This is a genomic window from Streptomyces sp. NPDC022910 (assembly GCF_055561075.1).
In genome coordinates this window covers 1-48271 of sequence record NZ_JBVHHL010000060.1, presented here as the reverse complement: position 1 = coordinate 48271, position 48271 = coordinate 1, and the positions used below count along the sequence as shown (strand labels likewise).

The 48271-nt window shown below is 68.7% G+C and carries 29 protein-coding genes and 5 pseudogenes; 19 read left to right on the top strand and 15 right to left on the bottom strand.

What is annotated here, in order from left to right; translation table 11 throughout:
* Together ACZ3TS_RS35350 and ACZ3TS_RS35345 are read right to left on the bottom strand one after the other, a co-directional pair.
* Window positions 1-830, bottom strand: an 830-nt coding sequence (locus ACZ3TS_RS35350) for a thiamine pyrophosphate-binding protein (RefSeq protein ID WP_467625933.1), incomplete at its 3' end; no start/stop codon positions are given.
* Between the two features lie 112 nt (window positions 831-942).
* Complete coding sequence (locus tag ACZ3TS_RS35345; RefSeq protein WP_467625932.1) at window positions 943-2028, bottom strand: LysR family transcriptional regulator; 1086 nt, start codon at window positions 2026-2028, stop codon at window positions 943-945.
* 172 nt (window positions 2029-2200) lie between these two features.
* Between ACZ3TS_RS35345 and ACZ3TS_RS35340 the strand changes: the two genes are divergently transcribed.
* From ACZ3TS_RS35340 to ACZ3TS_RS35305, 8 genes and pseudogenes are all read left to right on the top strand, one after another.
* Complete coding sequence (locus ACZ3TS_RS35340; RefSeq protein ID WP_467625930.1) at window positions 2201-2359, top strand: hypothetical protein; 159 nt, start codon at window positions 2201-2203, stop codon at window positions 2357-2359.
* A 52-nt stretch (window positions 2360-2411) separates the two neighbouring features.
* Window positions 2412-3320: pseudogene (locus tag ACZ3TS_RS35335) on the top strand (integrase core domain-containing protein); the annotation flags it as partial.
* A gap of 24 nt (window positions 3321-3344) precedes the next feature.
* A pseudogene (locus ACZ3TS_RS35330) lies at window positions 3345-3863 on the top strand (ISAzo13 family transposase); the annotation flags it as partial.
* Window positions 3864-3938: 75 nt separating this feature from the next.
* A pseudogene (locus ACZ3TS_RS35325) lies at window positions 3939-4249 on the top strand (transposase family protein); the annotation flags it as partial.
* A gap of 461 nt (window positions 4250-4710) precedes the next feature.
* Window positions 4711-10257, top strand: coding sequence for a GH92 family glycosyl hydrolase (locus ACZ3TS_RS35320; RefSeq protein WP_467625928.1), 5547 nt, complete (start codon window positions 4711-4713; stop codon window positions 10255-10257).
* A 265-nt stretch (window positions 10258-10522) separates the two neighbouring features.
* Window positions 10523-11422 (top strand): annotated as a pseudogene (locus tag ACZ3TS_RS35315) (integrase core domain-containing protein).
* A gap of 217 nt (window positions 11423-11639) precedes the next feature.
* On the top strand, window positions 11640-12074 hold the full coding sequence (locus ACZ3TS_RS35310; protein ID WP_467625927.1) for a VOC family protein: 435 nt from the start codon (window positions 11640-11642) through the stop codon (window positions 12072-12074).
* A 356-nt stretch (window positions 12075-12430) separates the two neighbouring features.
* On the top strand, window positions 12431-14818 hold the full coding sequence (locus tag ACZ3TS_RS35305; protein ID WP_467625925.1) for an ATP-binding cassette domain-containing protein: 2388 nt from the start codon (window positions 12431-12433) through the stop codon (window positions 14816-14818).
* A gap of 575 nt (window positions 14819-15393) precedes the next feature.
* Here ACZ3TS_RS35305 and ACZ3TS_RS35300 read toward each other — a convergent pair.
* Both ACZ3TS_RS35300 and ACZ3TS_RS35295 read right to left on the bottom strand, forming a co-directional pair.
* Window positions 15394-17553: an OmpL47-type beta-barrel domain-containing protein gene (locus ACZ3TS_RS35300; RefSeq protein ID WP_467625937.1), complete on the bottom strand. Its 2160-nt coding sequence runs from the start codon at window positions 17551-17553 to the stop codon at window positions 15394-15396.
* A 44-nt stretch (window positions 17554-17597) separates the two neighbouring features.
* A complete protein-coding gene (locus ACZ3TS_RS35295) occupies window positions 17598-20120 on the bottom strand; it encodes a ThuA domain-containing protein (protein ID WP_467625924.1) in 2523 nt (840 codons plus the stop codon).
* Between the two features lie 224 nt (window positions 20121-20344).
* On the opposite strand from ACZ3TS_RS35295, the gene ACZ3TS_RS35290 reads away from it, so the two are divergent.
* Both ACZ3TS_RS35290 and ACZ3TS_RS35285 read left to right on the top strand, forming a co-directional pair.
* Window positions 20345-21295: a multicopper oxidase domain-containing protein gene (locus tag ACZ3TS_RS35290; RefSeq protein ID WP_467625922.1), complete on the top strand. Its 951-nt coding sequence runs from the start codon at window positions 20345-20347 to the stop codon at window positions 21293-21295.
* A 195-nt stretch (window positions 21296-21490) separates the two neighbouring features.
* Window positions 21491-22459, top strand: coding sequence for a LysR family transcriptional regulator (locus ACZ3TS_RS35285; protein ID WP_467625921.1), 969 nt, complete (start codon window positions 21491-21493; stop codon window positions 22457-22459).
* 368 nt (window positions 22460-22827) lie between these two features.
* Here ACZ3TS_RS35285 and ACZ3TS_RS35280 read toward each other — a convergent pair whose 3' ends face one another.
* Window positions 22828-25161 (bottom strand): FdhF/YdeP family oxidoreductase, encoded by a 2334-nt coding sequence (locus ACZ3TS_RS35280; RefSeq protein WP_467625920.1) that lies wholly within the window; start codon window positions 25159-25161, stop codon window positions 22828-22830.
* Between the two features lie 318 nt (window positions 25162-25479).
* The gene (locus ACZ3TS_RS35275) at window positions 25480-25701 is read right to left on the bottom strand and encodes a hypothetical protein (RefSeq protein ID WP_467625918.1); all 222 of its coding nucleotides are present in this window, start codon (window positions 25699-25701) and stop codon (window positions 25480-25482) included.
* 121 nt (window positions 25702-25822) lie between these two features.
* Between ACZ3TS_RS35275 and ACZ3TS_RS35270 the strand changes: the two genes are divergently transcribed.
* The gene (locus ACZ3TS_RS35270) at window positions 25823-26179 is read left to right on the top strand and encodes an amidohydrolase family protein (protein WP_467625917.1); all 357 of its coding nucleotides are present in this window, start codon (window positions 25823-25825) and stop codon (window positions 26177-26179) included.
* A 335-nt stretch (window positions 26180-26514) separates the two neighbouring features.
* Window positions 26515-30159, top strand: a complete 3645-nt coding sequence (locus tag ACZ3TS_RS35265) for a S8 family serine peptidase (RefSeq protein WP_467625915.1) — start codon at window positions 26515-26517, stop codon at window positions 30157-30159.
* Here ACZ3TS_RS35265 and ACZ3TS_RS35260 read toward each other — a convergent pair.
* The 3 genes from ACZ3TS_RS35260 to ACZ3TS_RS35250 all read right to left on the bottom strand — a co-directional run bounded on the left by ACZ3TS_RS35260 (window position 30134) and on the right by ACZ3TS_RS35250 (window position 34012).
* Window positions 30134-31096 carry an AfsR/SARP family transcriptional regulator gene (locus ACZ3TS_RS35260; RefSeq protein WP_467625914.1) on the bottom strand — a complete coding sequence of 321 codons (963 nt, stop codon included), beginning with the start codon at window positions 31094-31096 and terminating at the stop codon, window positions 30134-30136. The genes ACZ3TS_RS35265 and ACZ3TS_RS35260 overlap by 26 nt on opposite strands.
* A gap of 428 nt (window positions 31097-31524) precedes the next feature.
* Window positions 31525-31956: a nitroreductase/quinone reductase family protein gene (locus ACZ3TS_RS35255; RefSeq protein WP_467625912.1), complete on the bottom strand. Its 432-nt coding sequence runs from the start codon at window positions 31954-31956 to the stop codon at window positions 31525-31527.
* A 649-nt stretch (window positions 31957-32605) separates the two neighbouring features.
* Complete coding sequence (locus ACZ3TS_RS35250) at window positions 32606-34012, bottom strand: DHA2 family efflux MFS transporter permease subunit (protein ID WP_467625936.1); 1407 nt, start codon at window positions 34010-34012, stop codon at window positions 32606-32608.
* A gap of 141 nt (window positions 34013-34153) precedes the next feature.
* Here ACZ3TS_RS35250 and ACZ3TS_RS35245 point away from each other — a divergent pair, with 141 nt between their 5' ends.
* A complete protein-coding gene (locus ACZ3TS_RS35245) occupies window positions 34154-34585 on the top strand; it encodes a MarR family winged helix-turn-helix transcriptional regulator (protein ID WP_467625935.1) in 432 nt (143 codons plus the stop codon).
* Window positions 34586-34752: 167 nt separating this feature from the next.
* Here the strand turns inward: ACZ3TS_RS35245 and ACZ3TS_RS35240 are convergent.
* A pseudogene (locus tag ACZ3TS_RS35240) lies at window positions 34753-34938 on the bottom strand (DUF1330 domain-containing protein); the annotation flags it as partial.
* A gap of 28 nt (window positions 34939-34966) precedes the next feature.
* On the opposite strand from ACZ3TS_RS35240, the gene ACZ3TS_RS35235 reads away from it, so the two are divergent.
* The 5 genes from ACZ3TS_RS35235 to ACZ3TS_RS35215 all read left to right on the top strand — a co-directional run bounded on the left by ACZ3TS_RS35235 (window position 34967) and on the right by ACZ3TS_RS35215 (window position 40461).
* Complete coding sequence (locus ACZ3TS_RS35235; protein WP_467625911.1) at window positions 34967-35170, top strand: hypothetical protein; 204 nt, start codon at window positions 34967-34969, stop codon at window positions 35168-35170.
* A gap of 151 nt (window positions 35171-35321) precedes the next feature.
* On the top strand, window positions 35322-36065 hold the full coding sequence (locus tag ACZ3TS_RS35230) for an HAD family hydrolase (protein WP_467625910.1): 744 nt from the start codon (window positions 35322-35324) through the stop codon (window positions 36063-36065).
* Window positions 36062-38407 (top strand): glycoside hydrolase family 65 protein, encoded by a 2346-nt coding sequence (locus ACZ3TS_RS35225; protein WP_467625908.1) that lies wholly within the window; start codon window positions 36062-36064, stop codon window positions 38405-38407. The genes ACZ3TS_RS35230 and ACZ3TS_RS35225 overlap by 4 nt, the downstream gene beginning before the upstream one ends.
* A gap of 577 nt (window positions 38408-38984) precedes the next feature.
* Window positions 38985-39413 carry a universal stress protein gene (locus tag ACZ3TS_RS35220; protein ID WP_467625907.1) on the top strand — a complete coding sequence of 143 codons (429 nt, stop codon included), beginning with the start codon at window positions 38985-38987 and terminating at the stop codon, window positions 39411-39413.
* 196 nt (window positions 39414-39609) lie between these two features.
* On the top strand, window positions 39610-40461 hold the full coding sequence (locus ACZ3TS_RS35215; RefSeq protein ID WP_467625906.1) for an NmrA/HSCARG family protein: 852 nt from the start codon (window positions 39610-39612) through the stop codon (window positions 40459-40461).
* A 243-nt stretch (window positions 40462-40704) separates the two neighbouring features.
* Here the strand turns inward: ACZ3TS_RS35215 and ACZ3TS_RS35210 are convergent, their stop codons facing one another.
* From ACZ3TS_RS35210 to ACZ3TS_RS35200, 3 genes are all read right to left on the bottom strand, one after another.
* Window positions 40705-42087, bottom strand: coding sequence for a glycoside hydrolase family 47 protein (locus ACZ3TS_RS35210; RefSeq protein WP_467625905.1), 1383 nt, complete (start codon window positions 42085-42087; stop codon window positions 40705-40707).
* Between the two features lie 179 nt (window positions 42088-42266).
* Window positions 42267-42686 (bottom strand): large conductance mechanosensitive channel protein MscL, encoded by a 420-nt coding sequence (locus tag ACZ3TS_RS35205; protein WP_467625904.1) that lies wholly within the window; start codon window positions 42684-42686, stop codon window positions 42267-42269.
* A 297-nt stretch (window positions 42687-42983) separates the two neighbouring features.
* Window positions 42984-44102: a PP2C family protein-serine/threonine phosphatase gene (locus tag ACZ3TS_RS35200; RefSeq protein WP_467625902.1), complete on the bottom strand. Its 1119-nt coding sequence runs from the start codon at window positions 44100-44102 to the stop codon at window positions 42984-42986.
* 309 nt (window positions 44103-44411) lie between these two features.
* Here ACZ3TS_RS35200 and ACZ3TS_RS35195 point away from each other — a divergent pair, with 309 nt between their 5' ends.
* The gene (locus ACZ3TS_RS35195) at window positions 44412-45284 is read left to right on the top strand and encodes an amidohydrolase family protein (RefSeq protein ID WP_467625900.1); all 873 of its coding nucleotides are present in this window, start codon (window positions 44412-44414) and stop codon (window positions 45282-45284) included.
* A 56-nt stretch (window positions 45285-45340) separates the two neighbouring features.
* Here the strand turns inward: ACZ3TS_RS35195 and ACZ3TS_RS35190 are convergent, their stop codons facing one another.
* Entirely contained in the window at window positions 45341-45817 is a 477-nt protein-coding gene (locus tag ACZ3TS_RS35190) for a (2Fe-2S)-binding protein (protein WP_467625899.1), read from the bottom strand.
* 8 nt (window positions 45818-45825) lie between these two features.
* Window positions 45826-48156 carry a molybdopterin cofactor-binding domain-containing protein gene (locus tag ACZ3TS_RS35185; protein WP_467625897.1) on the bottom strand — a complete coding sequence of 777 codons (2331 nt, stop codon included), beginning with the start codon at window positions 48154-48156 and terminating at the stop codon, window positions 45826-45828.
* Window positions 48157-48271 lie beyond the last annotated feature (115 nt).

The following is a 48271-nucleotide window of genomic DNA, read 5'->3' as shown; positions in this document are numbered from 1 at the left end:
CGCGCGGTGGCCGCCGACTGCGGGTGGTCGTCGGGCAGCAGGCCCTTCGCCATCGACATCGGCAGATAGGGGATGCCGGTGCTCTCGACGAACTCGCGGATCGGCTCGTCGGCCCGCGCGTACGCCGCGCCCTTGCCGAGCACGATCAGCGGCCGCTCGGCGCCGGCGAGGAGGTCGATCGCGCGGTCCACGGCCTCCGGCTGCGGCAATTGGCGCGGCGCCGGGTCGACCAGCTGCCACAGCGACGCGGCGCCCTTCTCGGCATCGATGACCTCACCCAGCACCGCGGCCGGGATGTCCAGGTAGACGCCTCCGGGGCGCCCGGAGATCGCGGTGCGGATCGCGCGGGCCAGGCCACGCCCGATGTCCTCGGCGCGGTGCACCCGGTAGGCCGCCTTGGCGAACGGTTTGGCGGCCGCCAGCTGGTCCATCTCCTCGTAGTCGCCCCGCTGAAGGTCGACCAGGTGCCGCTCGCTGGAACCGGAGATCTGCACCATCGGGAAGCAGTTGGTGGTGGCGTTGGCGAGCGCCACGAGCCCGTTGAGGAAGCCCGGCGCGGACACCGTCAGGCAGATGCCCGGCTTCTGCGTGAGGAACCCGGCCGCCGCCGCCGCGTGCCCGGCATCGCTCTCGTGCCGGAAACCGATGTAGCGGATGCCTGACGCCTGCGCGAGACGAGCCAGGTCGGTGATCGGGATACCGACGACCCCGTAGATGGTCTCGACGCCATTGAGCTTGAGCGCGTCGACGACCAGATGGATCCCGTCGGTCAAAGCGGCCGGTTCGTCGGCGCCCTCAACGCCCGTGTCCCGTACGACAGCGTCCGTCATGGTCCGGATCCTCCCTAGAGGGTCGCGCAGTTCGTCTTCCGTGTCTCACCATCCGCGCCATGGGGCCGACGCGTCCAAGATCCTTTGCCAACCAGCTGATTTACGGCGTTTATCAATGCGGGCGCAGAGCGGCTGCCCCCGCAACGGGGCGCTCGCGGGCACGCCGACGGCAGTGCGTGGGAGGCTGGCTCCCTGCCGGCCCTTGGATGGGGTCAGCCCGACCCGCGGAGTTCCGCGACTGCCCATCGTGGGGTTCCTCGGCCGTGCCTGCTACGGCGGCGCGGTCCGACCACTCCGGTACGAAAACCTCGTCCAACGAGAGCCCCGCGACCACGTTGCGGAACGCCCTGGCCGCGACCGAACCCGGAGTCGCCGCGTGGATCGCCACCGAGATCTGAGCCCTGGCGTCCGGCTCCACCAGCCGGACGGCCCTGGTCCCGCCGGTCACCGGCATAACGTTCAGCCAGGTGTGCGGGACGACGCTCACCCACGCCCCCGTGGCGACATGGGCGCAGAGGGACGCGACGGAGTCCGTCTCCACCTGGGGGGTCGCCACGACTCCGGCGCTTTCGAAGGCGCTGTCGATGAACTGACGGAACCGCATGTCCGGTGAGAGCAGCGCCAGCGGCAGCTGGGCCACCTCCGCCCAGGTGATCGTGGGAGCCGGGGGCACCAGGTGCTCACCGGACACCAGCAGCACGTACTGCTCCTCATACAGCGGCATCAGTTCCAGGCCCTCCCGGTCGTCAGGCCCGAAGTGGGCGATGGCGGCGTCCAGCTCGAAATCGCGCAGCTGCCGGACCAGTTCGGCCGAGGACAGCCGCGAGCAGACCTTCACCCTGGCCAACGGATGCATCGCACAGAACGCGGCCACCGGGAGCCCCGTCGTCGTCGACACGGTGGGCCCCGTCCCCAGCCGAAGCGTCCCGGTGATGCCCGACTGCATGACGGCCACCTCGGCCTTGAACGCGTCATGCTCGGCGAGAATCCGCTTGGCCCACACGACCAGCCGCTCGCCCTCCGGGGTCAGGCCCTCGAAGGTACGCCCCCGGTTGATCAGAGTGACGTTCAGCTCCCGCTCCAGCTTGGCGATGGCGATCGACAGCGCCGGCTGCGAGACGTAGCAGGCATCCGCCGCCCGCGCGAAGTGCTTCTCCCTGGCCACCGCCACGAAGTACTCGAGCTGCCGGAACAACATGAGCGGCTCCTCTTCGCTCGCCGACGCGTGACATTGTATGCAGTATTCCTTATTCAAGGTGACCACGCCATGCTGTCGACAATGCCGATCAACGAGAAGGCGCGCCCGGCGCCCGGCGTATGCCCGCCACTGCGGGCCTCCGGGCCGCGCGCCAAGAGGAGGGAGAAACGCCGTGGGCGACAACCATGCGGTAGCCGGGAACGAGGCCTCGTCGACGCAGGCGAACCCTGGCGCCGTGCGCATCGGCGAGCCGGACGCCTGGCTGGCCCAAGCGGTCGTGCGCGAGTCGTCCGAGGCCCGTACCGCTTCAAAACCCCTTCACCAAGCCTGACCTCAGCTTATCTCCGCGCGGTCTGACGCGATCAGTGCTCGTGCCCATACGGATGATCTATCTCTTCACCACGCGGATCTTCGCCTGGCTCGCACTGCTTTGCCGATCCTCGGCCACCAAGGACGCCGAGCTACTCATCCTGCGGCACGAGGTCGCCGTCCTACGCCGCCAAGTCGCCACACCCAAGCCAACCTGGCCGGACCGCGCACTGCTCGCTGCCCTCGCCGGACTGCTGCCGCGAGCACTGCGCGGCCGGCGCATCGTCTCACAGCGCACCTTCCTCGCCTGGCACCAGCGGCTGGTCCAGCAGAAGTGGACCCAGCCGCCCTCGTCAGGACGGCCACCGATACCCGACGAACTTCGCATCCTCATCATCCGACTCGGCGTCGAGAACCGCCGATGGGGCTTCCGGCGCGTGCACGGCGAACTCCTCCGACTCGGACACAAGATCAGCCCGCTCACCGTCCGCCGCGTGCTCCGGCAAGCCGGCCACGGCCCGGCGCCCCGCCGACAACCGGCGCGCGGTGAATGGACAGCGTTCCTCAAAGTCCAGGCCAGCGGCTTGCTCGCCACCGACCTCTTCCATGTGGACACCGTCGGCCTCCAGCGGCTGTACGCCCTATTCGTCATGGAGGTCCGCACCCGCACAGTCCACGTACTTGGCGTCACCGCCCACCCCAACGCCGCCTGGGCCACCCAGCAGGCGCGGCAGCTGCTCTGGCAACTCGGCAACCGAGCAGCCGACTTCACCCACCTCATCCGCGACCGGGACGCGAAGTTCACGGCCGCATTCGACGCCGTCTTCGCGAGCGAGGGCATCGCCGTGGTCAAGATCCCCCCACGCAGTCCCAACTGCAACCCGCACGCCGAACGCTTCGTGCGATCGGTGCGCGAGGAGTGCACCGACCGACTGCTGATCTACGACCGCGGCCACGCCGAGAAGATTCTCCATGCGTACGCCCGCCACTTCAACGGGCATGGGTGCATCTACGACATCACCGCGAACACCGGCTGGGTCAACGTCGGGTGCGACCACGACACCGCAGCCTTCGCGGTCGCATCGATCCGCCGCTGGTGGCATGCCCGTGGCCGGCACGACTACCCGCACGCCGACCGGCTGCTGATCACGGCCGACGCGGGCGGCTCCAACGGCTACCGCACCCGCACCTGGAAGACCGAGCTCGCCCAGTTCGCAGCCGAGTCCGGCCTGGCAATCACCGTCTGCCACCTGCCTCCCGGAACGTCGAAGTGGAACCGGATCGAGCACAGGCTGTTCTCCCACATCACCATGAACTGGCGCGGCAGGCCCCTGACCAGCCACGAAGTCATCGTCCAAAGCATCGCCGCGACCACCACCAAGACCGGCCTGACGGTGCATGCCGAACTCGACACCGGTCAGTACCCCACCGGCGTCCAGGTCAGCGACGAGGACCTCGACGCCCTGCCCATCACACGGCACCGCTTCCACGGCGACTGGAACTACACCCTCCACCCCCAACTGCCCGCACAGGCGGCTCCGGCACACAGCATCCAGGACCAGACGCCGGCGAACACCTCACATCAGCTCGCGCCACGTTCACTGCAGGACCCGGAACTGACCGCCATGACCCGTCAGCAGCTCAACGCACTCATCGAGACACTGACTCCCGAGCTGGAGGCTCAACTTGAGCAAGTGCTCCGCACGCGTCGCGGTCGCGAACGCCTGGTAGCCCCCGCCACAGGCGCAAAAGCCAAACCCTCCCCAGCCGACCGAATCCTGGTCACCGTGCTCCACCTGCGCAAGCTCGCCACCATGACCTCCTCGGCCAGCTCTTCGGTGTCACCGCCATGACCATCAGCCGCGCGAACCACGAAGTCCGCCCGCTCCTGGAAGCGCATCAAGAAAGGGTGTTGATTCTCTGCAAGCCATAAGCGATCAACCTTGACAACGTTGTCCGAAAGGATCAGGCTAACCGCGATCTCCGGCTAGGTGTGCCCTTCTACGAGTTCACCATCCCCTCATGGAGCTTCCGCATGGTTCAAGGCCTACGTCCCAACTCACAGCAACGGTCACGGCGGTTGCCGCAGCCTTACGGCAACCCACCCGACGCCACCCCGCGCTGACCCGCCGTCAAAGCCGAACCGCTTCTTGAGCGCCGATCCAGGGTCGGCATGCGGCAAGGCTCCGAGTGCCCGTGAGGCGTACTCGCGATCCATCGCGGTCGATCGACCGCGGCAACCAGGTTCTTCACTCCGACGTTCGACGCTCTCGACCTCTGTCGATGAAAGGCACATTTGTGTCATATTCCCCCTTTGCCAGCCTTTTGTCCCCCCGAAGATGGGTCAGCGCGGCTATAGCCCTGTCGCTGCCGGTGGGCGTGCTCGTCGTCGCACCCGCGGCGAGCGCCGCGGCGCCGCCGCCCGGCAACTTCAGCTCCTCGTTCGAGTCGGCCGACCCGCGACCCGCGACGAGCACCGTCGAGATCGACGCGAACGGCAAGCCGGTCCAGACGAATCTGAGCGGATCGAGCCCCTCCGGACTGCCCGGCAGCCTGCTCGACCAGGTCAGCGCGGTGACCGCGAGCGCCGAGAACCCGCCGGGCGAAATCGCTGCGAACCTCAAAGACGGCAATCCGTCGACCAAGTGGCTGGCGTTCGACAAGACCGGCTGGGTGGCCTACCAGCTGGCCAAGCCCGCGACGGTAGTGAAGTACTCGCTGACCTCCGCGAACGACGCGCCGAGCCGCGACCCCAAGGACTTCACCGTGCAGGGGTCGAACGACGGCAGCACGTGGACGGACCTGGACAGACGGACGGGGGTGAGCTTCAGTGGGCGGTTCGCCACCAACACCTACAGCTTCACCAACACGACCGCCTACGCCTACTACCGGCTGAACGTCACCGCGAACTCCGGTGACTCGATCGTCCAGCTCGCCGACTGGAACATCAGCGACGGCTCGAACGTCATGCCGCCGGCCACCCCGATGGTCAGTGTCGTCGGCACTGGCCCGGTCAGTGGCTACAACATGAAGCCGGGGGCCGGGTTCACCGGAGTGGCTTCGCTGCGGTACTCGGGCGGAGCACAGGCCGACGGTCGCTCGTACGCGACCAACAAGCTGTTCGACGTCAACATCCCGGTCGGGCCGAAGACCCGGCTGTCGTACAAGATCTTCCCCGAGTTCACCGGCAAGGACGCTCAGTACCCGTCCACCTACGCGGCCGTCGACCTGCACTTCACCGACGGCAGCTACCTGAGCGGGCTTTCACCCGTCGACCAGCACGGCTACGCGCTGACGGCCGCCGGGCAGGGTGCGTCGAAGGTGCTCTACGCCGACCAGTGGAACGCGGTGCAGTCCGAGATCGGGGCGGTCGCGAACGGCAAGACGATCGATCGCATCCTGCTCGCCTACGACGACCCCAAGGCAACCGCCTCGACTCGTTTCCAGGGCTGGCTCGACGACATCACTGTGGCGGGCACACCGACGCCGATCGACGGCTCCAGCCTGACCAACTACGTCGACACCCGGCGCGGGTCCAACGCATCGGGCTCGTTCTCGCGCGGCAACAACCTGCCGATCTCGGCGATGCCGAACGGCTTCAACTTCTTCACGCCGGTCACCAACGCCGCGTCCAACTCCTGGGAGTACGACTACCAGCAGGGCAACAACGCGGCCAATCTGCCGACGCTGCAGGGACTTGCGATCTCGCACGAGCCCAGCCCGTGGATGGGTGACCGCAACCAGATGTCGGTCATGCCGGTGCCGGCCGGCGGATCGCTCACCGGAGCGCCCGGCGCACGCGCACTCGCCTTCAGCCACAACGACGAGATCGCGCGGCCGGACTTCTACCGGGTCACTGCGCAGAACGGCCTGATCGCGCAGATGTCGCCCACCGACCACGGTGGGATCATGCAGTTCACCTTCCCGTCCGGAAAGGCCACCGGAAGCCTCGTCTTCTACAATGGCACGTTCACCATCGGTACGGACGGCACGTTCACCGGCTGGGTCGACAACGGCAGCGGTCTGTCAGCCGGTCGCAGCCGGATGTTCGTGTACGGCACCTTCGACCGGGCACCGACGGCGTCCTCCGCCACGTCCGCCACCTTCGACACCTCGGCTAACTCGCAGGTGACGATGCGTATCGCGACGTCGTTCATCTCGGTCGACCAGGCTCACAGGAATCTCGACCTGGAGGTCACCGGTAAGAGCTTCGACCAGATCCACGCCGCCGCCACCGCGGCATGGAACGACCGGCTCGGCCGGATCGAGGTGAAGGGCGCGACCGGGACGCAGATGGTCACGCTGTACTCGAACCTCTACCGGCTGAACCTGTACCCGAACTCGCAGTCGGAGAACACCGGCACCGCCGCCGCGCCGCACTGGCAGTACGCGAGCCCGGTGTCGGCGCCGACCGGCACGTCAACGGCCACACAGACCGGCGCGAAGGTCGTCGACGGGCAGATCTACGTCAACAACGGGTTCTGGGACACCTACCGCACCGTGTGGCCCGCGTACTCGCTGTTGTACCCGGACGTCGCGGCCAAGATCGCCGACGGTTTCGTCCAGCAGTACCGCGACGGCGGGTGGATAGCCCGCTGGTCGTCACCCGGCTACGCCGACCTGATGACCGGCACCAGCGCGAACGTCGCACTGGCCGAGGCCTACCTCAACGGCGTCAACGTGCCCGACCCGCTCGCCGCGTACAACGCGGCGGTCAAGGACGCGACCGTCGCGTCCGGACGCAGCGAGGTCGGCCGCAAGGGCATCGAGAACGGGCTGTTCCTCGGCTACACGCCGACCTCCACCGGCGAGTCGGTGTCGTGGGCGCTGGAAGGCTTCATCAACGACTACGGCATCGGGAACATGGGCGCGGCCCTGGCCAAGGACCCGGCCACACCGAAGTCGGAGCGCAAGCGGATCAAGGAGGAGTCGCAGTACTTCCTGCAGCGTGCCCGCAACTACGTGAACCTCTTCGACACGAACACGAAGTTTTTCGAGGGACGCGAGGCCAACGGCAAGTTCCTCGCCGGCAACCCGCTGGACTGGGGTAACGCCTACACCGAGACGGACGGCTGGAACTTCGCGTTCACCGCGCAGCAGGACGGCCAGGGACTGGCCAACCTGTACGGCGGGCAGAAGGGGCTGGAGCAGAAGCTCGACCAGTTCTTCGCCACCCCGGAGAACGCCGACCGTCCCGGCGGGTACGGCGGCACGATCCACGAGATGCTCGAGGCGCAGGCGGTGCGCATGGGCCAGCTCGGCATGAGCAACCAGCCGTCGCACCACATCCCGTACATGTACGACTACGCCGGTGCGCCGTCCAAGACGCAGGCGATCGTGCGGGAGATCCTGCAGCGCCTCTACGTCGGCGACGAGATCGGCCAGGGTTACCCGGGTGACGAGGACAACGGCGAGATGTCGTCGTGGTACATCCTCAGCTCGCTGGGCATCTACCCGCTGCAGGCCGGCTCCTCCAACTGGGCCATCGGCTCGCCGCAGTTCACCGAGATGACCGTCCACCGGAAGAGCGGCGACATCGTCGTCAACGCGCCGGACAACAGCACGAAGAACGTCTACGTGCAGAGCGTGAAGGTCAACGGGAAGTCGCAGCGCGGGGTGTCGATCGACTCGTCCGTGCTCGACCACGGCGGCACGATCGACTTCCAGATGGGTTCGCACCCGTCGTCCTGGGGCACCGGCAAGAACGAGGCGCCCCCGTCCCTGACCGAGGGCAATGACGTGCCCAAGCCGTTCCAGGACACCACGGGCCCCGGCCTCGGCACCGCGACCGCGAGCGACGGGCAGGACGCGTCGAAGCTGTTCGACGACTCGTCGACCACGCAGATGACCTTCACCACCGGCACGCCGCAGATAAGCTGGGTCTACCGCGGCGGCAAGCAGACGCCGACGTACTACACCCTCACCTCCGGGGCGAGCGCGGGCGACCCGACGGACTGGCAGCTGCAGGGCTCCAACGACGGGATCACCTGGACCACCGTCGACTCCCGCAAGGGCGAGGTGTTCCCGTCGCGCAACCAGACCCGGGCGTTCAAGATCGGCAATCCGGGGAAGTTCGCACGGTTCCGCCTGGTCGTGAAGGAGACCGCCGGCGCCGCGCAGACCAACCTCGCCGAGATCGAGTTGCTCGCGGGCGGCGACGTCCAGCTCGGTGGCGGCGACCTCACGGTCAGCGCCGCGAGCAGCGGGTTGCACGCGACATCCGGCATCGCGGTCTCGGCGCCGCTGGCCGCCGTCACCGGGGGCACCGCGAGCGGCTACCAGGCCACGGTCGACTGGGGTGACGGCTCGCCGGTCACCACGGGCACCACGGCCCCGAGCTCGCGGGGCGTGTACAGCGTCAGCGGCTCGCACACCTACGCCAAGCCCGGTTACTACCAGGCCAGCGTCACGGTGACCGACGGCGAGGCCCAGGGCTCGGGAACGGTCGGAGTCGACGTGGCCTACGCGCCGAGTTCCAGTCTCACCGCGGCCTTCGACACCGTGTGCATCGGGGACGACGGCGTCCTCGCTGCGAACTGCGACAGCAAGGCGTTCGCGTACTCGCGTTCCGCTCTTGCGGCGGCCGGCGTGACCCAGGGCCAGAACCACGCGGTACCTGGAACAGGGCTGTACTTCACGCTGCCCGCGGCTCCGGCCGGGCAGCCGGACAGCGCGACCGGCAACGGCAGCACGATCGCGGTCGAACTGCCGGCCGACGCGAAGAGCATCTCGTTCATCGGCGCCGGCACGCAGGGCAACCAGAGCACCACCGGCACGGCGACGTTCAGTGACGGCAGCACCGCTGCCATCCCGATCCAGATGAGCGACTGGACGCTGGGCGGCAACGCCAACGGCACGCCGTCCTTCGGCAACATCGTCGTTGCCAAGACCGCGTACCGACTGCTCGGCACGAGCCGGGACGGTGCACAGCCGTTCCTGTTCGCCACCACGCCGTACCAGATCCCGGCGGGCAAGACGCTCGTCTCGGTGACCCTGCCGACACAGACCGGCGACCCGGGCTCGGCGGGCAGGATCCACGTGTTCGCCATCGCCCACGACGGCACGCCGGACGCCGCGCTGGCGACCACCGCCCCCAAGGACCGGACGGCCACCCCGGGGACGGTCCTCTCGGCGGACCTCGGTTCGGTGACCGGTGGCGTCCCCGGCTCGACGGGCTACCAGGCCCGCGTCCAGTGGGGTGACGGCACGGTTCCGGCCGACGCCACAGTCGACTCGTCCGGCGCGATCAGCGGACAACACACGTACGTGCAGGAGGGCACGTACACGGTGCACGTCACCACGTGGGACACGAGGTCGAGCAGTACCGAGACGTTCACCGTGACCGTGGGCCAGGCGAAGTTGCAGCCGTCGATCTCGGCGTCGGCATCCGCCACCGTCTCCGCCGGTGACCCGATCACCATCAACGGCAGCGGGTTCGCCGCCGGCGAGCAGGTGACCGTCAAGCTCGTCACCAGCCCGGCGCGCACCTTGACGGTCGCGGCCTCGGCGACGGGAGCGGTACACGCGTCGATAGCGGCGTCCGATGACGCGCAGCCCGGCCGGTACTCCATCACTGCCGCCGGTAAGTCCTCGCGGACACCGGCGACGGCAACCGTCCAGGTGACCGAGCAGCCGGCAGTGCCGACGTACCAACCGCAGGTGATGCTATCGGCCACCTCGGGACCGCGCGGTACGGCGATTACCGTCAACGGTTCCGGGTTCGCGGCGAACGAAGCGGTCACGATCAGATTCGGTAACGGCCTCGCCTCCACCACCGTGCACGCGAACGGTGACGGCGTCATCTCTGGCGCGACCATCAGCGTTCCAGGGACGGCGAAGCCGGGTTCGACCAGCATCACGCTGGCCGGCGCTGATTCGGTGACCCGTGTTCGGCTACCCTTCACGGTCAGCCCGAACTGAGCCGAGGTAGTCAAAGCCGCCGGTGAGCGGGGCCGTGACACGGCCCCGCTCACCGGCGGCTTCCCGACCGGTACGACCCGGCCTGCACGTTGCTCCGCTTCCAGCGAAGCACTCGGCGGTGCCAGATAAGCAGGGTTCCTGGGGTGACCAGGCGGCGTAGGCGGGCCGGCAGGTGCCGGGCCAGGGCTGCGAGCACTGCGCGGTCGGGCCAGGCAAGGCGCGGCAGGACGCCGAGCTGGCGGCGCAGCACCGCCTCAGACGCCACATCACCCGCCCGAGCGACTCACGCGACGATCAACAAAAACGTCCGGACACGGTACCGCGCTGGCACCGCGAGCTGGTCGCACGCCGCCACGCTGGCCGCTCCCGGCCCATGCGCCCGGGGAGGCCGCGGACCGTGCGCTCGATCCGGCTCTTGGTATTGCGGCTCGCACGGGAGAACCCCGGTTTGGGATATCGCCGCATTCACGGCGAGCTGCTCGTCCTCCAGATCAAGGTGGCCGCATCTACCATCTGGGAGATTCTCAAGGAGGCCGGGGCGACCCGGCACCCGAGCGCGCTACGAGCACGTGGACGGACTTCCTGCACTCCCAGGCCGACGCCCTGCTGGCGTGCGACTTCCTGGAAACGGTCACCTTGTCCGGGGCGCGGCTGTCATGTATTCGCGGTAATCGAGCACGCCAGCCGCCGGATCCGGATCCTGGGCGCCACCGCGCACCCCGCCGCATCCTGGGTGACGCAAGCCGCGAAGAATCTCGTCATGGACCTCGAAGACGCCGGATGCCGGGCACCGTTTCTGATCCGGGACCGAGACCGGAAGTTCCCCGAACTCTTCGACGCCGTCCTCACCAACGCGGGCATCGAGGTCGTGCTCAGCGGTGTCCGCATGCCGCGTATGAACTCCATCATGGAGCGGTGGGTGCAGACCTGCCGCCGCGAGCTGCTGGACCGGACCCTCATCTGGAATGAGCGGCATCTGCTCCACGCCCTGCGGGAGTTCGAACAGGGCTACAACGAGCACAGGCCGCACCAGGGCATCGCGAACGCCCGCCCCCTCTGCGCCCTCCCCGAGCCGATCGACAACCCGGAACAAATCGCTCGCCTTGCCATACGTCGAACCGACCGACTCGGCGGCCTCCTCCACGAGTACCAACATGCCGCCTGAGCAGGGTGGATGACGTTCTCGGCAAGAGCAAGGTCGAATCGCCCCCCTTCAGAGCGGCTGCCCCGGAGCCCGAGGTGCCGTCCCGGCGCACGGCGCCGATCGGTGCAGCGCTTGCTCGCGCGACGGCGGGGATGCCGACGTGCGTGGCGGGACGGGTGACCAGACCGATCAGGAATGGAGAAGCCCGGGTCACAGAGCCGCAGCTAGCGTGACCGCCATGGACCTCACCATTCACTGGACCTTCCTCCCGCATGACGACCCGGACGCCTCCCTGGCCTTCTATCGCGACACCCTCGGTTTCGAGGTCCGCAACGACGTCGGATATGACGGGATGCGCTGGACCACGGTCGGCCCCGCCGACCAGCCCGGCACGTCCATCGTCCTGGAGCCGCCGGCCGCCGACCCCGGCATCACCGACGACGAACGCCGCACCATCGTCGAGATGATGGCCAAGGGCAGCTACGCCCGCATCACCCTGGCCACCGCCGACCTCGACGGCGTCTACGCGCGGCTGCAGACCAGCGGCGCCGAGGTCGTCCAGGAGCCGACCACGCAGCCGTACGGTGTTCGCGACTGCGCCTTCCGCGATCCCGCGGGCAACCTGATCCGTATCAACGAGCTGCGCGGAGCCGTCCGGCGACAGGAGCCATGACCTGCGCAGACGGCAGCGCGCAGGAGCCCGCGCGCGACGCCTTTGGCGACCGCCGGGCAGGCCGCCGTGACCAGCCCGATGGCAACGTCCTTGAGCCGCTTCGGGACCGATGAGTGCCGAGACCGGGCATCGGCTCACCCGCGACCGGGACCCAGAGGCCCCCCGGCCGGAAGCGGGGTGGATGCCTCGGTTCTGCTGCCACCCCTGCCGACACCGCCCATAGGGTAGACAGCCGACCGTTGCCGCGACCGCGCCGACGAAGGAGAACCCCACGTAGTGTTCGAAGCCGGTCAGATCGAGCCAGGCGACGCCCAAGGAGACCGCGCAGGCGGCCCCGCCCGACAGATGGAGACACGATGAGCATGGCCACGAGGACGGACACGCAGTCGCCTGCGCTGCACGTTGCCGACAGCCACGATTTGATCCGCGTGCACGGCGCGCGCGAGAACAACCTCAAGGACGTCAGCATAGAGATCCCGAAGCGCAGGCTGACGGTGTTCACCGGTGTCTCCGGCTCGGGCAAGAGCTCGCTGGTGTTCAACACGATCGCGGCGGAGTCGCAGCGGCTGATCAACGAGACCTACAGCGCCTTCGTGCAGGGCTTCATGCCGACGCTGGCGCGGCCCGAGGTCGACGTCCTCGACGGGCTGACGACCGTGATCACCGTCGACCAGCAGCGGATGGGTGCCGACCCCCGCTCCACGGTCGGCACTGCCACCGACGCCAACGCGATGCTGCGCATCCTCTTCAGCCGGCTCGGGCAGCCGCACATCGGCCCGCCCAGTGCGTACGCCTTCAACGTCCCCTCCGTCCGGGCGAGTGGCGCGATCACGGTCGAGCGCGGCGCCAAGAAGGCGGAGAAGGCGACCTACAGCCGCACCGGCGGCATGTGTCCCCGCTGCGAGGGCCGGGGCTCGGTCACCGACATCGACCTCTCCCAGCTGTATGACGACAGCAAGTCGCTCAACGAGGGGGCGCTCACGATCCCCGGCTACAGCATGGACGGCTGGTACGGCCGCATCTTCCGCGGCTGCGGCTTCTTCGACCCGGACAAGCCGATCAGCAAGTACACCAAGAAGGAACTGCACGACCTGCTCCACAAGGAGCCGACCAAGATCAAGGTCGAGGGCATCAACCTGACGTACGAGGGTCTGATCCCGAAGATCCAGAAGTCGATGCTGTCCAAGGACGTCGACGCGCTGCAGCCGCACGTCCGTGCCTTCGTGGATCGGGCGATGACGTTCACCACCTGCCCCGAGTGCGACGGCACCCGGCTCAGCGAGGGAGCCCGGGCGTCGAAGATCAAGGGGATCAACATCGCCGACGCCTGCGCGATGCAAATCAGCGACCTGGCCGAATGGGTGGGCGCCCTCGACCAGCCGTCGGTGGCACCGCTGCTGGTCAAGCTGCAGCACACCCTCGACTCGTTCGTGGAGATCGGCCTCGGCTACCTCTCGCTGGACCGCCCGTCGGGCACGCTGTCGGGCGGCGAGGCACAGCGCACCAAGATGATCCGCCACCTCGGCTCCTCGCTCACCGACGTGACCTACGTCTTCGACGAGCCCACCACGGGCCTGCACCCTCATGACATCCAGCGGATGAACGACCTGCTGCTGCGGCTGCGGGACAAGGGCAACACAGTGCTCGTCGTGGAGCACAAGCCTGAGGTGATCGCGATCGCCGACCACGTCGTCGACCTCGGTCCCGGCGCAGGTACGGCGGGCGGAAGCGTCTGCTTCGAGGGCACCGTCGAGGGACTGCGGGCCGCCGGCACCATTACCGGCCGTCACTTCGACGACCGGGCCTCCCTGAAGGAGACCGTGCGAAAGCCCACCGGCACGCTGGAGATCCGCGGCGCGACGGCGCACAACCTGCGCGACGTCGACGTCGACATCCCGCTCGGGGTGCTGACCGTGATCACCGGCGTCGCCGGCTCAGGCAAGAGCTCGCTGGTCCATGGGTCGATCCCCACTGACGCGGGTGTGGTGTCGGTCGACCAGAGTGCGATCCGCGGCTCCAGGCGGAGCAACCCGGCGACGTACACCGGACTGCTCGACCCGATCCGCAAGGCCTTCGCGAAGGCCAACGGCGTGAAGCCGGCGCTGTTCAGCGCCAACTCCGAGGGTGCCTGTCCCACCTGCAACGGCGCCGGCGTCGTCTACACCGACCTGGCGATGATGGCCGGCGTCGCCACCACCTGCGAGGAGTGCGAGGGGAAGCGGTTCGAGGCATCGGTCCTCGACTACCACCTCGGTGGACGCGACATCAGCGAGGTGCTGGCGATGTCGGTGACCGAAGCCGAGGAGTTCTTCGGCGCCGGCGAGGCGCGCACGCCTGCGGCACACCGCGTCCTCGAGCGACTCGCCGACGTCGGGCTCGGCTACCTCACCATCGGCCAGCCGCTCACCACTCTGTCCGGCGGCGAGCGGCAGCGGCTCAAGCTGGCCACACACATGGCCGAGAAGGGCGGCGTCTACGTCCTCGACGAGCCGACCGCCGGCCTGCACCTCGCCGACGTCGAGCAGCTGCTCGGCCTGCTCGACCGACTCGTCGACTCCGGCAAATCGGTCATCGTCGTCGAGCACCACCAGGCGGTCATGGCGCACGCCGACTGGATCATCGACCTCGGCCCCGGCGCGGGCCACGACGGCGGCCGGATCGTCTTCGAGGGAACCCCCGCCGACCTCGTCACCGCCCGCTCCACCCTCACCGGCGAGCATCTCGCGGCCTACGTCGGCATCTGACCGAGGTCCTCGCGGTCAGGGGGCGCCGTTGACGAGCAGCCGACCAACAGGCAAGTAACCGGCGGATGGCCTCAAGAGCGGAGGCCGATGCCGGTGCGGCGGGGGCGGGCGTACCTCGCGATGCGCTGGACGCCCGTTCCGTTGCGCAGTCCGAGGGCACCTGCTCGTCGGGCCGCGGGCGATTCGGCTCGGCCGGGGGGGTGAGTGCTGTAGTCGGCTGCCCATAGAGAGGCGAACTTCGCCGTGGGGTCACCGCCCGCACGGCCGGCCACCCCCCACCGCCTCCCAAGGAGCGGGCGGATGCGGCGCGTGATCGCGTGGCGATGCTCGAGGCCGCCGCCGGGCTGTTCGCCGAACATGGCGTGGGCGACGTCTCCATGGACCAGATGGCGGCCGCCGCGGGAGGGACGGCAAGGGCACCGTGTGCCGCCGCTTCGGCAGCAGCTCCGGACCGGCCGCGGCGCTGCCGACCGCCAGCGACCTCGGGCTCGGCCACCTGACGTGCCCGCCCGGGTATCCCAGACGCAGGGAGGACCCGGGCGGGTACGGGCGAGCCGAGCGCCGGCAGGCGCTCCCTACAGCTCCTTGATCCGGATGTCCCGGTAGGAGATCACATCCGTCGTGCTGTGCACCTGCAGTCCGATGTAGCCTGAGGCGAACCGTCGCCCGTCCGTGCCCGGGTCGTCCGAGCGTGGCGGGTAGAAGTCCTGGCCGCCGATGTTGTCGAACTCGTTGATCAGCACACCGTTGCGGTAGACCGAGTAGTGCTGGTCGACCACACGGATCTCGTAGTCGTTCCAGGTGCCCTTCTGCGTGACGCCGGCCCCGGCGAGCCCCACCCGGTCGAAGCCGTAGATCGAGCCCGTCTTGTACATGTCGCCGTCGGACCGGTCGAGGACCTGCACCTCGTGCCCGTACTTGATGGCCACCCACTCCGGACGCGGCTCCTCCGGGTGGTCGTGCACCCATGGGAAGCGGACGAACACCCCGGAGTTGGCGTTCCCGGTGCCGGGAGCGTCATCACGCCACTGGAGCTTCAGCGAGAAGTCGCCGTACTTGCGCTGCGGGAACCAGAGCATGCCCAGGCCCGGCTTGGTGGTGCCGCTGGTGATCGACCCGTCGGCGTTCAGGGCGAATGAACCGCCGCCCACCTGCTCCCACTTGGCGAAGGACTCGGGGCTGCCGTCGAAGATCTTGCGGTAGCCCTCGGTCTGCCCCGGTCGGCCGATCGTGGACTGGCGTGCGGCCCGCTGGATCGCGTTGTACTCGCGCTGGTCGATGACGCCTTCGTCGAGGAGCCGGTCCAGGACGGTCTTGACGTGCTTCAGGAACAGCGCGTGGGACGTCCACTCCTTTTCGTCCTCGATCAGCTCGTTGATCCGGCAGCGGTTGTTCGTCACCCGGTTGGGCACGCCCGAGTCGACCGTGCCGACGATCACCGTCAACCGCTCGTCGTACTCGGGGCAGTTGGGTGCGGGAACCCCGCCGCCCGCCACCACGGTGAAGCTCACGGTCTGCGCCTCGGAGGTGTTGCCCGCCTTGTCGCTCGCCCGGTACGCGACGGTGTGGGCACCCGCGCGGTCGACCACCACGGGGGTGGTGTACGCCAGGTAGGGCCCGCCGTCGAGCGAGTACTCGACGCTCGCCACACCCGAGCCGCCCTCGTCCGTCGCGCTCACCGTCACCTCGGCGTTGCCGACGTATGCGCCGTCGGAGTTCTTCGTACCCTCGAGGGTCACGCCCGTCACCGGCGCGGTGGTGTCCTGCGGCGGCGCAGCGACGACCGTGAACTCCACGCTCTTCTCGGCGGAGACGTTGCCCGCCTTGTCGGTGGCGCGGTAGCGCACGGTGTGCGTGCCGAGCTGGTGCACCATCACGGGCCCGGTGTACGGCTGCCAGGTCCCCGAGGCGACGGCGTACTCGATCGTGTTGACCCCGGAGCCGGTGTCGGAGGCGGTGACGGTGACCGTGGCCATGTCGATGTACGCCCCGTCGGCGTTCCGCTCGCCGCTCACCGTCGCCGAGGTCTCCGGCGGCGTGGTGTCGTCGGACGGCGGAGCGACGACGGTGAACTCGGCGCTCTTCTCGGCCGAGACGTTGCCCGCCTTGTCCAGGGCGCGGTGGCGGACCTTGTGGCTGCCCACCTCGTCGACGACGATCGGCGCCGTGTACGGCTGCCAGGCACCCGCGTCCCCGATCGCGTACTCGATCCGGTCGACGCCGCTGCCGCCCTCGTCGGTGGCGCCGATCGTGACGGTCGCCGAGCCGACGTACTCGCCCTGCGCGTTCTGCGTGCCGGTCACCTGGGCGGAGGTCTCGGGCGGTGTCGTGTCCTCGCCGCCGCCCTCGGTCACCACCAGGATGCCCTGCATCTGTCCGTGGCCGGGGATCGTGCAGTGGTAGAAGTACCGGCCGGGTGTGAGCGTGACCTCGGCCGTGTGACGTCCGCCCATGTCGTCGTTCGGGTTGGCCAGGATGTTGAGCTGGACGTCGCTGTTGTACTCGGGATCGTCGGTCACGAACGTCAGCGTGTGCGGCATGCCGGTGGTGTTGCCGGTGGCCGCGCTGTTCTCGAAGACGATCGTCGCCGGACCCGCCACCGCCGTCGTGGGCGCCGACACGTACTTCGTGATGTCGTCGCCGGCGGTCCAGGTGAGCACTTGTTGGGCGGCGGGGGCCTCGGCTCGTGCGGCCGGCTGTCCGGCCGCGGACGCCGTCTGCAGCCCGAGCATCATGAGCAGGGCGGCCAGCAGGGCGGCCCAGATTCTCCACTGCCGTTTCACGCGGTCCTCCTCGCCAGCTGGTCGGCGGCCGGCGTGGGCCCGCCGCCCGTGTACGTGACCCGCCACAGGGCCGACTTGGAGTCCGAGGTGAAGAAGCCGCGGCCGTAGTCGAGGACGTACAGCGCGCCGTCCGGACCGAACTTCCAGTCCATGAGGTTCTTGATGCCGTCGTTGCCGATCGGCACGATCTTCTTCAGCGACTCCGAGTGCACCGGAAGACCGCCGTCTCCCTGTGTCGTGGGGTCCATGAGCACGGCGTTGCGCGGCTGGTCGGCGTCGTAGAAGTCGCCGACGAACCATTTGCCGTCCCAGTAGGCGGGCCACTTGGTCTCGTTCGCGTTCGTGGCGTCGTAGCGGTAGACCGGTCCGTTCATCGCGGCCTGGCCGCCGCCCTTGAGCCAGGGCAGCCGGTAGGCGGCCTCCTCCGGCTTGTACGACGGGACGCCGTTCGCGTCGCGCGGGTAGTCCGGGGCACCGCCCTGCGGCGAGTACCAGATGTTGTTGCCGGTGACCGGCGGGAGGTTGACCAGGCCGTCGTTGTTCGGCGACTCGTTCTTCGGGTGGTCGCAGTCGTACCAGCCCAGCGGCTGGGAGGGATCGGGCAGGTTGCGGTCGCGGTAGGGCTGCTTGTTGCCCATGCAGTACGGCCAGCCCCGGTTGCCCGCCTTGGTGATCACGGCGAACGTGTCGTACTTGGCCGGCCCCCAGGTCGGTGACGGCTGGCTCGCGTCGGGACCGACCCAGCCCGCGTAAAGGATGTCGCTCGACTTGTCGACGAAGATGCGTGCCGGGTTGCGCACGCCCATGACGTAGATCTCGCCGCGGGTCTTGCCGCCGCCCTCCTCGGTCTCCTTGCCGGTGAAGAGATTGCCTTCGGGAATCGTGTACGTCCCGTCGGGCTCCGGGTGGATGCGCAGGATCTTGCCGTTGAGGTTGTTGGTGTTGCCGGCCGTGCGGCGCGCGTCCGCGAAGGAGACGCCCTTGTAGTTGGGCTGGGGGTTGTTGCCCGAGTAACCGCCGCTGAATCCACTGGAGTTGTTGTCGCCCGTGGCGATGTAGAGGTTGCCCTTGGAGTCCCAGGCCATCCCGCCGCCCGCATGGCAGCAGCTGTGGATCTGCACCGGCCACGTGAGCAGCACCTTCTCGCTGCCCAGGTCGAGCTTGTTGGTCGCGAGGTCCAGGGTGAAGCGGGAGACGCGCCGCTCGGCCATGTGCGAGTCGCGGTTGATCTGCGAGTGCGGCGTGTAGTGCAGGTACACCCAGCCGTTCTGCTCGAAGCGCGGGTCCAGCTCGATGCCGAGCAGGCCCTCCTCGACCTTGGTCAGCTCGTCGCCGCCGCCCTTGTTGCCGAAGACCGTCAACTCGCCCGCCAATGTGACTTTTTTGGTCTTCGGGTCATAGACGTGGATCTGACCCTTGCCCTTGCCGATGTCGGGGTTGTTCCAGTCGGTGATCACGGGCTGCGAGCCGTCGGCACCGCCTCTGCCGATGTAGAGCACGCGGCCGTCGGGTGCGGTGACCAGGCCGTGCGGCTCGCCGATCTGGTCGCTTTGACCCGGCTGGTTGGGCTGGGTGAGCCGCTCCGCCTTGTAGTTGCCGGTGATCGTGGCCTTGCAGTCGGCCTGCACCAGCCGCGTGGTCCACAACAGGGCACCGCGCAAGTGGGTGCGGAAGTCGGTCTCGTCGTACGACGACACCGTGCCGCCCATGCCGGTGTAGAAGGAGCGTCCGCCGTCGTAGTCCCGGCACCAGCTGACCGGGTGGTCCCAGCCATTGCCGCTCGTCCCGGGCTGGTACGTCGACTCCCGCACCCGTGCCACGGTGTGCACCTCGCCGGACGGGTTCTTCACCCAGTTGAGCCACTTGTCGGGCCGCTTCCACTGCAGCGGCAGGTCCTTGGTGGCCGGATGGTGCCGGTCGCCGACCTCGACGGTGGCCCGCTGGACGTTCGCCGGGCTGGAGGCGGCCGGGCGGGCACCGACGAGGCCGGTGAACCAGTCCGAGTACGGCTCCGCGCGGGCCGCGTCGTGGATGCCGACGAATCCGCCGCCGGCCTCCATGTACGCCTCCAGGCCCGCCTCCTGCTCTGGATCGAGGACGTCACCGCCGCCGGTCAGGAACACGATCGCGTTGTAACGGCCCAGCCTGGTGCTGTTGGTGAAGACCGAGGCGTCGTCCGTGGCCTCGACCTTGAAGCGCTGGTTGGCCGGACCGGACAGCCCGATCCGCTCGATGGCCTCGATTCCGGCGTTCACGATCGGCGACTCGTCCCCGGCCGCGGCGGATCCGTGGAAGATCAGCACCCGTACGTTCGAGCCGCCCGGCGGCGACTTGATCGACATCGTTGTCAGGGACGGCTCCGGGGCCGGACGCGCGCTGGCGGCGGGGCCCGACAGCAGGCTGGCGGCGAGGGCGCCCGCGGTCAAAGCGGCCGGCCAGAGGCGTCTTGTCGCGGTTGTTCCACTTTTCCTGCTTGTCGTGCTTGTCGTGCTTCTCGTGCTCAACCCTCGTAAGTGCATGGGTTTTTGATGCGATGTGAACCGCACGTGGTCACCCACCCCTCCTTGGTCGCAGCAACAGCGCCAAGGAAGCTAGACCTCTTTGCACGGTTCGCCAATAGATATGACCGCGATGCATCGAACTTTGTCCTGAGTGTGGATAAACCCCGTCGCGGCCGGTACCGTCTCACAGGTTCACCACAGCTACGTCTTTGCACATTCCGTACCAGCGTGGGGAGTTGGCCATGGACAGACGCAGCTTCAACAGGCGGGTGCTGCTGGGCGGCGCGGCCGTCGCGACATCGATGTCCCTGGCGCCGGAGTCCGCCGCCGCGGACGGTCCGGCGAAGACTGCCGCGGCCGGGAGCGAGGTCAAACACATCAAGCTGTACGCCGAGAAGCTGGCCGACGGGCAGATGGGCTACGGATTCGAGAAGGGCAAGGCGACGATTCCCGGCCCGCTGATCGAACTCGACGAGGGCGACACCCTGCACATCGAGTTCGAGAACACGATGGACGTGCCGGCCAGCCTGCACGTCCACGGCCTGGACTACGAGGTCTCCAGTGACGGAACGAAACTGAACAAGAGCGATGTCGAGCCGGGCGGCACCCGTACCTACACCTGGCGCACCCATGCGCCCGGCCGCCGCCAGGACGGCACCTGGCGGGCGGGCAGCGCGGGCTACTGGCACTATCACGACCACGTCGTCGGCACCGAGCACGGCACCGGTGGCATCCGCAAGGGCCTCTACGGCCCGGTGATCGTCCGCCGCAAGGGAGACATCTTGCCGGACCGGACGCACACGATCGTCTTCAACGACATGACGATCAACAACCGTCCGGCGCACTCAGGGCCCGACTTCGAGGCCACCGTGGGTGAGCGGGTCGAGTTCGTGATGATCACGCATGGCGAGTACTACCACACCTTCCACCTGCACGGTCACCGCTGGGCGGACAACCGCACGGGCACGCTCACCGGGCCCGACGACCCGAGTCAGGTGATCGACAACAAGATCGTCGGCCCGGCGGACTCCTTCGGTTTCCAGGTCATCGCCGGCGAGGGCGTCGGAGCGGGTGCATGGATGTACCACTGCCATGTACAGAGCCACTCCGACATGGGGATGGTGGGGCTGTTCCTGGTGAAGAAGCCGGACGGGACCATTCCCGGATACGAGCCGCACGACCACGAGCACTGACCATCGCGGCGGGCGACCCTGGTACTGACCCGAGGCGGCCTCGAAGCCGTCCTCGATCCCGCGGTCTGCATCGCGACAGTTGATGGCACATCAACGTGGGACAGGGTCGCTCGACCGGCCAGGTGGAGTTGGACACAGAGACAGTCCGTATCCTTTGGGTACAACACCGGCCCACACGGAGAGGCCACCTCCCTCATGCTCTTCCGGCAGCTCGAATACCTGGTGGCCGTGGCCCGGGAACAGCACTTCGCCCGCGCCGCCGAGTCCTGTGGGGTGACCCAGCCCTCGTTGTCCGAGGGGATTCGCAAGCTCGAAGAGGAACTGCAGATCCCACTCATCGAACGAGGACGACGCTTCGACGGCCTGACCGCGGAGGGCGAGCGAGTCGTGATGTGGGCGCAGCAGATCCTGGCTGACCGCAGCGCTCTCACGGACGACGTCCAGGCCATGCGCACCGGTCTTGGTGGCCGAGTCCGCATCGGTACGGTGCCCACGGCTTCCACCACGGTCCCGCGCCTGGTCGAGTCACTGACGTTGCGTCATCCGTTGCTGAGCGTCCAGGTCACGACGGATCTGACGTCGCGGGACGCTCTGGCGATGCTCCGGGACCACTCCCTCGACGCCGCTCTCACCTACGTGGACGACGAAGTGAGAGCGGCCTTCCGCGTGGTGCCGCTGTACAGCGAGAAGTACGTCCTGCTCACCGAGACCACCCGTGCCCCGTTCGACGACGGCACGGCCGTGCCCTGGGACGCGGCAGCGAAGCTGCCGCTGTGCCTGCTCGTCCCCACCATGCAGGGACGGCGCATGATGGACGCGTGCTTCGCCGACGCCGGAAGCGAGGCCACAGCACGGGTGGAGACGGACTCGTTCGCCTCGCTGATCGCGCACGTGACCACCGGCCGCTGGGCCGGGATCGTTCCCGTGGCCTGGCTCCATGCCCTCGGTGTCCCGCCTGGGCTGCGCGCGCTGCCCATGGCCGAGCCCACTCTGGCGGCCCGGATAGGTCTGGTCGCCTTCCGCCGGGACCCGGAGTCGGTGACGGTGCACGCGCTCCTGAACGCGGCGCGGGGCCTCGACCTCAGGGCCCTGGAGCGACTTCCCGCCCCGTTCCTGCACTCGGCAACGGCCGATGACGCGGCCGTGCGTCATCCGACGGGCTGAGGCACGGCGACCCGTTCAACGCCGCACAGGCGCCGACCGACCGGCCGCGCAGGAAACCCAGCAGGGGCAGGCCGGCCTCCGCGGCCATGTCCGCGGCGGGGTGAGTACGGGGCGCCTGCCCGATGACCTTGCCTATGCGTTGCGGCGCCACCATCGTCACACAGACCCGTGGTGTCGAAGAGACGCTGGGTTGCCTGCTGCCGGTCGGACAGGGAGAAACCGGGTCGGAGGCGATCCGCGCCCGGCCCTCTGCCATGCTCCACCGCGCGGTGGCACGCACGCAGGGAGCGGATGCCCGGCACCCCGGCGGGGCGCATGAATGACTCCCTCGCTGACCGGGGCGGCACCCCATGGCCAGACCGAAGTCGTTACCCAGGGTGTGCAGCGCCACCCTGAGGGAGCGATCGCTGGGTGCGGTCGGCGGCGGGCTCCAGACGGACCACGATGCCCTTGGAGGTGGGACAGTTGCTGACGTCGGCGACGCTGTCGAGGGGCACCAGGACGTTGGTCTCCGGGTAGTAGGCGGCGGCCGAACCGCGGGACGTCGGGTACGGCACCACACGGAAGTCCTCGGCTCGGCGCTCGCTGCCGTCGTGCCAGACACTCACCAGGTCGACCATCTGCATGTCGGCCAGTCCCAGGGCTTGCACGTCTTCGGGGTTGACCAGGACCACGCGGCGACCGTTGTGGATGCCGCGGTAGCGGTCGTTCATCGCGTAGGGGATGGTGTTCCACTGGTCGTGCGACCGCAGGGACTGCAGGATGAGGTGTCCTGCCGGCGCGTCCAGCATCTCGAAATCGTTGCAGGTGAAGACGGCCTTGCCGGTCGAGGTGTTGAAGGTCAGGTCGTTGACGGGGTTGCGCAGCAGGAAGCCGCCGGGCCGGGTGACACGTTCGTTGAAGTCCTCGAACCCCGGCACGACACGGGAGATCCGGTCACGGATCGCGCCGTAGTCCTTCTCGAACTCCTCCCAGGAGATGGCCGGGGAGTCACGGAGCGTGAGACGGGCCAGTCGGGAGATGATCGCCACTTCGCTCAGCAGTTCGTCGGAGGCGGGCCTGAGCCGTCCTCGCGAGGTGTGCACGATGCTCATGGAATCCTCTACGGTGACGAACTGCTCACCGCCGGCCTGAATGTCCCGGTCGCTGCGGCCCAGCGTGGGCAGGATCAGCGCGGTCCGGCCGCAGACCGTGTGGGATCGGTTGAGCTTGGTCGAGATGTGCGCCGTCAGCCGGCAGCTGCGCATTGCCTTCTCGGTCACCTCACTGTCCGGGGTGGCCCTGACGAAGTTCCCGGCCACACCGAGGAAGAACTTCGCCCTGCCGTCACGCATGGCCCGGATGGAGTCGACGGAGTCGTAGCCGTGCCGGGTCGGTGGGGTGAACCCGAACTCACGCCCGAGGGCGTCAAGGAAGCTCTGCGGCATTCGCTCCCACACGCCCATGGTGCGGTCGCCCTGCACGTTGCTGTGGCCGCGCACCGGACACACCCCGGCACCGGGCTTGCCTATGTTGCCGCGCAGCATGAGGAAGTTGACGATCTCGCGGATCGTGGGCACGCCGTGCTTCTGCTGGGTCACGCCCATGGCCCAGCAGACGATGATGCTCTTGGCGTTCAGGACGCGCTCGTGAACCTCTTCGATCTCCTCGCGGGACAGACCGGTGGCCGCGAGGACGTCCTCCCAGGAGGTCTTGCGCGCATGCTCGGCAAAGGCCTCGAATCCCGTGCTGTACGCCTGGATGAAGGCGTGGTCCACGACCGTGCCCGGATGGGCGTCCTCGGCCTCGAGCAGCAGCAGGTTCAGCGCCTGGAAGAGGGCGAGGTCGCCGCCGGCGCGGATGTGCAGGAACTGGTCGGCGATGGCCGTGCCGCGGCCGAGCACACCGCGGGGCTTCTGCGGGTGCTTGAAACGGATCAGTCCGGCCTCGGGGAGGGTGTTGACGGCGACGATGTGGCCGCCGTTGCGCTTGGTCTCCTCCAGGGCCGACAGCATGCGCGGGTGGTTCGTCCCGGGGTTCTGTCCCACGACGAAGATCAGATCGGCGTTGTGGAGGTCGTCGAGGCTCACGCTGCCCTTGCCGACGCCGAGGGTCTGCATCAGCGCGGAACCGCTGGACTCGTGGCACATGTTGCTGCAGTCCGGCAGGTTGTTGGTGCCGAAAGCGCGGGCGAAGAGCTGGAGAAGGAACGCCGCCTCGTTGTTGAGCCGACCGGAGGTGTAGAAGAGGGCCTCGTCCGGCGAGTCGAGTCGGCGCAGCTCCTGAGCCATCAAGGAGAGCGCCTCCTCCCAGCCGATGGGCTCGTAGTGGTCCGATCCAGGTCGTTTGACCATGGGTTCGGTCAACCGCCCCTGCTGATTGAGCCAGTAATCGGACTTGCGGCCCAACTCCTCGACCGTGTGACGCTCGAAGAAATCACGTCCCACACGCCGCGACGTCGCCTCGTCATTGATGTGTTTGGCGCCGTTTTCGCAATACTCGTTGAGGTGCCGCTTCCCGGATTCCGGCTCCGGCCACGCACAGCCCGGACAGTCGATGCCCTTGGCCTGGTTGATGTTCAGCAGCGTCAGCATCGTCCGCCGGGGCGAGGTCTGGCTCAGCGAGTACTGCAGGGCATGGGTGACCGCGGGGAGACCGGTCGCCCACTTCTTGGGAGGGGTGACGGCCAGCTGGTCGTCAGTGGGATCTTCCAGGACACCCATGGTCCGGCCTGCCTTCCCTTCCGCTGCCACGCATCGGTGCGCCTGGAAATGCAGGCAAGCGCCGAGCGGGCTTCGGATTTCACAGAAATCGTCGCCAATGCTCCGCCCCGAAAAGCTACGTCTGCCCATGACTCGACGTCAAAGAGGCAATTCCTTGCCCTTGATAGGCGGGGCCGATGACGGTCCCGACAGGCGGCTCCAATGAAAAGCGATCCCTATCCGGTGGACCGGAGAGCTGCGAGAATGCCGCCGGAAGCGCCATTTCTGGCTTCCTCCCCGGCGGAGCTCCAGAACATTGGCAACGCTTGCAGTGCCCCGTCACTGCGGCTGCAGGACGAAGTCGTATTGACAGCCGGCGCGCGTGTGGGGCGCCACCAATGACGACGGAATCAGGCTGATGTACTGCCACGGCTTCACGACGCCGGAGACCGTGTACGTCCACGCCTCGACGCTGTCGGCCGACTCCTGCCACCGGATCGCGGCGACGGGCGGTTCGGTCTCCGTGTCGACCGAGAGCGAGCAGAGCGCCGGGCAGGGCACCCGACGACCTGGGCGGTCCGCGCCCACGGCATCCCCGTCTCGCTGTCGATGGACCTCAGCGTGTGGTGGAGCGGTGACCTGTTCTCCGCCATGCGCACCACCCTGGGTGCGGACCGGGCTCGTGAGCACATGGGCCACCCTCGGCGGCGCGTCGGCACTCGGCCGCGAGCACGATCTGGGCAGCCTGGAAGTGGGCAAGAAGGCCGACGTCGTATTGCTGAAGAACGACCACTCGCCGGTCGCGTTCCCCCTGCTCAACGTCTACGGCCACGTGGCGTTCCAGGCACAGCGCGGCGACGACCAGATCGGCAGACCAAGGCCACGGGGCTACACCGGGGCGAATCCCGACGTGCTCAGCGACGCGTCCGTGGGGTGCAGGGTGCCTTGCCCGCGGGACCGGTCACGGTGGGAGACCTGCTTTTGGCGGGCAGCACGCCCCGTGGCAGCGCAGCGGTGGTTACGGCGCCTCGCAGCATAGTCCGGCCAGCACGCTCGCGGTTCGCTCTACTACGACACAACCAGCCGCAGGGAACGGAGCATTGCTCCCGGCGATCTCCCCGGTACCACGCCCACGATCGCGGGCGGATCGGCTGCCGGACCGCCGAGGCGCAGGTTCCGGGTGATGTCTTTCGGCTGTGTCGCAACTGTGCAATGGCACAGAAGCGACAGCCAAACCCCATTGCTCAAGGCGGAATGCGACCCGATCCTCCAGAGGGTTTTCCGATCTCCGCTTCCCTTTAGGGGTTTTCCTTGCCTGTCGTTCCCAGACTCAGACCAGGGCCGATCGCGCTTGCCGCAGTAGCCGCTCTGGCGATGGTGGGCATACCGGCCACCGCCGCGGTACCCCGGGATCCGGCCGGTCCGGCACCGGCCGTCGACGTCGTACACCAGCCGCCCGGCAAAGGTGGCACGCACAGTGTCACCCTGATCACCGGTGACAAAGTCACGATCGGCACGGCCGCGGACGGCACTGTCGTCCGGTCCTTCGAAGGCGCGAACGGAACCACCACGGGTTTCCATCGCGCCGTCATCGACGGCTCGACGTACGTCTATCCCGACTCCGTCCTGCCCTACGTCGGCACCGGGAAGCTGGACAAGCAACTGTTCAACGTGACGCTGCTGATCGCTGACGGCTACGACGACGCGCACACCTCCCGGCTGCCCCTCATCGTGAGCTACACCGACGCCGCCGCCAGGTCCCGGACCCAGCCGAAGCTCGCCGGCTCGACCGACGTCCGCCGGTTGGACAGCATTCAGGGCGCGGCCCTCGCGCAGAACCGCAAGCAGGCTCCGGCGTTCTGGTCGGCGCTCACCGGCGGATCCGGCGTCGGGGCCCGGTCGGCGACCCCGGGCTTCGCGGGCGGCATCGCCAAGGTCTGGCTGGACGGCAAGGTGAAGGCCGACCTGGCCGACTCCACCGCCCAGATCGGCGCCCAGCAGGTCTGGTCGGAAGGCGACACGGGCAAGGGCGTCAAGGTGGCGGTGCTCGACACCGGCGTGGACACCGAACACCCCGACCTGGCCGGGCAGGTGGACTCCAGCGCCAGCTTCGTCCCGGACGAGGACATCGCCGACTACAACGGCCACGGTACCCACGTCGCCTCGACGATCGCCGGCACGGGCAGCGCCTCCGACGGGAAGGAACAGGGCGTCGCCCCCGGAGCCCGGCTGGAGATCGGCAAGGTGCTCAACTCCGAGGGCGGGGGCCAGGAGTCCTGGATCATCGCGGGTATGGAATGGGCCGCCCGGGACACCCAGGCCAAGATCATCAGCATGAGCCTGGGCGGCGGTGGAGACGACACCGACCCCATGAGTCAGGCCGTCGACCGGCTCAGCCGCGAGACCGGCGCGCTCTTCGTCATCGCGGCGGGCAACGGCGGCCCTCGCTCCATCAGCAGCCCCGGCGCCGCGGACTCGGCGCTGACCGTGGGCGCCGTGGACTCCGCGGACCGGCTCGCCGACTTCTCCAGTCAAGGCCCGCGTGACGGCGATGCGGGGCTGAAGCCCGAAATCACCGCACCCGGCGTCGACATCCTCGCGGCCCGCTCCCACTACAAGCGGGGCTCGGGCTACTACACCACGATGAGCGGCACCTCGATGGCGACACCGCACGTCGCCGGTGCCGCCGCGCTGCTCGCCGCCGCCCACCCGGACTGGACCGGTCCGCAGCTGAAGGAGGCACTGGTCAGCAGCACCAAGGCCACCCCGTCGTACAGCCCGTACCAGGCGGGCAGTGGGCGGCTCGACGCCCTGGCGGCGGTGCACGCCTCGGTCTTCGCGACCGCGAGCGCCTATTCCGGTTTCCACACCTGGCCCCCCGAGCCGGGCGAGAGGGACGTCCAGAAGGTGACGTACACCAATGTCGGCGACGCCCCGGTCAGCCTCGACCTGGCGATCGACACCGCCGCGCCCGCCGGGCTGTTCACCCTCTCCCACGACCACGTCACCATTGCCGCGCACGGCACCACCTCGGTCTCCCTGACCGCGGAACTGGACCGGCTGCCGGCTGACGAGGCGATCAGCGGCATGATCACCGGTACGGACAGTGCCGGCGCGGTCCGGGCCCGGACCCTGATCGGTGCCCACAGGGAGGGACAGCGGCAGAACCTCACCGTCACCGCGAAGGACCGGTCGGGCAAGCCGCTCTCCGGCAGGGTCATCCTCGTCGCGGAGCACCTCTGGACGGTGCTGGACCTCGACGCGTCCGGCACCGGCACCGCGCGGATGCCCGTCGGCAGCTACAGCGGATGGCTCACCGCCGATGTGCAGGGTGCCAACGGGCCCCACTCGCGGGGCATGGCGCTGCTCGCCTTCAACGACGTCCGGTTGGACCGGGACCGGACCGTCACCCTGGACGGCAGGAAGGCCCGTCAGATCCTGGCGCACGTCCCGCGGGAGACCACCGCCCTCGCGCCGCGGCTGGACGTCCACCGGTCGTTCAGCGACAGCTTGGTCGAGTCCTCCATGTTGCCCGATCCCTCCTACGACAGCATCTGGGCGCTGCCGACCGGCAAGAAGGTCACCGAGGGCGAGTTCGAGGTCGGTGCCCGCTTCCGTCTCGAGCAGCCGGCGCTGACCGTGGGCACCAGGTCGAAGACCTATCACGATCCGCTGGTCAAGCGCGCGGCCGAGCCGCTGCCGGCCGGCACCCGAACGCTGACGGCTGTCTTCGCCGGGAAGGGTACGGTCGCGGAGCCGGCACGGCACGTGCGCGGAAAGGCCGTGGTGGTGCGGGACAGCGACCCGGCCGGAATCGCGGCACAGGCGGAAGCCGCGGCGGCAGCGGGGGCACGCTTGCTCCTGGTCGTCCACGACGGCATCGGCCGACTGCAGCCCTGGGACGAAACCCCCTGGAGCCCTCAGAGCCCGGCCCCGTTGACGGTGGCGACGCTCAACGCCGACCAGGGCGGTGACCTGATCAAGGCGCTCCAGCGGGGCGAGGTCAAGGTGAAGGTCACCTCGCATCCCACGACCGACTACCTCTACGACGTGGTGCACCACTGGTCCGGTTCGGTCCCGGCGAACCCGACCTGGCGACCGAAGCAGAGCGAGCTGGCCCGGGTGGATGTCTCGTTCCGCAACTACCGGCCGGACAAGGCGCTGGAATTCCGCACGGACGTCTGGCGGGGCTGGGCCGTCTCGAACCAGGTCACCGCTCCCGCACAGGGTGAGCGCACCGACTGGGTCACGTCCGACGCCGACTGGGTGGAGGACGCCTTCATCAGCCGCGAGACCGGGCAACACTCGGTCGGGGTCCTTCGGTACCGGGACGGGAAGACCGCAAAGGTCAGCTGGTTCGGGCCGGTCCAGCGGCCCCGGATGGGTCCGGTGGGCTATCAGCCGGTGCGCTACCTCGACACCGTCTACATCCCCGCGCCCGGCTGGGGTGACTCCGGTGCCGGCCATGTCGGCGAAGCCCGCGGAAACTTCGCCGTGAAGGACTGGATGTCGCTCTACCAGGGCGACCAGCAGCTCAACTGGGGCAACGCCGAGTACCTGCAGATTCCCGGTCTCGCCGCGGAGCGGCTGCCCTATCGGCTGGTGGTCGACAACGACCGGGGAACCTGGGCCAATCCGTACTCCACGCACACGCTGACCGAGTGGAAGTTCACCTCCGCGGTCACCGGGGCCGAGTCGGCGGAGTCCCTGCCGCTGATCCAGCTCGACTACGGAGTGGACACCGACAAGGCGGGCCTGGCGGAGCGGCACACCGGGCTGACAGTGACCGCCTCGCACCTGCCCGGTACGACGGCCGCCATCGAGAAGCCCTCCCTCGAGGTCTCCTACGACGACGGCGTGACCTGGCACCGGTCGGAGCTGAGCCGCAACGATGCCGGATGGCGGACGAGTCTGCACGCGCCGAAGTCCGCCGGCTTCGCCACGCTCCGGGTCACCGCCCGGGACAGCGCCGGCAACAGCGTCTCGCAGACGATCACCCGGGCCTTCGGCCTGCGCTGACGCCAGCTGACGCAGAACCCGCTGGGCGGAGCCGCAGCCTGCGGCCCCGCCCAGCAGCGTAGGGTCCCGCTCGTCCCGCCGGTTTCTCGGCGAAGTGGCCTGGGGACACACGGGCCGACTCCGCCATGACGCCGCCTGCCGCTGTCCAGCGTCGCGAGGGCAGGACTCCTCCGGCGCCGGCGACCGTGCGGGCGCACACCGCGTTACTGCGTGGCCTTCTCTCCGGTGGGCCCCGCTGCGAACCACCGCGGGCGACAGCAAGCCGGGCGACTTGAACGGCCAGGGCGTCGACGGGAAGATCGTCAGCAGCTTCACTCGGCGGTTCGATCCGCAGCAGATCCAGCAGGCGTACGGAGCCGGGCAGCGCGCTGGCCGCCGTCGTCCGTGACGAAACGGAACGTGGAGGTGATGGCCGCTGGGCGGCCTGCAGCTCAGGGCCCGGCTGTACGGCCAGCTCGTCGGCGAGTTGGGCGCGTACGGTTCGGTAGACGTCCAGAGCCTCCGCCTGGTGCCCGGTGGCCGCGAGCACCAGAATCAGCCTGGCCTGGAGCGCCTCGTCCAGCGGATGTTGCGCGGCGGCTTGCCGAAGCGTCACCAGCACCCGCGCACCCAGCCCCTGTCCGGCCTCCAGCGCCAGCTCGGCCCCCTCCTTGACGGCGGCCAAATGCTCGCCGTCCACGGCGCCGAAGGCCGGACGGGATCTCACTTCGGCCGCAATTCCGGAGGCCGTGGGGCCTCGCCAAAGGGCCAGGGCCTCGATCAACAGCTCCGTGGCCAAGGCCGGATTCCCGTTCTCCGCCGCCCCTTCCGCCTGCTGTCGCAGAGCCCGGAAGCGCAGCAGGTCGAGGCAGTCGGGCTCCACTTCGAGGCGGTAGCCACCGGAGCCGCGCACCAGCCACCGTGACTCGCCCCTCGCCGCAAGATCGGGCTCCGGCAAACGCCAACTCCCCGATGTGACGCTGTACGACGTTCAGAGCGCTCGCCGGCGGATCCTGGCCCCACAGGACGTCGATGATCTCGTGGACGGCCACCGGATGCCCCACCTGGGTCAGCAACAACGCGAGCAGACCGCGCTGCTTGGTCGGTCCCAGCGTCAACTCCGTGTCGCCCCGCCATGCCCTGACAGGCCCCAGCACTGTGAAACGCGTACGCACAAGGTTCCCCGACTGACAACGACGACATACGCAACCGGCGCGACCAGGGTCAGGGACGCGCGACTGCGGACGAGCACAGTTCCGGATGAGCCCGGCGGTGGCGTCCGCCCCTGAGCCTGGGTCCCGCCGACGACACCACATCGTGGCATCGCGCTCGACCCGGGCCGCCCAGCGCGTTCCCCGCTGTGGTGCCGGTCGGCAGCTTCGCGACTCACCCGTCTGATGCCAGTGGCTCCAGTTTCACGATGGGGAACTTGCGCGAGGTCTTGGTCTCGTACTGAGCGCTGTCGGGCCAATACGCCGACCAGATCCCGTAGAGACGCTCCCACTCGGGCGACGCATGCGTCACGACAGTAGGCGTCGCCCTGAGGATGCGCTCCCCCACCTCGATGGTCACCTCAGGCATGGCGGCGACGTTGCCGACCCAGGCCGGATCCTTCTCCGCGCCACGCGCGGAGCCGCAGACGAGGAGACTGTCACCGTCGGCCGCGTACACAAGGGGGTTCACCCGTTCCTGGCCGGTACGGCGCCCGACCGTGTGCAGGAGCAGCAGGTGCTTGCCCTCAAAGTGACCTCCAACGACTCCGCCCCGCCCCCGGAACTGCCCGATGACCTGCCTGTTCACCTGATTCACGTCGCCCATGTCCGCCTCGCTCCGCCGAAGACCCGACCAGCCATTAGCCAACCAGCGAATGGCGCGGCTGCGCCGAGCCACGCCGGAGCCAGGCGGAGGACGTCAAGCGCAGCAGCCGGGCTGAGTCCGGCGAAGCGGCACCCGACGGGCCGCCCGCGGCCGCCTTCGGTGCGGCTGCCCTGGGCGCCAAAGGAACTGTCCGCGCCCGATGACCGTGGTTGCCGCTCCGGCATCACCGACTTGGCGACCTCCCACGAGCCATCCCGCACGAGCCCACCCCGCCTCCCCCCGACCCCCGTCCGGCGGAGGCACGAGACGGCCTTGCCCCCGGCGCCCGACAGCGCCCCGGTAACCGCTTCGCGTCGCCGTCGTACTGCGCGGGCGTGGCCGCCACAGCCCGGCGGATCAGGTCGGAGTGGCAGCGGACCGAGTCCGGCGAAGCGGCACCCGACGCGGCGGCTGGGTGCCGCATGCAGCACCCAACGGAAACGAACCGCACACGACGCTGGGCGGACTCGTGCGGGCAGGCGTCATTGCCCAGCTCATCCTCAGGCCGGGCCAGATCAGGGACCGGCCTCTGGGAACCCGGCGGTCGGCGCCCACGCCGCCGTCAAGGACGGTCAGGAGGCGGCCGGCCGCGGGCAGGCGCGGGACGTTGTCAGCGGGCGTTCTCGCGTCGGCGCCGGAGTGGTGCGGACCGGCTCGAGGCAGTGGTGCCGCGTGCCGCGGCGCGGGCCGGCCCGTCGGGGACGGTGAAGGCGAAGACCGAGGTCACCGCCGCGATCGCGGCCAGGGCGAGGTAGGCGTGTCGATAGGCAGCGATGGGCGGGTCCGCTGCGGCCGCCGCGGGGGTGCTCAGAACCAGGGCCGTGGTCACCGCGGCTGGTGCGAGGGCGCCTCCGGTCTGGCGTACAACGGTGTTCAGCATGGAGGCCTGGGCCACGTCCTGCCGGGCGATGGTCGCCAGCGAGGCCACCGTGGTCGGCATGAAGACCCCGCCCATGGCGACACCGAGCAGGAACATGTAGCCGCGGAAGGTCCACAGGCTGGTGTGCTCGTCACAGGTGGCGAAGAGCAGCAGGACGGCACTGACGCCGGCCAGACCGCAGCCGATGATGACTCGCGGGCCGACCCTGGCGTAGAGGGCCCCGGCGATCTGGACCGTCAGCAGGACACCGAAGGCCTCGGGGAACGTGCTGGTGCCGGACTCCAGGGCGGTGCGGCCCTGTCCCTGCTGGAGAAACAGCGGGCCGAGGTACATGGCGCCCAGGATCGGCACCAGGCCCACCAGGTTGATCAGGTTGGTGTCCCGGAAGAGCCGATGCGCGAAGAGACGGAGCTTCAGGAGCGGCTCGGCGGTGCGCAGTTCGAAGGCAATGGCGGCGGCGAGCAGGATCGCGCCGAGTACCAGGGCGGTGACCACGGCCACGGAGGACCAGCCGCGGTTGGGGCCTTCGCAGATGCCGAACATCAAGGCGCCCAGGGACGCCGCGCTCAGCAGCAGTCCGGTCAGGTCGAAACGGCCGGGCCGATGGCCACGGTGCTCGGCGAGGAACAACACCCCGAACAGTACGGCCGGCAGGCCCACCGGCAGGTTGACGTAGAAGACCCAGCGCCAGGACAGGTGGTCCACCAGCAGTCCGCCGAGGACGGGGGCGGCGGCAGGGGCGATCTGCTGCGGGATGATCATGTACCTGGAGATCCGCACCTGCTCCGAGGAGGTGAAGGTGGCGAACAGCAGGGAGGCCGAGGCCGGGAAGAGCACTCCGGCGGACAGTCCCTGGACCGCACGGAATGCGACGAGCCGGCCGAGGTCGGCGGCCGCGCCGCACAGCAGTGAGGAACCGAGGAATGCGGCAAGGGCGCTGAGCAGGACCCGTTTGCCGCCGAAACGTTCGACCAGCCAGGCCGAAGCAGGGATCGCCATGGCCAGGCAGACCGGGTAGACCACGACCACCCCGTCCAGTGCGGCCGTGGTCAGCCGGAACTGACGGGCGATCGACGGAAGGGCCACAGTGGTGATCGCTCCGTCGACGATCGCGATGAACGTCACGCAGACGCACATGACGGGGACGACCAAGCGCTGGCTGAGGTGGAAGGAGGGGACAGGCGGGACGGGGGAACGTCGGGACAGCAGCACATACTGAGCATACTCACTATGTGGATGCTCATAGAATCGGATCAGCGCGACGGAGCGGGGAACGACATGGCAGTGCACGGCAGCAGCGACATCCTGGTCGACGAGCTCTACGAGACGACGCACCAGCTGCGCCAATTCGTCGACGCCCGGCTACGGGCCAACGGAGCCTCCGTCGCCCGACTACGCGCCCTGCGGATGCTCGCACGGGCGCAACAGCCCCTGCGGATGCGGGACCTGAGCGAGATGACGGGAGTCGCGGCACGGACCACGACCAGCATCGTCGACAGCCTGGAACGCGACGGGCTGGTAGAGCGCGTACGCCACCCGCACGACCGCCGCGCATTCCTGCTGCGCCTCACCGACAAGGGCCTGCGATGCCACAGCGAGGCAGAAGAGGTGGACCGCCTCGCTCTCGCAGAGGCAACAGCCAACCTGAACGTGGAGGACCGCGTACAGCTGCGGGCCCTGCTCGCCCGCATCCGCGAGGCCACAGCCTGACACCAGCCGCAGGCGGCCCGCAGCTCGAAGAGCACCCTCCAAAAAGCCGCGACCGTCGCCCCCCTCGCCGCGCACAGCGAGGCCGACGGACAGTGCGCTTCTCCCCCACCGCCTCGCCCAAGGAATAGTCATCCGCGGCCGCCCTGGACCTGGCCCGCCCGAGGCGGTTACTGGGCGGGCAGGGCCGCGCGCATCACCTCTGCGGTGGCAGCCGCGTCGTAGCCCTCGGGAACGCCCGGGACCAGGACGATGTCACCCTCGATGTGCCGCGAGCGCAACGGCGCGATCTCCTGATACGCGGGTGAGTCCCACCAGGCCCGCGCCTCGCTGATCCCGGGGAAGCCGATCACTACGGGCAAGCGCGTCAAGGCGGTACAGAAAGTGAGCGGCGATCGCCACGACGGCGTCGTGGCCCGGGACGTGCTTCGGAGTCTGGCCGTCGCAGCGCATGGAGCGGGTGAGCCCGGCTTCACCTGGGGTCTGCTGCACGGCCAGGAACGGGCCGCGTCCGTCTCGCGGGAGGAACAACGTCCGGTGGTGTGGGAACAGGCTGCGGATGCCTGTCTGCGCGAGGCATTCGGGTGACCGAGGCGCCGGCCTCGGAACGCCGGATGAGTTCGGCCGCGGTCACGCGCGGCCCGCCTCTCCCGCAGGAAGCGGCCTCTCAGGCGGACAGGGCCCGTCCGGCCCGTGGACCGGTGGGTATGGAGGGGGACAGAACGGGCAAGGATTAACCATGCCAAATCTGGGCCTTCCGGACACAGTGCTCGCCTGCCTGTTCGATCTGGACGGAGTGCTGACCAAGACCGCGGTCGTGCACGCCGCCGCCTGGAAGGAAACCTTCGACGACTTCCTGCGGCGGCGGGAGGGCCCCGGATTCCGGCCCTTCGACGTGGCGGCCGACTACGACGAGTACGTCGACGGGCGCCCGCGCGCCGACGGTGTACGGTCCTTCCTCGCCTCGCGCGGCCTCGAGCTCCCGGAAGGCACCGACGACGATCCTCCGGAACTCGACACCGTGCGCAGCCTGGGCAACCGCAAGAACGCCCTGCTCGTGGAGAAGATCCACACTCAGGGTGTCGAGGCCTACGCGGGCTCCGTCCGTTACGTCCAGGCGGTTCGCGCTGCCGGACTCGCCACGGCCGTCGTCTCCTCCAGCGCCAACTGTCGCGACATCCTCGTCTCGGTCGGCATGGAGGACCAGTTCGACGTGCGGATCGACGGCGTGGTCGCCGCCGAGCGCAAGCTGCCCGGCAAGCCACATCCGGACACCTTCCTGGCGGCCGCCCACGACCTCGGCGTCGGACCCGCCGTTGCGGCCGTCTTCGAGGACGCCTTGGCGGGCATGGACGCCGGACGGGCGGGCGGCTTCGCGTACGTGGTGGGCGTCGACCGCGTCGGCCAGGCGGACGCGCTACGCCGGCACGGCGCCGACACCGTGATCGAAGACCTGGCCGAGCTGCTGGAGGAGTCTGCGTGATCACCCATCCTGCCTACGCGGTCGAGCCGTGGTGCGTGCGCGAGACCGGGCTCCACTGGGACGTCCTGGCGCAGAGCGAATCGGTCTTCGCGCTGTCCAACGGACACATCGGATGGCGGGGGAACCTTGAGGAGGGCGAGCCGCACGGACTCCCGGGCTGCTACCTCAACGGCGTCCACGAGGTACACCCGCTGCCCTATGCGGAAGCCGGGTACGGCTTCCCTGAGTCCGGCCAGACGGTCATCAACGTCACCAACGGCAAACTCATCCGGCTCCTGGTCGATGACGAGCAGGTGGACCTGCGCTACGGCCACCTCCGCTCCCACGAACGCGTGCTCGACCTGCGGGCAGGACTACTGCACCGCGTGTGCGAGTGGGCCTCGCCCGTGGGGAAAACCGTCCGCGTGCGCTCCTCTCGTCTGGTCTCCTTCACCCATCGGGCCGTCGCCGCGATCGCCTACGAGGTGGAGCCACTGGACGAGGAGGTACGGCTCGTCATCCAGTCCGAACTCGTCGCCAACGAGCCCTTGCCACAGGCGAGCGGCGATCCCCGGGTCTCGGCCGTCCTGGAATCCCCGTTGCGACCCGAGGAGCACTACGCCGACGGAACACGGCTGCGACTGATCCACTGCACCGACCGCAGCGGTCTACGCGTCGCCGTTTCTGCCGACCACGTCGTTCACGGCCCGGAGTCCACCCAGATCTCCAGCGAAAGCTCGGACGACGTGGCACGGTTCACCGTCATCACCGATCTCAAGCCCGGCGAGACACTCAGACTGGAGAAGCTCGTCTCCTACGGCTGGTCCGCGCTGCGCTCGCTGCCATCCCTGCAGGACCAGGCGGAGGCCGCGCTGGCCGGCGCACGCAGCACGGGCTGGCAGGGCCTGGTGGACCAGCAGCGGGCCTTCCTGGACGAGTTCTGGGACCACGCCGATGTGGAGGTCGAAGGCGACGCGGAGATCCAACAGGCCGTCCGCTTCGCCCTCTTCCACGTACTGCAGGCCGCGGCCCGGGCCGAGCAGCGCGCCATCCCCGCCAAAGGCCTGACCGGCTCCGGATACGACGGGCACTCCTTCTGGGACACCGAAATCTACGTACTTCCCGTGCTCACCTTCGTCCATCCGCGCAGTGTCGCCGCGGCACTCCACTGGCGTCGGGACACCCTGCCGGCAGCACGTGAACGCGCCCTCCAACTGGGCCTGAAAGGCGCGACCTTTCCATGGCGCACCATCGACGGCGCGGAATGCTCGGCCTACTGGCCGGCCGGAACCGCGGCCTTCCACATCAACGCCGACATCGCCCATGCCGTCCTGCGCTACGTCTCGGTCTCCGGGGACGAGGACTTCGAGCGCGATACGGGCGTGAAACTGCTCGTGGAGACCGCCCGGCTGTGGCATTCCCTCGGCCACCACGACTCCCGCGGCAGCTTCCACATCGACGGCGTCACCGGCCCCGACGAGTACAGCGCGCTCTCGGACGACAACGTCTACACAAATCTCATGGCCCAGGACAACATGTTGGCTGCCGCCTGCGCCGCCGAACGCCACCCCGCGCAGGCCGCAGCGCTCGACGTGACCCAGGAGGAGACCGACGCATGGCGGATCGCCGCCGAGGCGATGGCGGTGCCCTACAACAGCGCGTTGGGCATCCATGAGCAGTCCGCAGGCTTCACCCGCCACGAGGCCTGGGACTTCTCGCGCACCCGGCCCGAGGACTATCCGCTGCTGCTGCACTTCCCGTATGTCGAGCTGTACCGCAAGCAAGTGGTCAAACAAGCAGACCTCGTGCTCGCCATGTACTTGCGCAGCGACGCCTTCGACGAGGGCCAGAAGGCGCGGAACTTCGCCTACTACGAACCGCTCACCGTCCGTGACTCGTCCCTGTCGGCATGCGTCCAGGCAGTCATCGCCGCCGAGGTCGGCCACCTGCGCCTGGCCTACGACTACCTGTGCGAAGCAGCACTGATGGATCTGGACGACCTGGAGAAGAACACCCGCGACGGCCTGCACATCGCCTCCTTGGCGGGCTCCTGGATCGCGCTGGTCGCCGGCTTCGGCGGTATGCGCCATCGCGACGGCACGCTGCACTTCGCACCCCGGCTGCCCGAGCGGCTCACCCGGCTCGCCTTCTCGGTCCGCGTCCGCCGGCGGTGCCTTCGGGTCGAGATCAACGACTCCCAGGCCACGTACTCCCTCGTGAACGGAGACCCCATCCAGATCACTCACTACGGAGAGCCGGTCACCGTTTCCCGCGGCAGCCCGCAGACCCGGCCCATCGAGCCGACGGCCCCCTTGCCGAGTCCGACCCAACCTCCCGGACGTTGTCCCGAACGCCCCGAGTGACCGCACAGCACAGGGGCGTCCCACCCGTTCGGGGGCCCGGAAGGAGCGATGTCCCTGAGGCGTTGTTGGAGGCGATTCAATGGTGGCGTGCTGCCGCCCGTGCTGGTTCGGTGCTGACTACGCTGGGTTGAAGTCGGACCGGCACATCGGCCATGCGCACAGCCTTCGTCATGCTCCACCCCTTCGGTTACTCGGTGAGGTCGAGGACGACGAGGAGGACGGGGCGCCGCCGCATGCCTCGAGCCGGGCGGTAGGGCGGCGGGCCCAAGAAGCCCCCGAACGGGCTAAGCCTTCGATGGCGTCCGGTGAACTCGTTGGCGCAGCCGGTGCCCCACCGCCCTCGAGCCGACCTGCTGTTCCGAAGGCACTCCCCCGCGCGAAGAGCGCGCTTCTCGGAGCCGCAGACTCGTGCTCAAGGCACTGAAGCCCACGTGATTCACTGGGGTGCGGAAGTGGGCCACCTCATGGCCACCACCTCATGTCCAGAGGCTGCCCCTTTCCTCGAGCACGGGCGGTCGCGCCCAAGATGGACGGACCGCCGTGTTTCGCCCTCTCTTCACCGCAAGGAGAACCTCGCATGTTCCAGCGCATTCTGCTGGCCGTCGACTCGACCCCGCTCCGGCAGCGTTCACTCGACGCCGTCGTCGCCCTCGCCCAGAAGTTCGACAGCACGGTGCATGTTCTGCACATCGCCACCACCGTGCCGGCCGGCTCCAACGTCCTCCCGCTGGAGGACGACAAGGAAGCTCAGCAACTGCTCGACCAGTCCCTCGCGGCCCTGCGCGACGCCGGTATCAACACCGAGGGTGAACTGCTGGGTGAGTTCATCACCGACGTTGCCCCGACCATCATCGAGGCCGCAGGGCGCATAGAGGCCGAGCTGATCGTGCTGAGCCCGCACCACCGCAGCGCCCTCGCCACCTGGTTCAACCCCCGTGTCTCGGACGCGGTCAGCCACGCCACCCACATCCCGGTCCTCCTCCTCCCCGACACCGACCAGGGCTGACTGCCCGCCGCCGGCCTGCCGCCACAGGCCCGCGGTACGGGCGCGGGTGTGGGATCCCGCGGCTGTCGGGCCGGCTCCCGGCCAGCAACGCGTGGAGGTGCCGCGTCGCTGGCCGTGCCGTCCGACCTGTGGGATAGCCTTGGCACCCGCCCTGATGACTCATCGTCGCGCGTGCCCACGCAGGAGGAATTCCCCGATGGTCGACGATCCCATCCTGGTTCTCGCGGCAACCGGCGGACAGGGCAGGGCCGTGACCGACGCCCTGCTGGAACGCGGCGCCCGGGTCCGAGCCCTCGTACGGGACCTCGGGCACAGGGGCGCACGTGAACTGGCCGCCCAGGGCGTCGATGTAGTGGCAGGCTCCCTGAGCGACCGCCGGTCACTCGCCGCGGCGATGAACGGGGCCGCGGGAGTGTTCGCCTTCACCACCCCGTTTGAGGGGGGCGTTGAGGCCGAGGTGGCCCAGGGTCAGGCGATCCTGGCCGCCGCGAACGACACGCGCGTGCCGCATCTCGTCTTCAGCTCGGTGGCCGGGGCCGACCAGGACAGTGGGGTACCGCATTTCGAGAGCAAGGCACGGATCGAAGCCGAACTGGCCTCTGGCGATGTGGCGTACACGATTCTGGGGCCGACGTATTTCTTCGACAACGCACTGGGTGGGGCCGAGCGTATCCTCAGCGGCGTTCTCGACCTGCCGCTGCCCTCCGATCGGCCATTGCAACAGCTTGCCCGCCCCGACCTCGGCGCGTTCGCGGCCGAGGTGCTGCTCAAGCCCACCCCCTACGTCGGCAGACGTATTGAACTGGCCAGCGATGCGCCCACCCCCGCTCAGATGGCGGCCACGCTCGGCGAGGAACTGGGGCACGAAGTCCGCCATGAGCAAGTGCCCCTGGCGGCGGTGAGCAATCCTGACATGCATGCGATGTGGACGTTTCTGAACGGCCCGGGCTACCGCGTCGACATCCCCGCGCTGCGTGGTGCCCATCCGGAAATCCACTGGACCAGCTTCGCCGACTGGGCACACCGCACATTCGCGGCCGCCCGTTGAACGGCCCCTGAGCGAGTGCGGTCGTCGCCGCGGGCGGGAACCCGTTCGCGCACAGTCGTGAGCGCCTCGACGAGGCCTTGGGGGCGCTGCTGGCGGCGACCGCGGCGGCCGGGAAGAGCCGACCGGAAGTCGATCCGGACGACGTGGGCGAGGCTGGGGCAGGCGAAGGGCAGTCAGGCGGGTGCAGCGGTGTCGGCTCTTCACGAGAGCCGGAGTCCCCGCCATACGGACCGTGATCGACCATCACGGTTCCACCGTGCCACCGCCCCTTGCCTGACTCGTGAGTGCGCGTCCGGCGACACGACCGTACAAGCCACGAAGGATCTTCCCCTCGGTGCTCAGGTAGCCGCTCGCGTAGTCGAAACGCCGGGCGTCGGCGAAAGTGAGGTAGAGCCATTTGAAGTTCTCGGCGAAGGTGTACGCGGGGCAGTAGTCGCCCTTCGGCATGGGGCGCTTCGTCACGTCGGTGACCGTGGTGTATCCGCCGGGCACCCGGTGGAACGTCTTCAGGTTCTGGAAGTAGCGCCACGCGGTGGCCCGGTAGAACGGGTTGCCGGTCTGCCGGTAGAGGTCGAAGGCGCAGTTCGCGTACTCCGGGCGCAGCGCGTTGCCGGGCGCCAGGACCGTGAGCCGGGTGTATTCGATCTCCTCCGGGAGCACGAGGTACTTGTCCTGGACGGCGGTCCAGGACCGGTAGTAGTCAGCGGCCAGTGCGTTGTCTCCGCCGACGGACGGAACGTTGACGGCAAGGCAGGACTGGCGTCTGCTCAGCAGGGCTGCGGTGCGGTAGTCGACCTGCCTGAACCAGAGCAGACCGCCCACCCGCTCCGCGAGGCGCTTCTTGACGGCCGCATCGAAGATGCGGAACCAGTGCAGGCAGTCGCGGTCGCCGAACATGGCCCAACCGCCCCACAGGTACTCGTAGAAGGAGTCCGCGGGCGGATTGTAGGCGACGTCCCGCCGGTCGGCCCACCGTCCGCTCTCCACATCCATGATGGTGCCGAGCAGGTCGAGCGAGGAGCGGCGCTCCGCCACCGCCGCGAGCGCTCGCTTGGCCGCCCGGTAGTACCTGAAGTCTCCGGTGAGCTGCGACAGCACCCCCAACTCCAGGATGTTCGTGCCGATCTCCGCCAGTGGCACCCTGACTCCGGAGACGGCACCCGTGCGCAGGTTGACCTTCCGGTAGGGCATGCCCGTCGGGGACCGGGTGAAGGCGGGCAGCAGCCGGTCCGTCAGGTCCACGCACCGGCCGAGCAGGCCCCTCTCACCGGTGGCGAGATAGCCGGCCAACAGACCGCCCACCAGGCGGATGATCGATTCGAAGACCAAAAAGTCGGCATCCAGATCGAAGTCCAGACACGATCTGATCCAGTGCAGGCTGCGGTCGACCTCGTCGTCCAGCCCCATGACGTAGTGGGTGTCGAGGGCTTCGATGATGGACAGGCCCACGGGATGCCGGTCGGAGAAGTACTCCCGGTACCCTCCTGAGACCGGCAGCAGCTCGTCATGGCCCCAGGCGTACTCCCGGTATCCGTTCCAGGCGTGGAGGAACTCGGCCCGGATCTCCCGTGCCTTCCTCCGGTCCGGCGGCCCGATCTTCGAGGCCGACGACTTTCTCGGCTGCACACCAGTGGCTCGGGATGTGGCGGCTGCGGCACGTGGCCGAGCGCCCAAGGCTCCCAGACCCGCGCCCGCCCCGAGAGCCGACACAGCGCACAGCACACCGCGACGCGATGGTCCGCCCACACGAGCGTCCTTGCTGCCCATCCCTGCTCACCGACCGGCACCCACGTCACGCACCGCCCTTACACCTGCGCAGCGCCGCAGTACCGGCACTTGGTGGCCGCGTCGGGAAGATCGTCCGCCATGCAGGCGGGACACTTCTTGGCCGGCTCGGGGTCGCCGAAGACCGTCACGCCCCGCCGGGCCTGGATGTGCTTGTGCGGGCCGACGATCAGGAAATAGACAACCGCCATGAAGACGACGAAGTAGATCAACGCGGAGATGAACGCGCCGATGTTCAGGTAGGTCGCGGTGTTGCCCGGCCGCCCGAGTTGCCAGCCCAGGCCGGGCGACATCCCGCCCTGGGCCCGGGCGATCACGGGATTGATCACGTTGTCGGTGAACGCCTTGATCAGCGTGCTCAACGCCAGCGCCACGATCAGTCCGACAGCCACGACGATGACGTCGCCGCGCATCAGGAAGTTCTTGAAGCCGCGCAACATGGATGAATCCTCGCTTCTTGTCACACTCCAAGCCGCCGACGGTGCTGCTCGTTACGGTCAGTGTCGCCACGCTCCATGCGAGCCGCACTCAGGACTCCCCCGATCGGGCAGGTCGGTGCCGCGTCCACGCCCCGCATGATCCGTCTGGCAAGACCGCCGCGGCACCGGTCCGCCGGGAGCGGTCCTCCGCCGCGACCGTGAGGATGCCGGACCAGCCGATGTCGATGTACCGGGAAAGCGGGGCCGGCAGCCGGCCTGCGGCTCGGACTCGGCTCACGGCCCGCGGCTTCCGGCCGCCTACGTGGGGTGCCGCCGCGTCAGGGGGAACGGGCGCCGCACGACGAGGGCGGCGATGTCGTCCTCGAGTCTTCCGCCGCTGTAGCGGAACAGGTCCCGGTGGAGCCGGTCGAGCAGCTCGCGGGGAGGTACCGGCCCCTGTCTCCGCATCCAGTCCGGCAGCGGGAAGAACTCGCCGGCACGGTTCCGGGTCTCGGTCACTCCGTCGGTATGGAGCAGCAGCAGGTCGCCCGGGGCGAAGGCGACGGTGTCGACGCTGTGGTGGCCTTTGACGAGATTCGCGAGGTTGAGGGGCAGCGAGGGGGTGGTTGCATCCAGGATGCGCATCTGCCCACGGTGCAGGAGCAGCGGTGGTGGGTGCCCGCAACTCAGAAGCCTCACGTGGCTGCCGCCGTGTGGGATCTCCGCGAGAAGCGCGGTGGCGAAGTGCTCCGGCAGGTCCTGGCCGGGGAACGCGCGGCTGTGGCGGGTGATGCTGGTCTCGAGGCGCTGGGCGATGCCCCTGAGGTCGGGCTGGTCGTACGCGTTCTCACGAAAGCAGTTGATCAACGCCGAGGCCGCCCCCACCGCGGACAGGCCCTTGCCGCGCACGTCGCCGATGAGTAAGCGGACGCCGTACGGTGTATCGGCAGCCTCATAGAAGTCTCCGCCGATCCGGGCCTGCTCTTGGGCGGCCAGATACAGCGACTCGATCTCGATGTCCTCGATGCGGCGCGGCAAAGGGCGTAGCAGCACCTTCTGGGCCGCGTCGGCGACGAGCCGGACGTGGAAGAGCGTCTCTTCCCGCTTGAGTCGGACATGGCTTGTGTAGGCCGCCGCGATAGTGACCGCGACGATCGCGGCCGCCGTGTACGGCATCCCCAGATCGCTGTAGAGGAAGCTGAGGCCGATCATGGCCAGAAGGCAGAACGCCCCCAGCAGGATCGTGGGGAGGACCGGCCACATTGCGGCGGCCAGGGCGGGTGCGGTCGGCAGGAGGCGGCTGATGGCGATCTCCCGCGGTGTGGAGAACGCCAGGGCGGCGATGAGGACAGTGAGGATCACGGGTGACAGGACGGCGGCTCTCCATCGGCCGTCGCGGAAACGACGAGGGCTCCGTAGCCGTCCGGACATGATCATAAGCAGCATCATATCGACGCTAAACGGACATTGAAGCACGGTCAGGTGTGCCAGATCCGGGCAAGCGGGTGTCGAGCCGAACCTGACGCGTCGCCCAGGTGCCTGCGGCAACGGCATGCCGTCGCCTTCTGAGGGTGTTCCGCAGGAACTGGCCGTAGCCCTGTGGGACCCATACATCACCCGAACAGGTGAAAGCCCTGGATGTGGAACCCGGATCCGGAACAATGAGCTCTTCCCGCAGAGATCGCGTCGGGCATCCGGCTTCGGGCGGGTACAGTCCGGCCTGAGAGCGGAGGGGGCGATGTCGCAGTGACCGATGCCGAGCGCGTGACGGCGTTCTGGTCAGAGTTGGGCCTGCCGGGCCTGATCGACGTCCACACCCATTTCATGCCTGACCGGGTGCTGGCCAAGGTGTGGGACTACTTCGACTCCGCGGGCCCGCTGGTCGGCCGGCCCTGGCCCATCACCTACCGGGACGACGAGGACGAGCGACTCGCCGCTCTGCGTGCCTTCGGTGTGCGTTCCTTCACCTCGATGCTCTACCCGCACAAGCCCGCGATGGCAGCCTGGCTCAATTCCTGGGCCGCGCAGTTCGCCACGCGCACCCCCGACTGCCTTCACACCGCCACCTTCTTCCCGGAACACGACGCCGCGCGGTATGTGCGCGAGGCTGTCGAGAACGGTGCCCGCGTCTTCAAATCCCACCTTCAGGTCGGCGCCTACGACCCCAACGACGAACTGCTCGAGCCGGTATGGGGCCTGCTCGCGGAAACCGGGATCCCCATCGTCATCCATTGCGGTTCTGGTCCGGCTCCGGGCAAGTACACCGGCCCCGGCCCCATCGGCCGTCTGCTCGCACGCCATCCGAACCTGCGCCTGATCATCGCGCACATGGGCATGCCCGAGTACAGCGACTTCCTGGATCTCGCCGATCGCCACCCCACCATCCATTTGGACACCACGATGGCCTTCACCGACTTCAGCGAAGTGACCACGCCCTTCCCCCGAGCCGAACTCCCCCGGCTGGCCGACCTCGGCGACCGGATTCTGCTGGGCACCGACTTCCCCAACATCCCGTACCCCTATATCCACGCTCTGGAGGGGCTCGTCCGCCTCGGCCTCGGAGACGACTGGCTGCGGTCGGTGTGCCACCACAACGCGGCGCGCCTGTTCGCCGTGTGACCCGGACCGCGTGGAAGGGCGAGCCACGGCGTCCTGCGGGCGGCTGTGCATCCGTCTCAGTATTTCTTCGCCCCTGCCTCGATGGCCTCGCGGATGCGGTGGTACGTGCCGCAGCGGCAGACGTTGCGGATCTCGTCCAGGTCGGCCTCGCTGATCTCCCGGCCTTCCTCGCGCGCCTTGCGGACCTTGGCGACGGCGGTCATGATCTGGCCGGGCTGGCAGTAGCCGCACTGGGCGACGTCGTACTCCAGCCATGCCTCCTGCATCGGGTGCAGTTCCTTGCCGACGGTGGCCGGAAGCCCCTCGATGGTGGTGACCTCGTCCGTGGGCTGCAGGGCCTTCACGGGGACCGAACAGGGGTTGAACGCCTTGCCGTTGATGTGACTCGTGCAGGCCTGGCAGACACCGAGTCCGCACCCGTACTTCGGTCCGGTGACGCCCAGGATGTCCCGGAGCACCCACAGAAGTCGTACGTCGTCCTCGATGTCCACGGTCACGGTTCTGCCGTTGAGGATGAAGGTGTGTTCGGGCACAGGGGCTCCTAGGAGGCGCGGCTCAGGCCGTCGGTGGGGGACTCGGGGATCGGCGGAGTGGTGGGCAGCGGTTCGAAGCCGAGCGGTCCACCGTGGTTGATCGGGAAGGTCGTCGGCATCGTGCCGGTGGCGCGGCCGTAGGCACAGGCCACCGCCGCCATCGCGCCCGCGACGGCCAACTCCCCGGCGCCGCCGGGCCGACCAGTGGTCGGCGGCATGACGACGATCTCGAGCTCAGGCGGTGTGTTCCACTGGCGTGTGTAGAAGTAGTTGTCCCAACTGCCTTCGAGGAAATGCCCGTTGTCGAGGTGGAGTCCGGAGCTGAGCGTGATCGCGATGCCGTCCATGATGCCGCCCATCATCTGGGCCTGCAGACCGCGCGGGTTGACGGCCAGGCCCACGTCCACGGCACACACGATCTTGGTGACGCGCGGCCCGGTGTAGGCGTCGGGCACCTTGCGTCCGGTGGTCTGCGGGCGGCAGTCGATCTCGGCGAGGATCGCGACGCAGGCGTGGTACTCGGGGTGGATCGCGATGCCCTGGGCCGTGCCGGCAGGCATGCTCCGGCCCCAGTCGCCCACCTCTGCGACCTTGTCGAGGACGGCCCGGGCCCGCTCGTCCTTGAGAAACGCTCGGCGGAAAGCGTAAGGATCCTTGCCCATCCGTTTCGCCAGCTCGTCGACCACCAGCTCCTGCGCGCACCGCACGTTGGGCGAGTAGATGTTGCGCATGGAACCGGTGTTGAAGCCCTGGTCGGTCTCGCTGAGCAGCTGGGTGACGACGCCGAAGTCGTAGGGCGTCTGCTGGGTGAGCGTGAAGACCGTCTCGGAGAAGGTCAGGCCTCCGACGGGCAGTTGCGCGGCCTCGGATGTGATGATCTCTCCGACGCCGTGGCCGAAGTCGGTGGCCACGGAGGTGTGGCGCTGGTCGTAGGCGAGCACCTGTCCGAACGCGTACGTGGCCCTCACACGTGAGGTGGACATGGGATGCGTGCGGCCCTGCCGGAAGTCGTCGGTGCGGTGCCACATCAGCTTGACCGGCTTGCCCAGGCTCTGAGAGATCTCGGCGGCCTCGGCGGCGGCGTCGTGGAAGAGCTTGCGCCCGAAGGAGCCGCCGCCCTCGGTGACGTGGACCTTGACCGCGGTCGACGGCAGGCCGAGCTTCGACGCGATCTGCTCCTGCGCAGTGATCGGGGACTTGAGGCTGGCCCAGATCTCGGCCGAGTCGTGCCGCACGTCGGCGACCGCGCAGTTGGTCTCCAAGGCGCTGTTGCTGGCGAAGTGGAAGGTGAAGCGGGCGTCGACGGCCTTGGTCAGCAAGCCGAGGGCCGGCAGCGGCAGTTCGGCCCTGCGGAGTTCGGCACGGATACTGTCGTCCGAGGCACCCTCCGCCGTTCCCGGTCCCCAGGTGACCTTCAGCGCGCGCACTGCGTCGATGCACTGTCCGAAGGTACGGCCGCGGACGGCGACGCCGGTGGAGATCCGTACGACGTCGGTGATGCCGGGCATGGCCCGCACCTCGTCGAGGTTGTCCACCGAGCGGACCGTGCCGTTGATCGTCGGCGGTCGGCACACCATGGTCGGCAGCGCGCCGGGCACGTGCAGGTCCATCGCGAACGTCTTGCGCCCCGTGACGGCCTCCAACGCGTCGATGCGCCGTTGCGCGGTCCCGATGACCTTGAAGTCGGACGCCTCCTTGAGGGTGACCGACACCTGAGTGGTCGTCACCGCGGTCGCCTTCTCGGCCAATTCGCCATAGGTCAGGCTCTTGCCGTTCACGGCGGAGGTGATGACCCCCGCCTTCGCGGTCAGCGTTTCGACGGCCTCTCCCAGTTCCCGTGCGGCGGCCTCGAGGAGCCGGTGCCGGGCGACGGCTGCCGCGACCCGGATCGGGATGAAGGTGGAGATGGTGGTGTTCGACCCGCCGGTGAGCTGATTGAACAGCAGCTCGGGGCGTGCGTCGGCGAGTGCGACCCGGACCCTCTCCAGTGGGAGGTCCAGTTCCTCGGCGATGAGCATGGCGCTGGAGGTGGTGACGCCCTGTCCCACCTCGGCCCGGGGCAGGGAGAAGGAGGCCGTGCCCTCGGTGTCGATCCGGATGCTGATCAGGTTGGCGGTGGGCAGGGTGGCGTGGGTGAGCATGTCGTTGAGGTCGTAGATCTCCGCAGGCCCCGGTACGGACGGCGCAGCGGCAGCCGCCTCGGATGGGACGAGTGCCCCCTCGCCGAACTGGGCCGCCACGGTGAGCGTGGAGGATGCCACCACATAGCCGAGGAACCTTCGGCGGCCGATGCCACCGGTCGCCGCGTCCCGCTGCTCCGAACGGCCGTGCGCTCCCATCAACTGTCCTCCCGACGAAGTTGAGGGGCCTCGCGTTTTTCGGACAGGGTCTGGCCGAGCAATTCATGCCGTGAGTTGCAATTCCTGGAACTCGGCGTGCACTTCGCCCGGGGGG

Excerpts from the sequence above, each read along its gene's own strand:
- ACZ3TS_RS35345 (WP_467625932.1), bottom strand. The coding sequence starts at position 2,028 with ATGTTGTTCCGGCAGCTCGAGTACTTCGTGGCGGTGGCCAGGGAGAAG.
- ACZ3TS_RS35310 (WP_467625927.1), top strand. The coding sequence starts at position 11,640 with ATGGACCTCACCATTCACTGGACCTTCCTCCCGCATGACGACCCGGAC.
- ACZ3TS_RS35305 (WP_467625925.1), top strand. The coding sequence starts at position 12,431 with ATGAGCATGGCCACGAGGACGGACACGCAGTCGCCTGCGCTGCACGTT.
- ACZ3TS_RS35300 (WP_467625937.1), bottom strand. The coding sequence starts at position 17,553 with ATGATGCTCGGGCTGCAGACGGCGTCCGCGGCCGGACAGCCGGCCGCA.
- ACZ3TS_RS35295 (WP_467625924.1), bottom strand. The coding sequence starts at position 20,120 with ATGCACTTACGAGGGTTGAGCACGAGAAGCACGACAAGCACGACAAGC.
- ACZ3TS_RS35290 (WP_467625922.1), top strand. The coding sequence starts at position 20,345 with ATGGACAGACGCAGCTTCAACAGGCGGGTGCTGCTGGGCGGCGCGGCC.
- ACZ3TS_RS35285 (WP_467625921.1), top strand. The coding sequence starts at position 21,491 with ATGCTCTTCCGGCAGCTCGAATACCTGGTGGCCGTGGCCCGGGAACAG.
- ACZ3TS_RS35280 (WP_467625920.1), bottom strand. The coding sequence starts at position 25,161 with ATGGGTGTCCTGGAAGATCCCACTGACGACCAGCTGGCCGTCACCCCT.
- ACZ3TS_RS35265 (WP_467625915.1), top strand. The coding sequence starts at position 26,515 with ATGGTGGGCATACCGGCCACCGCCGCGGTACCCCGGGATCCGGCCGGT.
- ACZ3TS_RS35255 (WP_467625912.1), bottom strand. The coding sequence starts at position 31,956 with ATGGGCGACGTGAATCAGGTGAACAGGCAGGTCATCGGGCAGTTCCGG.
- ACZ3TS_RS35250 (WP_467625936.1), bottom strand. The coding sequence starts at position 34,012 with ATGTGCGTCTGCGTGACGTTCATCGCGATCGTCGACGGAGCGATCACC.
- ACZ3TS_RS35245 (WP_467625935.1), top strand. The coding sequence starts at position 34,154 with ATGGCAGTGCACGGCAGCAGCGACATCCTGGTCGACGAGCTCTACGAG.
- ACZ3TS_RS35230 (WP_467625910.1), top strand. The coding sequence starts at position 35,322 with ATGCCAAATCTGGGCCTTCCGGACACAGTGCTCGCCTGCCTGTTCGAT.
- ACZ3TS_RS35220 (WP_467625907.1), top strand. The coding sequence starts at position 38,985 with ATGTTCCAGCGCATTCTGCTGGCCGTCGACTCGACCCCGCTCCGGCAG.
- ACZ3TS_RS35215 (WP_467625906.1), top strand. The coding sequence starts at position 39,610 with ATGGTCGACGATCCCATCCTGGTTCTCGCGGCAACCGGCGGACAGGGC.
- ACZ3TS_RS35205 (WP_467625904.1), bottom strand. The coding sequence starts at position 42,686 with ATGTTGCGCGGCTTCAAGAACTTCCTGATGCGCGGCGACGTCATCGTC.
- ACZ3TS_RS35200 (WP_467625902.1), bottom strand. The coding sequence starts at position 44,102 with ATGATCATGTCCGGACGGCTACGGAGCCCTCGTCGTTTCCGCGACGGC.
- ACZ3TS_RS35185 (WP_467625897.1), bottom strand. The coding sequence starts at position 48,156 with ATGGGAGCGCACGGCCGTTCGGAGCAGCGGGACGCGGCGACCGGTGGC.